Below are 57,671 nucleotides of genomic sequence, written 5' to 3'. Positions count from 1 at the left end.
CAACACGTTTTGAATCATGAAAGTTGCGCGCCCACCATAGGTTAAGGGCACATTAAGGGTTTTTATGATCCGCATTTTCCACTCGCCGCGACATACGGTAATATATCCGTTTTCATAAATTGCGGTTAAGCCACCCAACTTCTGCATGGCTTTAATGTGTGGATTATGTTCATCCATTGAAAATAGTGCCACATTACATTTCAGCGAGCGTCGCATTTCATAGACCAACTCATCATCAGCATTTAAAATAGCATAACCATCGGGCTTGACCGTTTCCGGAATGACGCCTTTAACTTTCGCTAACTGCTCAATGGTATGGATGCCTTTTAACCCCAAATGATCAGACGCTACATTGGTTACAATCCCGATATCACATTGGTGATAGCCAAGTCCTGCGCGTAAAAGTCCGCCTCTTGCGCATTCCAACACCGCGAAATTCACGGTGGGATCCTTCAGTACAAATTCGGCACTTGCAGGTCCCGTACAATCGCCTTTCATCAGCAACCTATTCTGCACATACACCCCATCACTGGTGGTGTACCCCACTTTAAAGCCTTTCATTTTTGCCAGGTGAGCAATAAGTCGGGTGGTGGTCGTTTTCCCATTGGTTCCTGTGACCGCTACAATTGGAATTTTACTGTCCACCCCGTGCGGGAATAATTTATCAATGACATGGGAGGCCACATTGCGAGGCAATCCGGAAGTGGGCGCCAAATGCATCCTGAATCCGGGTCCCGCATTCACTTCTAACACCGCACCGCCAGTCTCTTCAAGCGGCTTGCTGATGTCTGTAGTCATCACATCAATCCCACAAATATCCAAATCAATAATCTTAGAGATGCGTTCCGCCATAAAAATATTGGACGGGTGCACCATATCGGTGACATCTTCTGCGGTGCCCCCTGTACTTAAGTTGGCGGTATCCTTTAATAACAAACACTGGTCTTCCTCCAAGACGGAATCTAAGCTATACCCAGCGTTTTTAATAATTTCTAAGGTCAGATCATTCACCGTGATTTGGGTGAGGACATTTTCATGACCGTAGCCACGACGGGGATCCTGATTGACCTCATCTATCAATTCTTGCACGGTAGAAGAACCATTTCCAACCACATTGGCCGGCGTTCGTTTGGCTGCTGCCACCAATACATTATTGATCACCAACAAACGGTAATCATCGCCCACCACATGTTTTTCAACAATGATGGCGCCACTTTTTGAACTTTCCTTGGCACTCTGAAACGCGACCAAGGCGTCGGCATAGCTGTTGATGTTCACGGTGATGCCGCGCCCATGATTCCCATCCACGGGTTTGATCACTAAAGGAAACCCCACGTATTTGCAGGCTTCTTCCAACCCGATATCCTGTCTGATAATGGTGCCGCGTGGCGTTTGCACCTCTGCTTGTTCCAACAAGAATTTGGTGTCTTCCTTATCGCATGCCAATTCAACACCAATACTGCTTGTTTCACTAGTAACGGTTGCCTGAATGCGTTTTTGATTAGCGCCATACCCCAATTGGCAGAGCGAATAGGTATTCAATCGAATCCACGGAATCCCTCTCGAAGCGGCTTCTTCCACAATAGACCCCGTACTAGGGCCCAAACGTTCCGCCTCACGCAGTTCGCGCATCTTCTGAATGTCAATCGTCATATCATAGTCTTCGCCTTTTATGAGCGCTTCGCAGATATCCACAGAAAGCTTTGCAGCATAACGTCCCACCGACTCTTCCATATAGGCGAAGACTACATTATACACACCCTCTTCGCCATAACCACGCGTGCGGCCAAAACCAACATCCATTCCGGCTAAAGTTTGGACTTCCAAAGCTATATGTTCTATAATGTGTCCCATCCAGGTGCCTTCTTCCACACGCTGAAAAAAACCACCGGCTGTACCTACAGAACATCGGTGCTCGTACATGGTAGGAAATAGGGCTTCCAACCGGTCTTTAAACCCGGTAATAGTATTGGATGGACGCTTTTCCATCTCTTCCAAATCCAACACCATAACAATTAATTTGTGACGGCGAACAGACCAGTAATTTGGACCTCGCATCGCGTTGATTTCGCGTATTTTCATAAATTTTAAGGGATTTTTGGATTAAACTCAATACGTTTCTAAACTATCTTAGGTCATTCGTACATGATGTTCAGCAGTTCAATTAAGAAAGTTTTAGAAGCTTGAGTTGGCAATTTTATTGACATTTCATAAATATAGAATTAATTTTTTTGAAATAAGTTTAATTTTACAAATTGATAATCATATGTTTGAGGATGGCTATAAAAGGAATTTTAATTCCCATTGGAGGAAATGAGGACAAAGGAAAAAATGACTCTGAAAAGCACACGCTCGAGTTCATTGATGAAGGTATTTTATACCACATTAAACAACAGGCTGGAGGCCAACACGCTAATATTGTAGTCATTCCTACAGCATCTAGCATTCCCGAAGAAGTTGGGATAAATTATCTGGCCGCGTTTAGCACTTTGGGTTGCGAAAACGTGACGGTTTTAGACATCAGGAAAAGGGAAGATTCAGAACAGCAAAATGCCATCGACTTGATTACGGCAGCCAATTGCATCATGTTTTCTGGAGGTGATCAGTCAAAAATTACCAACAAAATTGGGGGCACCGCCATTCATCACATCATGATGGAGCGGCTGCAAAATGAAGACGACTTTGTCATTGCGGGCACCAGTGCGGGCGCCATGGCCATGACCAACGAAATGATTGCAGGCGGCAGGGCTGTAGATGCTTTTACTAAAGGCGCCGTGACCATGTATAAAGGTTTAGGATTTTTGGAGGAACTCATTATTGATACCCATTTTATTCAACGGGGTCGTTTTGGTAGAGTAACGGGCGCCATTGCTAAATTCCCGCATTTGCTTGGTTTCGGTCTGGCGGAAGATACTGGGATGATTATTAAAAATGGCCAATGTGTGGTGATTGGTTCTGGAATGGTGATCGTATTTGACGGCAATCAGATTACCCATAATAAGGAAGACATTCTGGACATAGGCACTCCAATGACCATCGCAAATTTAACCGTGCACGTATTGTCAAACGGCGATGTGTTTGATATTAAGCATCGGGCGGTCAGCGTCCTTCCGTTGGAGGCCGATTTTATTTAAACGATCAATTTTTTAGGAGCCTTCACATCTTTGGAATACTAAGAATTTTGGAACGCTGATGACGCGGATTTTAAGGATTTTCACTAATTTTTTTTGAATCATTTTGTAGGCACTTTCAACCTAAAACCTCAACCCCTCTCTTAATTCTTAATACTTTGTACTTAATTCTAATTTCTACTTGTCAATCAAAGTGTCCATTTATTTGAACGCTCACACAATTGGAACGCTGATGACGCGGATTTTAAGGATTTGCACTGACTTTTTTTGATTCCTTTTGCAGGCACCTCAAACCTCAATCCCCTCTAATTCTTAATACTTAGTACTTAATTCTTAATTCTACCTTTAAAATAAAGTGTCCATTTATTTGAACGCTTACACAATTGGAACGCTGATGACGCGGATTTTATGGATTTGCACTGATTTTTTTGATTCCTTTTGCAGGCACCTCAAACCTCAATCCCCTCTAATTCTTAATACTTTGTACTTAATTCTTAATTCTTCCTTTAAAATAACGTATCCATTTATGTAAATTCTGACACTCTTGGATCGCTGATGAAACGGATTTTAAGGATTTTCACTGATTTTTTTCGAACCATTTTACAGGCAAAATCAACCTCATCCCTATAACCTAAATCCTCAAACCTCAACCCCTCTCTTAATTCTTAATACTAGGTACTTAATTCTAATTTCTACTTGTAAATCAAAACTTCAGAACCGCCCTCTGACGTTCGATACGCCCGATACATCCCTTCGGTATTGAAGGGCATCGCAATGTTGCCTTTGGCATCTACTGCAATTAAGCCACCGTCGCCGCCAATTTTTAATATGCGATTTTGGATGACTTCATCTGCCGCTTCCTGTAAGCTCAAACCTTTATATTCCATCAAGCAGGACACATCATAGGCCACGACCCCTCTGATAAAAAACTCCCCACTGCCCGTACAACTCACAGCACAGGTGGCGTTATTGGCATAAGTTCCGGCGCCAATCATAGGGCTATCGCCTACGCGTCCCCACTTTTTGTTGGTCATCCCACCTGTAGAAGTCGCCGCCGCCGTATTGCCATGTTGGTCGCAGGCCACCGCGCCTACCGTTCCAAATTTACCGTCTTTTTTGACGCTGTGGTCTAACTGAAACTGATCGCTGTCTTTAATCCCTTGCCATTGTTGGTAGCGCACCTCATCGTAAAAATAAGTCGGCTCTAAGACTTCATGGCCGCGACTTTTAGCAAAAGTCATCGCACCTTCTCCAGCCAGAAACACGTGGTAACTGTGGTCCATAATATCACGTGCCAAGGCCACTGGATTTTTAATCCCGGTGATCAAAGACACCGCTCCGGCCTTTACATTACTGCCGTCCATAATGGCTGCATCCATTTCGTGAGTGCCTTCCGCGGTAAACACAGAACCTTTCCCGGCATTAAAAAGCGGGGTGTCTTCCAATAATTTTACCGAACGTTCCACGGCATCCAAAGCGGTGCCGCCGGCTTCTAAAATTGCATAGCCAGCGTTAAGGGCGGTTTCCAAAGCCGCTTTATAGGTTTCTTCCAGTTGAGACGTCATTAGTCCTTTTACTAAAGTACCGGCACCGCCGTGAATGGCCATTGAGAATGTTTTCATCAGTTCGTGTTTAGGCTCCAAATATACAGCATGAGAACCAAAAAAGCAGAACGCTTTCCAGCTTTAAAAGTTGGACCGTTTTGATAAGTTTTTTGTACTTTTATTGACTTCAAAAAAATGAATAATGTCCGAACAAAAACGCCTTTTCTTAGTCGATGCTTACGCCTTAATTTTCAGAGGGTATTACGCTTTTATCAAAAATCCCAGAATCAATTCAAAGGGTGAAGACACTTCTGCCATTATGGGATTTATGAACTCCTTATTGGACGTAATTAAAAGAGAGCGCCCGGATCATTTGGCCGTTTGTTTTGACAAGGGCGGTAGTGCCGATCGGGTAGAAATGTACGAAGCCTATAAAGCGAATAGAGACGAAACGCCAGAAGGTATCCGCACAGCCATCCCGCATATTTGCCGCATTTTGGAAGCCATGCACATCCCTATAATGGTGAAAGAAGGTTTTGAAGCTGATGATGTGATCGGCACTCTATCCCGACAGGCTGAAGCCCAAGGTTACAAAACTTACATGGTAACACCTGATAAGGATTTTGCCCAATTGGTGACGGAAAACACGTTTATGTACCGCCCGAAATCGTTTGGTGGCGGCTATGAAACGTGGGGCATTGAAGAAGTCAAGAAAAAATTTGAAGTCGAAACGCCGTTGCAAGTCATAGATTTCTTAGGCATGATGGGCGATTCTTCTGATAACATTCCCGGGTTACCTGGTGTAGGCGAAAAAACCGCTAAGAAATTCATCAAGCAGTACGGCAGTATGGAAAATCTTTTGGCCAATACCCACGAGCTGAAAGGTAAAATGAAAGAAAACATTGAGGCCAATAAAGAACTGGGCTTACTCTCCAAAACATTAGCCACCATCATGTTGGATGTGCCGGTGACGTTTTGCGAAACTGATTTTGAAATGTCCGAGCCGGATGTGGAGGCTGTGACTAACATTTTTCAAGAATTGGAGTTTAGACGTTTAACCGATAATTTCCTAAAAACTTTCGCTCCGGGCGCTAATAACGGCGGCACGGAAAACAATAAAACCCCAATCGCGCCCTCAGCAACGGCCACAACATCGGCCGCCGCTGGCCTTGGTCAGTTTTCTTTATTTGGAGGTGATGCTGATAGCCAAACCCCTACGACAGACGCATACACAAGACATACCTCCTCTTCAGCCGCTCATTTTTACCAGAGCGTGGCACCGGGGATGGGCACCAAGTTGTTTATTCAAAATTTGATGAAACAAACCAGCGTGTGTTTTGATACTGAAACCACGGGACTCGACCCGATCACGGCTGAGTTGGTGGGCATTGCATTTTCCTGGGAAGTAGGCAAAGGTTTTTACCTTCCGTTCCCAGAAGATCAAATTGAAGCCCAAGAATTAATTGAACAGTTGCGACCCTTTTTTGAAGTGGAAACCATCGAAAAAGTGGGTCAGAATTTGAAATACGATATTAAAGTCCTGCACAAATATAACATTCAGGTAAAAGGCAAATTGTTTGATACCATGTTGGCCCATTACCTGATCAATCCGGATATGCGTCATAATATGGACGTTTTGGCGGAAACCTATTTGAATTACACGCCTATTTCTATAGAATCGCTGATTGGCAAGAAAGGCAAGAACCAAAAATCGATGCGCGATGTGCCTTTAGCGCAACAAACGGAATATGCCGTAGAAGATGCGGACATCACCTTGCAGCTTAAAGAACATTTTGAAAAGGAATTGGGAGAGGCCAACACCCAAAAATTATTTGATGAGATTGAAATCCCCCTCTTGCGCGTGCTTGCCGATATGGAGTTGGAAGGTATCAATTTGGATAAAGACTTTTTAAATTCTTTATCCGAAAAATTGGATAATGATATCAACACGTTACAGACCCAAATTTTTGCGGAAGCCGGCGAAGAGTTCAACATCGCCTCCCCGAAACAGTTGGGTGATATTCTATTTGACAAGCTAAAATTGGTAGACAAGCCTAAAAAAACCAAAACTGGGCAATACGCTACGGGCGAAGAGATTTTGTCTTATTTGGCTAAAGACCACGACATTATTCAGCATATTTTAGATTACCGGGGCTTGGCAAAACTGAAAAGCACTTATGTAGATGCGCTACCCAATCAGGTGGAGCCATCAACCGGGCGTGTGCATACCGATTATATGCAAACAGTAGCCGCTACGGGACGTTTGAGCAGTAACAACCCGAACCTTCAAAACATTCCGATCCGTACGGAACGCGGACGCCAAGTGCGGAAAGCTTTTGTGCCACGGGATGAGAATTACACTTTGTTAGCGGCCGATTATTCGCAAATTGAATTGCGTATTATTGCCGCCCTCAGCGAGGAAGAAACCATGATTACCGCCTTTAAAAATGGCGAAGACATTCACGCCTCTACCGCCTCTAAAGTTTTTGGCGTACCGCTGGAGGAAGTGACGCGCGAGCAACGTAGCAACGCCAAAACAGTCAATTTCGGAATTATTTATGGCGTCTCTGCCTTTGGATTGAGCAATCAAACCGATTTGTCTCGTAGCGAAGCCAAAGACCTAATTGACACGTATTACGAAACTTACCCAAAACTGCGCCGTTATATTGGTGAGCAGGTTGATTTTGCCAGAGACCACGGTTATGTACAAACGGTTTTAGGACGCCGTCGGTATTTAAAAGATATCAATTCCCGTAATGCCGTGGTGAGAGGCGCTGCAGAACGTAATGCGGTGAACGCACCTATTCAAGGGAGTGCTGCGGATATTATTAAACTCGCGATGATCAACATCCATAACAAGTTAAAAGAAGGCGATTACAAAACCAAAATGCTGCTTCAAGTACATGATGAGTTGGTGTTTGATGTCTATAAGCCAGAATTGGAAGCCATTAAAACCATGGTCAAGACAGAAATGGAAAGTGCGTACACCATGACCGTGCCTTTGGATGTGGACTTGGGGGTTGGTGCAGATTGGTTGGAGGCGCATTAGGGTTTAAGAATTAAAACCGTTTCGCTACTAATCCCGACAGCTATCGGGAAAGAACAAAGAATTGGTTGTAATTGATTAAGATGCCTTAATCTTTTAAATGAAAATTACTATTGAAAACTATTCGGGTCACCTGTGCCATCATACAATTTGATTCAAAAATACTGGCCGTTCAGCGAAGCGCACAGATGAAACTTCCTTTGAAATGGGAATTTGCTGGTGGCAAGATTGAGCCAGGCGAAAGTGAAGTGGATTGTATAAAACGTGAAGTTCTAGAAGAGTTAAACATTAACATCGAGGTCAAAAAGCGCCTTACTCCGGTGACTCATGCCTATCCTGATTTTAAAATTGAATTGATTCCTTTTATTGCTGATTATGTTTCAGGAGAACTGAAGCTCAAAGAGCATGCTGATTATGTTTTAGCTGACAAGGAAGCGTTGCTGCAATTGGACTGGGCTGAGGCTGACATTCGGGTTGTGAGGGAATTGAAAGAATATAAAAATTAATATGAAAAGAAATTTTTACACTAAAGAAGAAATAATTCTTTGCACTTATATTGCAAGATTTGGCAGAAATGAGTTTGATGAACAAGATATATATCATTTAAAAGAAAGATCTGTAGCTTCTATTAAAATGAAAGTACAAAATATAGCGTCAATGCTCTTCGAGAATGGTTTTGATACACATTCCAGCATATCTAAACTTACTGGCACACCATTAGGCAAAATTGGCAGAAAAACAAATTGGGATATCGTTGAACCCTTAGCCAATAGGAATAAAATCGAATTATTTAATATATGTAAAAAGATTATTTAATAAATCTAATTTGCAAATTTAGATTTAGGTAAACCTGCCCATTTTTTTCGTAAATCTTCCCGAATTCGTGTTTAGAAGAACTTGCCGTTTCAAGCTTTGTATTGTTAAGTAAATAGTCCTCAAAATGATTTCTGTTGTATATATGGTAGCATAATACATCACCATTCTCTTTAACAATTAAATATCCACCTGTTGCATCATATTGTCCTGACCAAACTTGCCCTGGCATCATTCCAAGCGCGGCATCCGTTAAAAATCGTTTGATTTTGTAGTCGTAAAATTTATGATTGTTTTCAATGTTATAGCCCAGCGGGTTTCTTTCAGCTATCAAATCGACTAGATCAGTCAAACGCGAAAACTTACAAGTATAAAAATCTAAAACTATATGAGACAAAATTTCAGGAAGAAAACTATCTATCAATATGAGATTGTTAGAGAATATTGGTCTTTCTGTTTTATGAAATTCTAAAACCCCTCCTTTATTTTGGATTTCTAAAACTCTGTCTCGTATTTTACTTCTGGAATTAATTAAATTGATTTGATTAATTTCTTGTTCTGACAGCAGCACATCTACAATTCTAAAAATAAAATTTGTAGTTTTTCCCGCGTTCAACAAGGTTGAAGGACTTCCTAATTGCGACTTAATACTAAATCCTAGCGCTGGTTGCTGGTTAGTTCGATGGTCATGAACTACAATTGTAATATCTGTCTTTTCAGAAGAACCCGCTTTTAAGGAAATGCATTTTATGGATTGCATAAACTCTTCTATCAATGGAACAGAAAACGTTCTTTCACGATTTTCTTTGATTGTATTTAGTAGAAAAAGAGCTTTATCCTTAAATTCCGAAATTGGTATTTTTAAGATTTTTTCATGTCCAGAGATTAAAATTATCTCATCTTGGATTGAATACTCAAAGTTGCCATTATTTTCTGTACGCAGTATTTTAATAATTGGGTAAACTAAACCCTCCAATTTCTCAATTTCTTTGTTCCCCAGAAATAATTGTTTATCTCCCAATAGTTTCAAAAGCGCATAGATTTCACTCCATTCTCCTTTATTTCCTGTAATCATTTGCCCTGGAGTTTCTCAATAATTTTTTTCGCCGTCGCTTGAATTGCTGGAACTGCTACCGAATTACCAAATTGTTTATAAGCCTGAGCATCCGAGACCACAATTTTAAATTCATCAGGAAAACCTTGAAGTCTTGCCCATTCTCTTGGTGTCATTTTTCTAATACCTTCTCTATTTACTTTACCCGAAATTTTTGTTACAGGTATAAAGTTTGTTAATCTATCATCGTAAACCAAGTTTCTTTCTCTACCCATACCTCCACAAACTACAGCATTTGCTGTTCCATCATTAGGAATTATTTCATATCCAAAGCCGTTCCCTTTACTTTCGTGCCTTGCTCGATGGTTTTTTAGAGTTTGAAGATATGTAGTGGACAAATAATACTTAACGGAAACCTCGACTTCTTCTAAGATGTTTTCTAATGTCTTTGTGTTGTCAATGGATTCTGGATATTGAAAATCATTAATCCCTAAATCCTTTCTAAACCCTACAATAAATATTCTTTCGCGGTTCTGGGGCACACCAAATTCTTTTGCATTTAAAACCTGAGGATCAGGAACATAATAATTCAAATCTTCTCTAAGTACATTTAAAATTGTAGCAAGGGTCTTTCCTTTATCATGATTACGTAAGCCTTTGACGTTTTCAAGAAATATTGCCTTAGGCTGCTTTTTCTTAATAATCTCTGCAACATCGAAAAACAACGTCCCTCGCGTATCTTCAAAACCTCCGCGTCTTCCTGCGATAGAAAATGCTTGGCACGGAAACCCTGCACACAAAACATCAAAATCATCAGGAATATAATTCTTTGTTTCAGATTTAGTAATATCACCAAACGGTATTTCGCCAAAGTTTGCTTTATAAGTTTGTTGGGAATATTTATCCCATTCACTAGTAAATACGCATTTTCCTTTAAGATTCTGTAATGCTAAACGAAATCCGCCAATACCAGCGAACAAATCGATAAACCTAAATTTTGGTTTTAAAGGCGCCGGAAATGGAATGGAATTATTAAAATCGAAGAGGAAGTATTGCAGAGCCTCCTCAGAAACTTTGTCGGTAATATCTTCATTTGGAAATTCTCTTTCAAGAACTGATTTCACATAGGAAAGAGCATCTTTCTTGTAAAATTTAGAAATACCATTCTTATGATTATGCAAATAATGTGTAAAAGATGCAGGTCTAGAATCATCAGGATCAAATGTTCTTATCTCAAAAAGCTGTCCATCAATGTTTTCTATTTTAATTCCCTCTTTTATCATGGTCTCTATTTGCCCGCCCAAGTTAGTAAATCTAGTTGGTGAATTCGACCAATAATATAAAATTTATCCACAAGTTCAATCCTATTCACAATATAAAACAGTGAATAATAAAACAAGGATAAATTATTTCAGAAAGAACTATGGAATATCAATGATACTCGACATTAATAAATCGATGTAATTGATTTGTCAAAAGCTCATCAACGACTAAGTCTTTTATATAAACTACTATAACGGGCGGAAAAGACAATCCTGTGTCCAACGTGAACAACTTGGCTCTGGATTTATCTCCATCCTCAAACACTTCTAGAACTACGTAAGTCTGATTTGGATCTTCATCTTCGTTCGGCGTATGAAATCTTACGATTTGACCTTTTTCTATTGGTTTCATAATATATTAGTTTTAATCAAATTTATATATTAAACCAATGCTTGTCAACATACAATAAGTAGCATTTTCTAAACTAAAATCTGTCTAGTAATAATAGAAATAGCTTCGTCCTTTTCTAAAATATTACCCATTTCACTTAAGGATTCTTCATCTCTATAAACACCATTTCTATCATTCCAAACTAACCACTCAATTAAATCTTCACGAGACCATGAGTTCAATTTAATATGAAGCTCATCACTACTCAATTCCATTATTTGATAATATGAATGTCTCAATCTTTCTTCTTCAGTTATACAGTTATACATAGCTTGCTTTTATTTAAATCGAAACCTAAATATACAAAGAATAGCTCATTAAAACACAGCAAACCAACGGCTTAAATACATGAAATTCAATTAGTTATTAGGAAAATCTTACCAAAATCACTTCATTTTTATATTTCCATTTTATATCTCCATAAGCAATCACAAATCCTTTTGCACTTTTATAAATTTGGAATTTGTGATACAATATCGCTAAGTTGCACTGAAAGCGCTCCCATTCTGACTTTTGTTATTCTCTTTTAAATTCTGTGTACTAACCCTATCAAAATTAGGTATCATCTATGTTCTGAACTGCTTTTCCATAGATCATATGGATCAAGCAAAATCATCTATTAATACAGGCCTATAACAAATCCGTCTTTCGTAATTTTGCAAACTGTTATTACCAAAATGCAAAAGAAAAAACGAAATCTGATCATTCTCATTTTAGGACTGCTCTCTGCCCTTGGACCATTTTCGATTGACCTCTACTTACCAGGATTCCCCGAAATAGCGCGCGATTTAAACTCCACTACAGGACGCGTGGCACTTTCTTTATCCAGTTATTTTGTTGGGGTGAGCCTTGGACAAATGATTTATGGACCCTTGCTGGATAGGTTTGGCAGACGAACCCCGCTCTTGGTTGGGCTGTTTATCTATTTATTTGCATCAGTTTATATTGTTTATGTGTCTACAGTAGATGCCCTGATTCTCGCCCGATTTATACAAGCCTTGGGGGGATGCGCCGGGATGGTGGCTGCCCGAGCTTTGGTCCGCGACCTTTTTCCGGTATCTGAAACCGCAAAAATATTCAGTCTGCTAATGTTGGTGATTGCTGTTTCGCCAATTATTGCCCCTACTTTGGGTGGTTTCGCTACAGCCCGTTGGGGATGGCCTTCCATTTTTATAATTTTGGCGGTGCTCGTGGCACTTAATATTCTTCTCGTTTATTTCTGGCTTCCTTTAGGAGCTCCACCTGATACAACGATGTCTTTAAAACCAAAACCAATCATTACCAAGTTTTGGAACGTATTTAAAACACCTCAATTTTATACCTACACGCTCACGGGATCTTTTGCCGCCAGTGGTCTATATGCCTATATCGCGGGTTCGCCTCACGTATTTATGGAACTTTACGGGGTTTCGGAAAAACAATACGGATGGATTTTTGGGATTATTGCCATGGGTTTGGTGACCGCCAGCCAGGTAAACACGTATATGCTAAAAAAATACACAAGCCAACAAATTGTAAAAGTCACCCTGTCATGCCAAGTCGTGGCGGGGGCACTGTTATTTTTAGGCACTGTATTTCAGCTTATTGAAATGTATTCCATGATCGTTTTGGTGTTTCTCTTTTTAAGTACCCAAGGTTTTGCCTTCCCAAACACTTCAGCCCTGTCGCTGGCGCCCTTTGAAAAGAGTGCAGGCACGGCTTCTGCGCTTATGGGCGCGCTACAGTTAGGAATAGGTGCCATTATTACGGCGCTGGTTTCGACACTTAGTAATGAAACACCGTTGCCCATGACAGGAATTATGTTTTTATGCGCTAGTATTTCTGTAATCATACTCTATTGGGGCACCCGAAAGATTAAGACCCTAGAGCGGGTGAGTACTACCTAATCGAACTTTTAGCTTGATAAATTACAAAGGAGGGCTTGAAGATTTTTTTTAGGAAGTGTTTTGTGTGAAGAAGTCAAATGTAGCTATTCAAATTTATCAAATCTCTATTTTAATTAAAAAAAAAAGTGCGCGGAAAGGTTTCTGATTATTATGAATGGTGTAATTTCTATAAGTTTTAGTCTGAGAACATCACTTTTTGACAGGATTGAGATGTTAATAAGTCAGATAAAAAAACAACTTATATGTGGAGATTACCCCATGCAACGCTTCCTTATATTCTTCTCATTCACATCTAAAGTAACCCGATCATTTATAAATCATTAGGTCTGAAGAGAAATCTCCTAATCAATAATATGATAACTAAATTTTAGAAGGAAATCTCAAAGATTATAATGGCGCAAAACCCATGAATATAAATTGGGAGCTTCAAGATCCAATGCCTCATTATTTATGGAAAGATGCTGCTAAGCTTTCTATTGGATAGTTCTTGATATGAAATTCTGAAGAGAGCATATGTTATACCATTATTTTAACTTTCCCAAAAAACCTTTGGCTTAAAAGGTGTTCATCAAAAGATAGTTTAAAAAATTAAATGTATAGTTCTACTATAGGTCTCCTCCAAATTTTCAAAATAAAAGCAAATTCGCGTTAATCATTGCAAAGAAAATCCATTTTGTGCGTCACAAACAAAAAGTGGCTATCTGAAAGTTGCCTTTGGTTACACTCACGATCCCCAAATATTAATAAAAGCACTTAAAAAAAGGCTACAATCATCGTATTTTTTATTTTAACTTTTAAGTGTCACCCGTATGGATTAGCTCTAAACTACCAAGTGGATATGAGCTAACAATAAAAGTATACCGAATAACGATAGCCATTTTCGTAGCATAAATTGAGCTATTGATTTTCAACTACTTATCTCGGGACGTCAGTTTTAAATAAAATTTACTTTTTTTAAAACCCTCTTCTCTTTTTTTACGTAAGTACTTCTAAATACATCTAAAGGATAATTTTATTTAACTTAAATTTTATATATATATGAAAAAGGAACTTTTAAAAGAGCAAGACGGACAAAGAGACTTTAACAAACGTCGACAATTTTTAAAATTGAGCGGGGTGGTTGTAATTGGTTCTGGTCTTATGATGGCCTGTAGCAATGATGACGATGGGACGGATTTAGACCCTGAAGTGTTTGATCTTGGTTCAGGAAATTTAGGAATTTTGAATTATGCTTATGCTTTAGAGCAACTGGAAGCCGCATTCTATACGAAAGTATTGGATGGTGCATATTGGGCTGGAGCACCTGCAAATGAAAAAAGAATCCTAGAAGATGTTTATAACCATGAAGTCATTCATCGCGAATTTTTTAAAACGGCCATCACGGCGGTAGCCCCAAATGATATAGTGCCACAATTGGAGTTTAATTTCTCTAGCGTGGACTTTAGCAGTAGAGCTTCCGTTTTGGGAACCTCCAAAGTATTGGAAGATACCGGGGTAAAAGCGTATAATGGTGCAGGAAAATTGATTAACGTAGGTGATGCTGCTGGTATGGCTTATCTCACATTGGCTGGTAAAATTGTTTCTGTAGAAGCACGCCACGCCTCCGTTATTAGAGATTTACTAAACCCAAAATCGCAAGATTTTGCAGGAGATGATATCTTAATTGGATTATCAGGTACAGGAAAGGCTTTTGATAAAGCTGCAGAACCATCAGAGGTTTTGGCTGAAGTAGGAGCAACAGGATTTGTCGTAACACCATTTACGGCCAAAAACTTACCAACCTCATAATCACTTTTTTTTAACTTAATAATATACACACATATGAATTTTATAAAAATTTTAGATATGCTCTCTAATAAAGACCTCTTAAGCAAAGCAGGTTCTAGGAGAGATTCTTTTGATCAGTTTAAAAAATTAGGTACTAGCGTTGCTTTGGCATCCATTCCTTTTGGATTGGCTGCTACCAGTGCAAAAACTAAAGCCGCCAATAGCGCCATGTTTGGTACATTTGGTACTGCAGATAATATAGACGTCCTTAATTTTGCTCTAACTCTCGAATATTTAGAACGTAGTTATTACAGACAAGGTTTGGATGCACTTGGATTGATTCCATCAGCGGACCAAACTGTGTTTGCAACAATATCTAAACACGAGGATATTCACGTTGAATTTTTGAAAGCTGCTCTTGGAGATAAAGCTATAGCCGAACCAACATTCGACTTTACCGGTAAACCGGGCGGACTGAATTTAGATCCTTTTGGCGATTACCCAACCTTTTTAGCCTTAGCACAAGGATTTGAAGATACTGGCGTCAGAGCTTATAAAGGACAAGCAGGTGCATTGGCTAATGACAATGATCTTTTGCAATACGCTTTGCAAATACACTCTGTTGAAGCCAGACACGCGGCTCAAGTAAGACGTATGCGTAATGAAAAAGGATGGATCACCCAATCTGAAAACACACTACCCGCAGCTTTTGCAGGAATTTATGGTGGCGCAACTCCTGAATCTAACAAAACTCAAGGTGGTGTTGATTTAGCAGGAAAATTTGGTGCTTTTGGAGGAGACAATGCGCTTACAGAAGCCTTTGATGAACCTTTGACCATGGATGAAGTACTAGCCATTGGCGGGGTATTTATTGTATAATTAAATCTAGCTGTGTTAAGCGATTAGTGAAAAATATTCCATTTCTAATTGAGAACTAGACCAGCATTTTTGTCAAAAGACAATAAACGTATCACCTATAGAGTACAAAACCGTCATAGCTGACGGTTTTTTTGTGGCTTAAAACTAGTAGTATCGACTAGGTAATTATGGTGAAAAATCTTGGAGACCCACCTTGCTAGGCATCAGATATCCATCACATATTTAGAATATTTAGATTAAAATCAAATCGCTTACCAACACTGCGTTAGGGATTGCAGTGAAAATCCTTTTTGTGAGGGACGAGCAAAAAGATTGCAACGAAAAGCCCGACCCGGAGGGTAACGCCCAAAAAAAACAATTAATTAAACCCGCTAATTTTAGAATAATCGACAACACAATTTTCCTATTAAGAATGTTAATAAGTCGAATAGAACAACATCAATACCATTATAAAACACGAACACTTACACTACAAAGCCCGCTACATAATTCAAAACAATCAAGTACATCATTCATAAATAGTTACCTCCAAAATAAGCATCTCCAGCATATAAAATCCCATAAACCTAAAGTCATTAAACCCTTAAATTTATATCCTTCTAACTTTATCAACAAAATTCGCCCTATACTATTTGGTAATCACATAGATTATCGTAAATTTGCAAACTCTTTTTAAGAGAGGAATGTTTAACCTGTTGCGCTTATGGCGTGACTTATAAAAATTAATTAGTGTGAATACATTAAGCTACAAAACGATTTCAGCTAACAAAGCTACTGTAGATAAGCAGTGGGTTTTGGTTGATGCTGAAGGGCAAACACTAGGTCGTTTAGCTTCTAAAGTTGCAAAACTTTTAAGAGGCAAACACAAACCTAACTTCACACCACACGTTGATTGCGGAGATAACGTAATTGTTATCAACTCTGAAAAAATCAACTTAACAGGAAACAAGTGGAACGATAAAACTTACATTCGTCACACAGGGTATCCAGGTGGTCAAAAAAGTTTAACTGCTATTGAACTATTCGGAAAAGATCCGGCTAGAGTAGTAGAAAAATCAGTAAAAGGGATGCTCCCTAAAAACAAATTAGGTGCAGATCTTTTCCGCAACCTAAATGTTGTTGTTGGTTCTGAGCACACACATGCTGCGCAAAAACCAAAAACAATTAATCTAAACGAATTCAAGTAATGGAAGTAATTCACAAAATTGGCCGTAGAAAGACGGCTGTTGCTCGTGCGTATGTTGCCCAAGGTTCAGGGAACATCACAATTAATAAAAAAGACATGACGGTCTATTTTCCTACTGCAGCCTTGCAGTACAAAGTAAACCAGCCTTTAGTCATGACTAACAATGATGGCAACTTTGATATTACAGTAAATGTATATGGAGGTGGTATTACTGGTCAAGCAGAAGCAATCCGTTTGGCATTATCTCGCGCAATGTGTGAGCTTGATGCAGAAAACAGAGGCATTTTGAAACCAGAAGGATTGTTGACTAGAGACCCAAGAATGGTTGAACGTAAGAAATTCGGTCAGAAGAAAGCTCGTAAGAAATTTCAATTCTCTAAACGTTAAAATCCTCAACTTGATTGGGGATCTCATGAAGATTGGCCCAATCAATTTGTGTTTTAAACCTTTTAAAATCCGTTGGCTCATACCCAACCAAAAATTTAACCCAGTTAATGTTGTCTATCACGTTACGGCGTGAGGGTTTAGTTTAGCATCTAAATGGTAAAGGCGCGCAAAATGCAACCACTTTATCATTGCTAATTCAACAGAACGTAAACTATTACAAAATGGAAAAAATAGAAGTTAAAGAATTACTTGAAGCAGGTGTACACTTTGGTCACTTGACAAGAAAATGGGATCCAAACATGGCTCCTTACATTTATATGGAACGTAACGGTATCCATATCATCAACCTTTACAAAACTGCAGCTAAAATTGAGGAAACTTCAGAAGCCCTTAAAAAAATTGCAGCTTCAGGAAAGAAAATATTATTTGTAGCTACAAAAAAACAAGCTAAAGACATCGTTGCTGAAAAAGCCGGTGCTGTAACTATGCCTTACATCACTGAAAGATGGCCAGGCGGAATGTTAACTAACTTTGTAACTATCAGAAAAGCGGTTAAGAAAATGGCCTCTATTGATAGAATGAAAAAAGATGGTACATTCTTAACATTGTCTAAGAAAGAACGTTTACAAGTTGACCGTTTAAGAGCTAAGTTAGAGAAAAACTTAGGTTCTATTTCTGACATGACCCGTTTGCCAGGTGCTTTATTTGTAGTGGACATTAAACGTGAACACATTGCTATTAGAGAAGCCCAGAAATTAAACATTCCAATCTTTGCAATGGTGGATACGAATTCTGATCCACGTCAAGTAGACTACGTGATTCCTGCAAATGATGATGCTTCAAAATCTATTGATAAAGTTTTAACTATCGTAACTTCAGCTATCGCTGATGGTTTGTCTGAGCGTAAATCTGACAAAACTGACAAAGATGCTAAAGACGAAAAAGTTGAAAAAACAGAAACGAAAGCAGCCACTAAAAAGGTAGCCGCTGACGAAGAAGAATAAATAACAATTACACAATATCTTAAAGTCGTTTGTTTCTTTTCTTTGTTGAAAATAAATTGAACGACTTTTTTTAATAACATACACTTAGAAATTATGACAAAAATAACAGCTGCAGAAGTTAACAAACTAAGACAAAGTACAGGCGCAGGAATGATGGACTGTAAAAAAGCTTTGGTTGAAGCCGAAGGTGATTTTGACAAAGCCATTGATGTATTGCGTAAAAAAGGCCAAAAAGTTGCTGAAAAAAGAGCGGACAGAGAATCTTCTGAAGGTGCTGCTGTTGCGAAATTGAACGATGACAATACGGTTGGTATTGCTATTGTTGTTGGTTGTGAAACTGACTTTGTTGGTAAAAATGATTCGTTTATCGCATTGGCAAATTCTATTGCTGACCTTGCCATTAACTGTTCTACTAAAGAAGAAGTATTAGCTTCTGATTTGGATGGCATGACCGTTGCTGAAAAATTAATTGAGCAAACCGGTGTAATTGGTGAAAAAATTGATTTAAACGCTTTTGAAAGATTGGAAGCTCCTTATGTTGGTGCTTACGTTCATATTAACAAAATTGCTGCTTTGGTTGGGTTCTCTTCTAAAGTTGACAACGTTGAAACTTTAGCTAAAGATGTCGCTATGCAAGTAGCCTCTATGGGTGCTACTACATTATCTTACAAAGATTTTGATCCTGAATTCGTTGCCTCAGAAACTGAAGCAAGAATTGCTGTTATTGAAAAAGACAATGAAGAATTTGTACGTTTAGGAAAAACTCTTAAAAATGTACCACAATTCATTTCTATGTCTCAAATAACTCCTGAAGTTTTGGCAAAAGCTGAAGACGATGCGAAAGCTGAATTGAAAGCTGAAGGCAAACCAGAACAAATCTGGGACAGAATCCTTCCAGGAAAAATGGAGCGTTTTATTGCTGATAACACGACTTTAGACCAAGAGAAATGTTTGTTGGACCAAACCTTTATCAAAGATGATAAAATGAATGTTGAGAAGTACGTGTCGTCTTACGGCGATGTTAAAGTGACTGACTTTAAACGTGTTTCATTAGGATAATAATCCTTCTGCGAGAGCAGGACATATAATTTATATATACCAAACCACTACGTCTTTAGATGTGGTGGTTTTTTTGTGACTCTAATCGATTGTTTGATTGAGGAACACTAAGGTTTACAATTGGTTCCATCGAGCGGTTTATAGTTTATCTACGTCCGATAGCAATGGCATGCAAATTCATATGTTGGAAAATTTTTTGGGCGTTACCCTCCCGAAAAATATCGGGAGGGTCAGGCTTTCCGTTACAATCTTTTTGCTCGTACCTCACAAAAAGGATTTTCTCTTCAATCCTTAACGCAACTTCGGATGGCATAAGTTGTATCAACATTTCATTAGCACTATAAACTTAAAAAAAAAACATTGTAAAAAGTTTCATCCGGAATGCTCTACACTTAGCCTTATTACAAATGCGCCCTCAATCAATTACAAGCTTATTTAACATAGACAATAATGCCACAGAACTACTGACAGGGTTTCACTTTAATAGTCCCTTAAAAGCGACTAAAGTAATGGTACGTTTCCTTTGTCTCGTTTCTCGTCTTTAGTTTCTAGTTCCTCGGTTCCAGTCCAGAAGCGTAAATCTTAAATTAATCGATTATCTACAGCAAAATACTAAACAAAAAAAACGTCCATCTTAATGATGGACGTTTTGTAATATATAATACTTTTTAAAGCAATAGTTAATGCTTAGAAATTGTAACGTAATGTGAAGTTCCAAGTTCTTCCGAAACCGAAATAACCTTGGTTACCATCAGCAATGCCTTTGTAAACTCTACCGTTAGATGCGTAAGTACCTTTTGATGGATCACGAGAATCTACATCATCAGTTACTTTAATTGCATTTCTTAATTCCGATAAATACACTTCGCTAAACACGTTATTTATGTTTAATCTCATGTTTATTGAGTTCGTTTTTTCTTTACCTACAAGCATTTTGTAAGAAATACCCATATCTAGAAGATCATAAGAGGGCAACTCTAAGTTCTCCTTATTCGGGTTAATTGAAGCATATAAATTATCATAGTTTCTCCAATCAGCATCAACTGAAAAACGCTCTAATATTTCATAATCCAATCCTAAACCTACAGTGAATTGTGCTGCATCTCCAACTTTCCCACCATCAACGTCTTGCGCACTACGATCTAAAACACTACGGTTTTCATCTCTCCTTGTAGTAAATACATCACCAACATAGCTCCAATCGCCAACAGAGGTAAATCCTTTAAATTTCAATTTGTCTGTAATTTTAGCAACAAAGTCTAATTCAACACCTTGATGTAATTGCTCTACACCTTCATTAGTGTCAAATATTACTGTTCCAGTTGGTATTACATTACCTCCAATTTCAGTATCTCTTGTTAATACGCTTGATCTTGTTGTAACTCTATCTTTCCAAGACGTTCTGTATAAGTTTAAGTTAGCAGTGAAAAATTGACTTTTGAAAGCATAACCTGCTTCAAAACCTAAAACTTTCTCGTTCTCTGTAAGTGGATTGATTTCGTTAGTAAAGTTTAAGTAAATATTATCATGGTATGGTTGACGTGAGTAGTACCCTGCGTTAACATATACTGAGTTGTCATCATTAATTAAATAACTACCACCAGCTTTTAAATTGTAACCTGTATTGGTGATTTTTTCAGCATCTTGAAATTGCGGTGCATAGTCATAAAAATCAACTCTTTCATGAGATTGTGATGACAATGCACCTTGAAAGAAACCAGATAAGTTATCATTAGCATATTCCAATTGTGCAAAAACACCTCCGTAAGAAATAGTTTCGCCATAATCATAATCAATTCTTTGATCTGATGGTGTTGTATTAAAAGTAGCATACCATGGCTCAATAGAGTAATTCTTATCTATTGTACGAGTTACCTGATTAGCAGCATCTGGTTGGTTATTTGCGTCTCTTAATCTAACGTCCTCTACCCAACTATTTAAGCCTACAAAGTTTACAATTTGTCTGTAATGTTTACCTTGGTAAGTTCTCAAATCAAGACCTGTGTTAAAAGTTACAGTTTCAGATAATTTAGTTTGAAGATTAGTCACTAAACCGTACCAATCATGATTATTCATAGATCCACGAAGAGCATATCCTTTATAATTTTGTCTTCCATCGGCACCATAAGTAGTACTTCCGTTTCCTAAGGCATTATTATTAGCCGCAATCGCATCAAAATTAATTAAACCATCTGCGTTTCTAACTCGCGCAGAGCTACTACCATAGTTTCCAGTTCCTCCACCACGGCCCCAAGAGGCGTATAATACAGTTGACAAACTCGTGTTATCAGAAATATTAAAATCCCAGTTTAAGTTAGCTACTGGTTTGTGATAAAAGTTTGTTCTTTCAGTCATGTACTCACCTTGGTAAGTACCTATATTATTATTGAATTTTCTACCATATTTTAAATAATCAGCAATAGATTTTGTAAAGTTCTGATCATGAGTTTGAGGTGCTCCTGTGATCAAAAAGTTAAATTGATGCTTTTCATTTGCGTTGAAACCAATAGATACAAAATAGTTTTGACCCTGTCCATAACTACCGTCATTATAGCCATCACCCTGCCAGTGTGTCAATAATGCACTTACCCCCCAACCGCTTTCAGTCATTCCACTGTTATAACCCACAGTTGATTTTATATAGTTGTCGTTTGCAACACCGGTGGAAATGAATCCGCCTTGTCTTTTATCAGTAGCCTTTGTTACGAAATTAACTGTTCCACCTACCGATGAAATGGCTAATTTAGAAGATCCTAAACCACGCTGAATTTGGATAGCATTTGCAATATCAGACATACCTGACCAGTTAGACCAGTACATTTTGCCGTCTTCCATCCCATTAATTGGCTGCCCGTTTAACAAGAATGCAGTATTATCTTGCTCAAAACCACGAACTGCAATTCTTGAATCACCGAAACCACCTGATTGTCCTGCAACATATACAGAAGGCGTGTTTACCAAGGTAGCCGTCACATCGCTAGTTCCCACTTTAGCTTGAATTTCAGAAGCTCGTACAGTAGATACTGCAATAGGCGTTCTTCTGTCATCAGCCAAGTCAATAAGACCTGATCCTACAATTACAATCTCATCAAGAGAATTGTCTGTTAGCAAGTTGATAGTACCAACATCTTGCGATCCTGTAAATGTGATGGTCTTTGAACCAAAACCTACATAAGAAATAACTAAACTACCTGAACTAGCTTGCGTAGTCAACGTAAACTCGCCGTCAAAATTAGTAGTAGTTCCATTAGTTGTACCTTTTTCAACAACATTGGCTCCTGGAAGTGGTGCGTTCATGTCCGCATCCATAATCTTCCCCTTTACCGTGCTTTGAGAAAAAGCTGCTGTAGCAAATAACATCGCAACAGACATCATTAAGAATTGAGTAAATTTTTTCATTTTTAATGTTTAAAAATTAGATTTTAAATTTCGCGCAAAATTAAACCTTTATTACGATTTCATATTACTTAAACGTTAAGAAATTTTTAACACCACGAAATTAACATTTTTTAACATTGAAAAAACTGCATTCGGATCTAAGAACCAGAAAAGTTCTTAACAATGATTATCTTAATTTTTTGTAGAATGCCAATACATTGGAGGTAGAACTATCATGATTTCCAATTTGATCAGCCGAATCGAATTCGTTTAAAATTTTAATGGCCAACTGCTTCCCAAGTTCCACCCCAAACTGATCATAACTGTAAACGTTCCAAATGACGCCTTGTACAAAGATTTTATGTTCATAAAGGGCAATTAGCTTCCCTAAGCTTTTAGGCGTCAACTTGTTAATTAAAATGGTGTTGGTAGGTTTATTGCCTTCAAATACTTTGAAAGGCGCTAAGGTTTCGCTATTCGATTTGCTCACCCCTTGCTGCTTAAATTCAATGTTAACATCTTTTTCAGACTTACCATTTAACAGTGCTTCTGTTTGGGCAATAAAATTGGACATCAGTTTATCTTGATGGTCTTTATTCCCGTGTAGTGAGGTCGCAAAGCCTATAAAGTCAGCAGGAATCAATTTAGTGCCTTGATGGATCAATTGGAAAAAGGCGTGCTGCGAATTGGTACCGGGCTCTCCCCAAACAATATTGCCCGTTTGGTAGGTTACTTTATGACCATTTCTATCTACACTCTTGCCGTTACTTTCCATATTAGCCTGCTGCAAATACGTTGCAAACTGATTTAAATATTGCGAATAACCAATAACGGCTTCACTCTCGGACTGGAAGAAGTTGGTGTACCAAATGCCAATTAATGCCAAAACCACGGGAATATTGGTTTCAAAATCTTCAGATTTGAAATGTTCGTCCATCTCATGGGCACCCGCCAACAAGCCATCAAAATTGTCGTAGCCTACCGCCAAACTAATGGAAAGACCAACGGCACTCCATAGGGAGAATCGTCCGCCCACCCAATTCCACATCGGGAAAATATTGGTTTCGTCAATCCCGAAACTTTTGACCTGTTCTATATTAGTAGAAACAGCCACAAAATGCTTGGCAATATCCGATTCTGATGCCGATTTTAGAAACCAGTCTTTAATGGTATTGGCATTAGAAAGGGTTTCTTGAGTAGTAAAAGTTTTTGAAACGATTACAAACAGTGTGGTTTCAGGGTTTAATTTTTTAAGGACTTCATTGACATGATCACCATCAACATTGCTTACAAAATGTGTGGTCAGCTGATTTTTATAATACTGTAGCGCATCTACTACCATGGCCGGACCTAAATCTGATCCGCCAATGCCAATATTGACAACATCTGTAAAGGCTTTATTAGTGTATCCCTTTTTTACGCCATCAACGACACTGGTTGTAAAGTCTTTGATTTTTGCTTTCACCTCATGGATTTCAGGCATAATATCCTGGCCTTCTACCATTATTTTAGCGGACTTCGGACTCCTTAAAGCAGTGTGGAGTACTTCCCTACCTTCAGTCTCATTGATGACATCCCCTTCAAATTGCTTAGCGATAGCCAATTTTAATTGGGTCTCTTCTGCCAGCTCCAAGAGCAACGCCATAGTTTTGGAGTCCATTCTATTTTTAGAATAGTCTACATAAAAATCTTCCCACTTAATGGTCATAGCTGACGCACGATTTTCATTTTCAGAAAACCATTGGGTCATATGCACATCTTTAATACTTTGATAATGGGCCTGAAGTTTTGACCAAGCTTTTGTTTGGGTCGGGTTGATTTTTGGTAAAGGCATGTGTTAGTTTTTGGTGATGGAATATCCCTGTTCTATCGTCGTTTCGTTGAGATATTTATAAGGAATTTTGTCCAATTGCGATTTTAAGGGCTTGATAAAGTCTTGGTATTTTACCACAAGATGGTTGGGAATGGATTCTGAAGTCGGCAATTTCTCCTTAAACGGATCTACTTGCTGCCCATTTTTCCAAAAACGATAACAGACGTGCGGACCCCCAGTGTTTCCGGTCATGCCCACATACCCAATAACGTCTCCTTGTTTAACAAACTGACCTTTTTTAACGGCTTGGTTGCGCATGTGCAAATACTGCGTGCTGTACGTGTCACTGTGTTTAATTTTGACATACTTACCGTTACCGCCACGTTGGGTCGATTCGACCACAGTGCCATTGGCAGTGGCTAAAATTGGCGTACCAATAGGCGCGGCAAAGTCAGTGCCTTTATGAGGTCTCAAGGCGTAACCGTAATAGGCAATTCGTCTGTTGAGATTATAGCGTGATGAAATCCGTCCGAAGTTCACGGGTGCCTTTAAAAAGGCCCGTTTTAAACTTTTAGCTTTCTCATCAAAAAAATCTCCCTTTTTACTGAGGGAATCGGTGGCAAACTTGAAGGCATAAAAATCTTCACCTTTATGCTGAAAATACGCGGCTTCAATACCGTCCAATCCTGCATAAATAGAATCCTCAATATAACGTTGCTTGTAAATAATTTTGAATTTGTCGCCTTTTTGAAGTTTCCAGAAGTTGATCGTCCAGGCATAAATATCTGCCATTTCTCCAATCAGACTTTGGGGCAGACCTTGGGCATCCATCGTCACCGATAAACTGCCATTAATTTCTCCAGAAGCTTCTTTTGTGACTACCGTAACGGGTTTTTTCTCTTTATAGGTGTTGATGGAATCCGCAAAATGAATTACCACATAATCTATATTGTTTTCTTGATAGATAAAGCATTGTGGCGTTTGCAGACTGTCTTTTGCCAACAGTAAAGTATAAGGGTTTCCCGCTCTTAATTTCCTGATGTCGAACGACTCTTTGGCACTTTCAGAGATCTCATAAATTTTCGAATAATCGACATTATGACGTTGTAAAATGGCTCCAAAGCTATCGCCCGACCTGATGGTATCTTTCTTTACCACATAATCGTTAAGATTGAATCCAAACTCTCTAAGCTCTGCAGGTTCTATGTATGCTTGAAAAGATGCTTTATCTTTATCCGCTTCATCATCTTTGCACGACCACATCATCACGCCCAACAACAGTGCTACTACTATACTTTTTTGATACATTAACTACTCCATTTTTTAGAGGTCATTCCCCCAGTTTTCTAATTCATTTTCGCTCCAAAGTTCAGGAAAAAATATCCGCCTTTGGTATTTCGGATGCATATATTTTTTCCAATCGCTGCCGCCTGTAGCTTCACCATCGCCTGAAGCACTTTCTATATAGTGTTTTGCGGCATTGTAATGGGCCATGACCCAAGTAACGTTTACCGTATAATCATAATGGCGCATGGCTTTCACCAAATCGTCATCGTTTTGATCAGCTTCTGGAAGTTCTTTAAATTTGGTCCACAAGTTTTTAGTGTTGTGGGCCTCCATAAATCGAATAAATTCATCTTTATATCGCTTTTCAAAATTAATTAGCAAGATAGACTTTTTACCCGTTTCATAATCTTTACCCGCGGCTTGCCAATACAAATGTTCAAAGGCATGCGAGAAAGGTGTATTCCGGTCAATATTCTTACGGAAACGGAAGTCGATAAGATTGATCAGCTCTGTAGAAGCAAACTCAATCAATCGGTATTGCGCACTCTGAAATCCGCTAGCCGGCGTCAGGGTGTTTCTAAATTTCATGTATTGTTCCACATCCATCCCTTCTCTCATGATGTTGAAAGACGTGGTCAGCATATCAAAATACCTGCTGACGCGCATTAACTTCGATTCAAAAAAAGTGGCGGTTATGGCATCATTTTCGGATACTTGAGAAATTTCCCAAAGAATCATTTTAAACAAGAGTTCATTGATTTGATGATAGCCAATAAAGACCATCTCATCAGGAAGTGTCGTGCGCTGAATTTGTAAATTTAACAACGCATCAGTTTGGATATAATCCCAATATGTAATAGGCTTACTGTAGAGTAAGCCTTCTAAATACGTGTGGGTATCTTGGTCTATCGCAGCGTATTTTTGCTGCAGTTCCTTTAAAACAGGATCAAAATCTTGTGGGTTGGACATTAGTGTTAAAATTGTACTTTAAATGAATGTTTTAAGCCTTTAAAAGCTTCTAAATCGGCTCTTAAAGAACCTACTGCCAAATCGGCTTGTATACGTAACGGAATCTTATTGTCGTCAGCACTGACCCATAAGGTCAAACTTTCCTTTTCTTTAAAGACACGACCCGCCATAACATAGGGTCTAAATTTGAGGGTCTTAATAGTTCCGAAAGGGGTATTCAACTCCTCTCTTCCTAAAAATTTGAGTCGGAAATTATAATTTTCCTCATCAAAAAACATATTTAAGCTGACCACCTCTCCTTCTTTAATGGAATTGGTATTGTAGTTATTTCTAAGATAGTAAAATGCCGAAACCATGTCTTGCACATTCTTTTCAACAGAATAGGAGGCGTCAGTCTTACGTTTTTTATCTGTAACGTGTGCTAAAGACGCCTTATGATCAAACTCAATTTCTATGTCTTTAGTATGCCCACCTTCATCAATATTTCTAATAAATTTATAAGGTAAGCCTGTATGTTTATCAAAATAGGATTCGTAACGGTCCTTGACCTTAAAAAACCATTTAATCGCTCCTGAGGTCCAGCCTTTGCCTACCACATGGTACACTTCTTTTCCATTCAACCTAGATTCCTTTACTTCCAAAGTGGCATTCCCGGCTTTCAAGAACCCACTATAGCTCATTTTAAATTTGAACCATTCGCCTTCTTGAAAAGCATATTTATCTTGTTTCTCTTGGGCTGCAGCGCTGAGGACTACGAAGAATAACGCAATGATCAATTTAACTTTTTTCATATTTCTGAATAATTGTAAATATAACTTCTTATACGAGGCTTTCGTATGTATGGCCAATAATTACAATTAGCGTTCCAAAAGTATTAAAACAAAAAAACTCCGTCAAATTAATGCGGAGTTTTTAAACCGATTATAAAGTTAAATATTTGTTAGCGTTTTACTTAGAGTGTACCTCGTAACGCCTGCTCTCGTTCTATAGATTCAAAAAGCGCCTTAAAATTACCCGCACCAAAGCCTTTGGCGCCCATACGCTGTATAATTTCAAAAAATAAAGTTGGTCGATCTTCTACTGGTTTGGTAAAGATTTGCAACAAATAGCCTTCTTCATCCGCGTCAATCATGATGCCTAAGCTTTTTAACTTTTCAATGTCCTCACGCAATTCATGGCTATACGCTTCTAAGCGGCCAGGAACAGCATTGTAATAGGCTTCTGGCGGCGTCGATAAAAATTCGACACCTCGAGATCGTAATTTAGACACCGTGGTAATAATATCATCCGTGGCTACTGCAATATGCTGCACGCCTGGACTTTCATAAAAATCGAGGTACTCTTCAATCTGCGATCGTTTTTTACCTTCAGCGGGTTCATTGATTGGGAATTTGATACGGCCATTCCCGTTGCTCATGACCTTACTCATTAAGGCTGAATATTCGGTATGGATTTGCTTATCATCAAAAGAAAGGAAATTGACAAAGCCCATCACGTCTTCATACCATTTCACCCAAGTGTTCATTTCTCCCCAACCGACGTTACCGACCATATGGTCAATAAACTTCAAACCTACAGGCTCCGGGTTGTAATCAGATGTCCATGCTTTAAACCCTGGCATAAATGTGCCCTCATAATTTTTGCGCTCCACAAACATGTGGACGGTTTCGCCATAAGTGTAGATTCCCGCCCTCACCACTTCACCGTGTTCATCGGTCTCCACGGTAGGTTCCATATATGATTTTGCGCCGCGTTTGGTGGTTTCTTCATATGCACTACGCGCATCATCCACCCATAATGCTACCACCTTAACCCCATCTCCATGTTTGACAATATGGTCGTTAATTGGCGATTTGCTGTTTAACGGTGTAGTCAATACCAAACGGATTTTATCCTGTTTGAGCACATAACTCACCTCATCTCTCGATCCTGTTTCCAAACCTTTGTAGGCATAACTTTGAAAACCGAAGGCGGTTTTATAAAAATGTGCGGCTTGCTTCGCATTACCCACGTAAAATTCTACGTAATCAGTTCCCAAAAGCGGCAAAAAGTCTTGTGCCCCTTCAAAAATTTTTTCTAGCCCGTAGTCCACGGATTTTATGTCTTTACTCATTGTAGTTTTTTAGATGAAAGAACAGAGAACAGAGAATAGAGACTTTTAACTTCCCGAATTTCTGATACTTGCGCTTTCTATTTATTTTTTATCTTTTTTGTTTTTGATACAAGAAAAAAGAATAAAGAGAAGAGAATAGAGACTTGGATTCTCCTAATTCACAATGTCTTGGTCTTTTTATTTAATTTCCGAATTATTAATTTATATATAAAATTCCCTTCGAACACAGACTTACTCTCTTCTCTATTCTCTATTCTCTATTCTCTATTCTCTATTCTCTATTCTCTATTCTCTATTCTATGTTCTATGTAATATTCTCTTTGTACTTAATTCTCAATACTAGCTACTCTATACTCCTAAACCCAAGATTTAAAATAATCCTCATCCGCAATTTTTAACGCTTCTTCAGTGATCTGCAAAGGCTTAAACGTATCGACCATCACGGCTAATTCATCGGTTTTAGTTTTTCCTATACTACGTTCTACGGCACCTGGATGCGGCCCGTGCGGGATACCTGCGGGATGTAGTGAAATATGCCCCGCATCTACATCAATACGGCTCATAAAATCGCCATCCACATAATACAACACCTCATCACTGTCAATATTACTGTGGTTGTAAGGCGCTGGAATGCTCAACGGATGGTAATCATACAACCGTGGCACAAAGCTACAGACTACAAAAGCATCGGTTTCGAACGTTTGATGCACAGGAGGCGGTTGGTGGATGCGTCCCGTAATGGGTTCAAAATCGTGGATTGAGAAGGCATACGGATAATTGTACCCATCATAACCCACCACATCAAAAGGATGTGACGCATAGACCATTTCAAATATGTCATTCTGCTTTTTGACTTTAATGAGAAAGTCGCCAGTTTCATTATAGGTTTCCAATTCTTGAGGACGGCGCAAGTCACGTTCACAATACGGCGCATGTTCCAATAATTGTCCAAACCAGTTACGGTAACGTTTTGGAGTGTAGATTGGGCGGCGTGATTCTACAATGAACAAGCGGTTATCTTCCGTATCAAAATCCATTTTATAGATGATGCCTCTCGGTACGAGCAGATAATCGCCGTATTTAAAATCGAGATTTCCGAGATGTGTGCGTAGTTTTCCACTGCCTTTATGTACGAAAATCAATTCGTCAGCATCGGTATTTTTATAGAAATAATCTTCAGTGGACTGTTTTGGTGCTGCTAAAATGATACTACAGTCTGAATTGGTGAGCACCGTTTTACGGCTTTCCAAATAATCGTTTTCAGGCTTCACTTCAAACCCGCGGAAGCGATACGATTGAATGTGATTGGCCTTGGCAATTTTGGGCGCTACACTGTATTGCTTTCTGATTTCTTTAACTTGGGTTGGGCGTTGCTCATGATAGGAATTCGTGTACATGCCATCAAAGCCGATGGTGCCAAACAATTGTTCAGAATACAAGCTGCCATCCGGTTTTCGGAATTGCGTATGTCTTTTGGGAGGTATGTTCCCGAGTTTATGATAAAATGGCATTTTTTTGAGTTTAATGATCAATAATCACCCTGAAACTCCGTTGCTTACGGCAGGATATGAAACTCCATAAAGATACAATAATGCGCGCTTATTCTGGATTCCTTTTGATAAGGAATTGAAGATGCTCTAATAAACCGGTCCAGAAAAGTGTGGTCATGTTACAAATATAGAAAAAAGATACAGAGCACAATAGGTTCTATTTTTAACAACGCGATTTTTTTAAATCGTTATAGTTAAAGTGAGTTTCAACCTTAATGACATGACACTTGCCACACTGAGTGCAGTCAAATTACTATGTCACACTGAGCGCAGTCGAAGTGCTTCAAACTACCAACCTTACACTGTCACACTGAGCGCAGTCGAAGTGCTTAACAAAATGCTAAAACCAGAACCCTAAATTAAACAACCAAATGCTATTGCCAAGCTCCGGAGAATAGGTGTATTTCGCTTCAATTGGTCCTAAAAAAGTTTCCAAGCCGTAACCAACCGCATATCCGGTATAAGGTGAGGCCATCCAATCTCCCGACTCAAAAAGACCATACCCGATATTGGCAAAATTAGCCGCCAAAGTAATGTGGTTTTTATTGAACAGTTCATAATCGAGACTTAAAGTACCCTTAACAAAACTATCTCCCGTGAGTGCCACGTAGTCATACCCGTAGAAAGAAACGAAATTATTAATGAAATTATTCCCGTAACCTCCCAATGCAAAATCGAGAGATTGGGTGCTGGTATCACCAATTTTAAATCCGCCTTGGGTGAAAATGTTGGCAGAAAGTTTATCTGAAATCCCAAAAGCATAGCCTATGTCAGCCTTAGCTATAGAAAACTTGTTAAAATCGGCATTAAAGTGTGAGGCATGTAAATAGAGATGAAAATCGCCACTGAAATAGACCCCATTTTTTGGATAGTATTTATTGTCATATCGGTCCAACCTCAAGGTACTGAACACCGACAAATAATCGGTGTTTTCAAAAAACCGTTCTTTGTCTTGGATATTGGAAACCACTGTTTCCGATTTTATTTTCAAGCGTTTATGCTCGCCGCCCAAACTCAGCGCAAAATCCTTTCTAAACAAGGTTTGAATATAGAGTTGGTTAGTCTGATCTTGCAATTCGATATCAATCTTATTTATTCCTACTAAAGATTGCTCATAATCATTCAAAAACAACTTGGGATTTACATTTCGGTTAAATTGGTTAAACCGCGATCGGACCCCAACACTCCAATAGAAGCCTTTATCAATATAATATTCAAAATTATAGCGTACCTGATCGCCCAAAATCAAATCTAAAGACACCACATCATCATCTAAAAGCGCTCGTTTTTTAGTTAAATTTACTAATGCCGCACTTTTATAAAGGTCATCATAATGCAAACCAAATTTTAAGAAATTGGTAGTATTGCTTTCTTGAACCGTCGCCGATAAATTATATACACCTGCGGTTTTGGTCTCCTGAAACTCGTAATAAAAAGTGGTAAAGTTATTAGTGGCCACTAAGTTATTTACCCCTTCACTAAAATCATCATAGCTCACCTTAGTACCCTCAATGAGCTTTAATTTTCCTAAAATATACGCCCGAGTATACCGATTATTACCGTGTATTCCCACCTGGTCAATAGCAATGCTGTCAATAGCAGTGAGATTGATATCTACTTCTCTTTTCGTTTTATACTTTGGAAGTTTGCTTAAGGCATCCACTTCTAGCCGGGCAGCATTTTCCCCACTTTCGATAATCTTTTTGCCTTCACTAAAGGAAACCACGGTATATTTAGTAATATCTGGTTTGATATAGATATCCGTAACTTCAGCTTTTTTTATCATATCGCTAATGGTGCGGTAATTGTTGATTTGGAGTAAAATAGAAGGTGCGGTATTTAAATCGTCGCGGCTGGCCAGTCCATCTTGAACGTCTACCCCAATTATAATATCCATGCCTTTGGCTCTCAGCTCTTCAATTGGGTAATTATTAGTCACACCACCGTCAATGAGTACCTGGTCATTAATTATTACGGGCTGGAACAGAGACGGAAATGCGCCACTGGCCGTAACGGTTTGGGACAGATTGCCCTGTTCTAAAATTATGGCCTCTCCGGTCTCCATATTGGTAGCAACACAAAAGAACGGGATGGGCAGTTTTTCGAAATCAGGAATATCGGTAACGTGCAGGGTTAATTTAGAGAGGAGGTTAAATACATTTTGCCCTCTCGATAAAGCCGAAGGCAAGTTTAATTTAAAATTAGTAAACGGTAAGGTTACCGCATAACGTTCAGAATTATCGCGTTCATAAAATGTTTTTGCGGAGCGGGGCAGAAAGTCGCTAATAACATCATCAAAATTAACCGCTTTAAAAATTGAATCCAGTTGATTACCGGAATAGCCTGACGCATATAACGATCCTATGATGGCCCCCATACTGGTTCCGGCAATGTAATCCACCTTAATATTTAAGCTGTCAATTACTTTTAATACCCCAATATGCGCAAAACCTTTGGCACCACCACCACTTAAAACCAAACCAATTTTGGGTTCTTTTTGTGGTTCAGGAATCGTATTCTGAGCACTCATTAAAAAGCAAGAACATAAAAAAATTAAGATGATGGAAAATTTAGTTTTCAAGGTGTGTGTTTATAAGTTGTAGGCCTTTATGACCTACAACAATGGTGTATGGAGTTATTTTTTGTAATACTCAAGAATTTTTCTTGCTCTCGAGGCGCCAATAACGGGTTCTAGCGCTTCAAAGGTAGCGCTACTGATCCGTCTTACAGTTTTAAAATGTGTCATTAAATCTACAATAGATTGCTCTCCTATGCCTGGAATCAATTCCAGCTCTGTAGTTAAAGCGCCTTTACTTCTCCGGTTACGATGGTGCTCTATCCCAAACCTGTGGGCTTCGTTGCGCAACTGCTGAATAATTTTTAGAGTTTCACTTTTTTTATCTAAATATAATGGAATTGGGTCATCCGGATAAAATAATTCTTCCAAGCGCTTTGCAATTCCGATCATTGCAATTTTTCCTCTTAAATTTAGGAGGTCCAGACTTTTTAAGGCTGAAGACAACTGCCCTTTGCCACCGTCAATAATGACAAGCTGTGGTAGCGGCTGCTCTTCTTCCAACAGACGTTTGTAACGCCTATAGACCACTTCTTCCATAGAGGCAAAATCATCAGCGCCCACAACAGTTTTAATATTAAAGTGACGGTAATCTTTTTTACTGGGTTTGCCATTTTTAAAAACGACACACGCCGCCACCGGATTGGTGCCTTGGATGTTGGAGTTGTCAAAACATTCAATATGCCGAGGTTCTTCACTCAGGCGTAAATCAACCTTCATTTGCGCCATAATTCTGTTGGCATGGCGGTCTGGATCGATGATTTTATCCTGTTTAAAACGCTCCATCCTGTAGTATTTCGCATTGCGCTCAGACAAGTCTAAGATACGTTTTTTATCGCCCAACTTGGGCGTGCTGACCTTTATTTCTTCTCCCAAATCGACTTCAAACGGCACATACACCTCTCTACTGGTGCTGTGGAACCGTTGCCTAATTTCCGTAATAGCCAATTGCAGTAACTCTTCGTCGGACTCGTCCAATTTCTTTTTAATTTCCAAGGTATGGGATCTGATGATCGACCCGTAAGACAATTGTAAGAAATTCACATAACCATAACCCTCATCTGAAACAATAGAAAACACATCTACATTACTAATTTTAGGGTTGACGACGGTGGACTTGGCCTGATAATTTTCGAGAATATCAATTTTATCCTTGATGCGTTGCGCCTGCTCAAATTCCATAGCATCAGCATGAACCCGCATTTGCTGTTTAAATTGCGAGAGCGAATCTTTAAAATTACCTTTTAAGATTTCTCGAATTGCAGCGATGTTATCATGGTAATCCTGTTCTGATTGATAGCCTTCACAGGGCCCTTTACAATTGCCCAAATGGTATTCTAGACACACCTTAAATTTGCCAGAATCAATTTTATCTTGGGCCAAATCATAATTGCATGTACGCAACAAATACAAACCTTTAATTAAATCCAGCAAGGTTTTTACCGTTTTCATACTGGTATAGGGACCAAAATATTCAGAGCCATCCTTAAATACACGACGTGTAGAAAAAACTCGGGGAAACCGCTCTTTTTTGATGCAGATCCACGGATAGGATTTGTCATCTTTGAGCAGCACATTATAACGGGGTTGGTATTTTTTAATCAGATTATTCTCCAATAAGAGTGCATCCGTTTCAGTTTCGACCACAATATGTTTGATGGTAACAATCTTTTTGACCAATACTTTGGTCTTGCCATAATCGTGGTTTTTGGTGAAGTAAGAACTCACCCGCTTCTTTAAATCCTTTGCTTTACCTACATATAGAATCTTATCATTGGCATCAAAATATTGATACACTCCAGGTTCATTTGGTAAGGTTTGCAATTGAATTTCTAAAGTAGGTTTACTCATACTTCAAAGATACTACAACTTCAAAACATTTCCACCTCATGAATTTTAAGAATTTCATTTATAACATGAACTAAAGATCAAGAACACATTTCTTGAGCCTTTGGCCCCACCTATAGAGATGAAATATACCGATGATGAAACGGGATGCCCAAGATGATGTTAGTTTATCAACATGCGTTATGCATTTATAAAACTATTAATTATGAAAGCACTGCATTCAGAAACTATTATAAAAGGATGATTTTTTATTACCTTGCGAGCCAATACTGTTTAAACATGCCTAAAAAAATAATTGGTAGAGTCGATAAAGCCGATTTTCCAACACTCGATCTTTTTGATATTGATATAAAAATAGATACTGGTGCCTACACGTCATCCATCCATTGCCATAAGGTTTTAGTAGATGAGGACAGTGATGAATTGGTGTGTCTGTTTTATGATGAAGGCCACCCACATTATAATGGAAAAGAAATTAGGTTTAAGGACTATACGTTTGCCAAAGTGAAAAGCAGTAATGGGATTGTACAAAAGCGCTATAAAGTAAAAACTACTATGGTCATATTTAATAAAAAGTATAGTATTTCATTAACTTTGAGCACAAGAGAAGACATGAGGTATCCGATATTGATTGGTCGCAAATTTTTAACCAATAAATTTATCGTTGACGTTACTCAAAAAAATGTATCTTATAACAACAAATCAAAATAGGCGTTTTTGCGTCATCATTTAAAGCATCACCTAAACTTATACACTAATAATTAAAGCCATCAAGCTCAATGAACATTATCGTATTATCCAGAAACCCTCATTTATATTCCACACAACGCCTTGTCGAGGCCGCAAGACAACGCAAGCACACCTGTGAAGTTATCGATCCTTTAAAATGTGACATTATCATTGAAAAAAAGAATCCTGCCATTTTATATAAAGGGCGTGTGTTAGAAAACGTTGATGCTATTATTCCGCGGATTGGGTCTTCCGTTACATTTTACGGCACAGCCGTAGTGCGTCAATTTGAGATGATGAAAGTCTTTTCCGTGGTAGAATCGCAGGCATTGGTAAGGTCTCGGGATAAACTAAGAAGTTTACAAGTGCTGTCTCGCGCAGGATTGGGAATGCCAAAAACGGTCTTTTCAAATTACACGAAGGATGCGTCAGAGGTGATTGCTTCAGTAGGTGGAGCGCCCTTGGTTATTAAATTACTGGAAGGCACCCAAGGATTGGGCGTAGTATTGGCTGAAACCAATAACGCGGCGGAATCGGTTATTGAAGCGTTTCACGGATTACAAGCACGTGTCATCATTCAAGAGTTTATAAAAGAAGCCAAGGGTGCAGATATCAGGGCATTTATTGTGGATGGGAATATTGTAGGAGCCATGAAGCGCCAAGGTAAAGAAGGTGAATTCAGATCTAACTTACACCGTGGTGGAAGCGCTGAAATCATTTCACTAACTGATGAAGAAGAGAATGCAGCATTAAAGGCTGCCAAAGTTCTAGGCTTAGGGGTATGTGGTGTAGACATGTTACAATCGTCTCGTGGACCTTTAATTTTAGAGGTGAATTCCTCCCCTGGATTAGAAGGTATTGAAGCCGCCACTAAAAAAGATATCGCTAAAAGTATCATCAGATATATAGAAAGAAACGTTTAAACTCAATTATGCCGGAGGACAATCAACATACGATTACAATTTTAGGAGAGGATATTGCACTGGGAGAATCTCGAGAGATCAATTTCAACATTGCAAAACTGCATACTGCCACTAAAATTGAAATTCCAATCATTATTGAACGTTCCAAGACACCTGGACCTACAATTTTGTTTTCGGCAGGCATACACGGCGACGAAATAAATGGAGTGGATATTGTGAGGCAACTGATTGCCAGACGTATTAATCAACCAAAACGTGGTACCATTATCTGTATGCCCATCCTGAATATTTTTGGATTTTTAAACAGCAACCGTGCCTTTCCTGATGGTCGTGACCTGAACAGGGTGTTCCCAGGAAGCTCTAACGGATCGTTGGCAAGCAGGGTCGCGCATAGATTGATGCACGAGATTATTCCGGATGTCGATTTGATTATCGATTTCCATACCGGTGGTGCTAGCCGTTTTAATGCAGCCCAAATACGCATTGTAAGAAATCATCCTGAACTAGATGAGTTAGCACGAATTTTTGGGGCACCTTTTGTGTTATATTCCAATCATATCGCGAAATCTTTTAGAAATGCCTGTTTTCAAATGGGGAAACCCATTTTATTGTATGAAGGTGGCAAATCTTTCTTTGTAGACAACAACATTTCCAAAGTTGGGGTGGAAGGTGTCAAACGCATTTTGGCGCATTATGGGATGTTACACCATAGGATCAAAGCATCACCCCCTAAAATGTCTACTGTTTTTATAGAAGAAAGTAAATGGATCAGGGCAAAGCAATCGGGCATGTTCAAATCGGCCGTTTCAGTGAATGCTAAGGTTGAAATTGATGACGTGTTGGGGCAAATTACAGATCCGTACGGCAAGATTTACCACGAAGTCAAATCGAGCATTGCAGGCTATGTAATTAATGTCAATGAAGCGTCGTTAGTCTATCAAGGCGATGCACTTTTTCATGTCACTAAAGTAGTAAGTCATTAAGATATATTAAAGCTCATTTTGATGTTTTATAAAACCAAAAACCTCAATCACCTGTTTTTTGGGTTTAATTCTAAACACTATTGTATACCCATTAAAAATAAGATCCCTTTTATCAGGATCATCAAAATAGATTGATTTTTTATGCTGATAGGGCATCATAGAGATGGCCATTAGGTGTTTAATAACCACAGTTTTGAATTTTTTTGCGGCATGTGGCTTGTCTTTCGAAATGAATTCAACCTGTTGGATTTATTTTAAGAGAAGCTCTTTAAAATTTTACCTTGCATGTTTGGCTAGCGCTTTCTCCAACGAGTCATCAAGATCTTCCATCGTTATGTATTCTGCGGTGTCTGTTTCCAACTCATGCAATTGTTGATTGAGATACGTTATATCAGGATGCTCTTCATCATTAACAATCTGCAAATCCTTAGAGTCACATTTTTCGATTAGCGTCAAAAACGCATCGTAAAACTTCTTACTAATCTTAAGCTTGATTGTTTCCAAGCCATATCATTTTTATCAAAGTTGCAAAAGATTCGGACAGCATGTTTCATCAACTAAAAAATAGTAATTTTACACTATGGATAAAGCAACTTTGAGACGGCTCTATAAGCAAAAGCGAAAGGAATTATCGTTAGAAGCCCTTGATAATGGAAGTTTGGAAATCTCCAATCAATTACTCAAACTACCCATTTGGAACGCCAGTTATTATCATCTCTTTTTAAGTATAACTGAACATAAGGAGATCAATACAGATTACATTTTAAATATACTTTCAGGTAAGGATAAGCACATTGTCATCTCAAAAAGTAATTTTAAGGATGTGAGTATGTCTCATTATCTTTTATTGGATAATACGGTGATTCGGAAGAACAAATGGGGTATCCCAGAACCAGTTGATGGCATTGAAATTCCTGCGGATAAAATAGACATCGTATTTGTACCACTTTTAGCGTTTGACCAAAAAGGACATCGCGTTGGCTACGGAAAAGGGTTTTACGATACATTTTTATCAAAATGCAGACCGGAAACCATTAAGATTGGACTTTCGCTCTTTGAGGCTGAAGAAGAGATTGTAGGGGTTATTAAAAGTGATGTAGCGCTAGATTATTGCGTTACTCCACATCAGATTTATTCATTCGCCACCTAAACGCTTTTAGAGGTTTCCTCCAATTCTTCCTGATGGAAGGCTTTTTTATTAAACACAATCAACATCCCTATTCCTGAACTGATTGCCATATCTGCAACATTAAATACGGGTTCGAAAAAAGTGAAATAATCGCCTCCTATAATAGGAATCCATTGCGGTAAAAATCCTTGCCAAATAGGAAAATGAAGCATGTCTACTACCTTACCATGAAATAAAGTATCATAGCCTTGTTTGGGTATAAACGTAGCGACTTGGCTGTAGCTATCGTCAAACAAAATACCGTAAAAAACAGAATCAATAATGTTACCTAAGGCACCGGCAAAGATCAGGGCAATGGCTACAATTAATATGTTAGGGCTTTTTCTTCGTGCTGAAGTAACCAACCAATAGCCAATACCAATAACGGCCACAATCCGGAAGATTGTCAGAGCTAATTTCGCAGTTCGGTCTGAAATTCCGCTGATAAAATCGCTGAGTTTTGTACCCCAAGCCATACCATCATTCTCTACGAATAAAATTTGAAACCAACTGAACACCTCAATCCTGTCGTGCAAAGCAAAATGCGTTTTAATATAAAATTTACTAATTTGATCAATCAATAAAATGATGATAATTAATAGCGTGGCTTTTTTAAGGGTCATTATTATGAGTTGAATTAGGGCAAAAATAGAATTTAAAATAAGTAAACCTATAAAACTTAACAAAACAAAAACGTCCTGCGAATGCAAGACGTTTTAAATTATATTTTAAAGGAAGCTTCACTAGTGTTTCACTTTCTAAAGCGATAGAGCATTAACTGCGTTGCAACTTCGCTTTATCAGTGTAGAGGAGATTTCCAACTTGATGGAAATGCTACTGCTGCATATTTTTAGCTTCAATACTCAAAGTGGCATGAGGCACCAATTTTAGACGCTCTTTCCCAATCAATTTTCCTGTAACTCTACAGACTCCAAAGGTCTTGTTTTCTATACGTATGAGTGCATTTTTAAGATCGCGAATAAACTTCTCCTGACGGATTGCCAATTGCGAATTTGCTTCCTTACTCATGGTTTCACTACCCTCTTCAAACGCTTTGAAGGTTGGAGAAGTATCGTCTGTACCATTATTAAGGTCATTCATATACGCACTCTTAATCAAATCGAGATCATGAATTGCCTTTTGTATTTTCTCTTGGATTAACTCCTTAAATTCTGCTAAGTCTTTATCAGAATATCTTATGTTAGTATCATCAGCCATAATTTTAAAATTTTTGTATAAACAACTTGGTATTTACATCATCAAAAGCAACTTCTATACCATTATCTAAGTGTTCTAAAATTTCCAACTCTTCGGTTAAAGTTTCAGTTTTTATGTACTCTAAATTCTTGTTTATTGCGTTAATAATATGTTCGTCTTTTTGAAAGTGTACAACAATCCTATCAGTAAGCTCATAACCCGAATCCTTTCTTAAATTTTGAATACGGTTTACTAATTCTCTTGCAATACCTTCTTTTCTTAATTCATCTGTAATAGTTACGTCTAAAGCTACGGTAAGTGGTCCGGAACTTGCCACGAGCCAACCTTCGATATCTTGTGAGGTAATCTCTACATCTGAGAGCTCCAAAGTAATACTTTTTCCATTAACTTCTATATCTAAAGTACCGTTTTGCTCAATTGTATTAATATCAGTAGCGATAAAGTTACTAATTGCCTGAGCAACTGCTTTCATGTCTTTCCCGAAGCGGGGTCCCAGCACTTTAAAGTTAGGTTTAATCTGTTTTACTAGGATATCAGAAGCATCTTCCAACACCTCTATTTCTTTGACATTCACCTCAGATTTGATCAAATCAGCAACCGCCAAAATTTCGTTTTTCTGGGCATCGCTAGAAATTGGAATCATAATTTTTTGCAGAGGCTGACGCACTTTAATTTTCTCCTTAGCACGTAATGACAATACTAATGATGAAATGGTTTGTGCCGCTTCCATCTTGTGCTCCAATTCTTTGTCTACAAAACGTGCTTCATATACAGGGAAATCAGCCAAATGGACACTTTCAAACGCTTCTTTTTTGGTTACAGCATTTAAATCCAAATACAAGCGATCCATATAAAATGGCGCAATTGGCGCTCCCAACTTTGCAATGGTCACCATACAGGTATACAAGGTTTGGTAAGCAGAAATTTTATCTTGTTGATAATCGCCTTTCCAAAAACGTCTTCTGCTTAAACGCACATACCAGTTACTCAGATAATCTTGAGTAAAATCTGAAATGACCCGCGCCGCTTTTGTCGGTTCATAATCGGCGTAATAATCATCCACCTTTTGAATCAGTGTGTGCAACTCAGATAAAATCCAGCGGTCAATTTCAGGACGGTTCTCCAAAGGCATTTCTGCTTCAGAATAGTCAAAATTATCCAAGTTAGTATAGAGTGTAAAAAAGGAGTAGGTGTTATATAAGGTTCCGAAGAACTTGCGTTTCACTTCTTCAATGCCTTCAAGGTCAAATTTTAAATTGTCCCAGGGGTTGGCATTAGCAATCATGTACCAACGCGTCGCATCAGCACCATAAGTATCCAAAGTGGCAAAAGGATCCACAGCATTGCCTAAACGCTTGGACATTTTTTGTCCATTTTTATCTAAAACTAAACCATTTGACACTACATTTTTATAGGCTACAGAGTCAAAAACCATGGTTGCAATAGCGTGCAGGGTATAAAACCAACCACGTGTTTGATCCACACCTTCCGCAATAAAATCGGCTGGGTAGGCTTTATGATCATCAATTAATTCTTTATTTTCAAACGGATAATGCCATTGTGCGTAAGGCATAGCTCCGGAATCAAACCACACATCAATCAAATCAGCCTCACGTTGCATTGGCTTTCCTGATGGCGATACCAACACGATCTGATCGACAATATTTTTATGGAGATCAATTTTAGCGTAGTTTTCTTCTGAATTGTTGCCCACTTCAAAATCAGCAAATATATCTGCGGACATGTGTCCTTGCGCCACAGACTTTTGCATCTCAGCTTTCAATTCAGAAACTGATCCAATAAAAATTTCTTCCTTTCCATCTTCAGTTCTCCAAATTGGCAACGGAATTCCCCAATAGCGAGAACGTGAAAGATTCCAATCATTAGCGTTGGCCAACCAGTTACCGAAACGTCCGGTGCCTGTAGATTTTGGTTTCCAGTTAATGGTATCATTCAGTGCCACCATTTGATCTTTTACATCGGTAACTTTAATGAACCAAGAATCTAATGGATAGTACAAAATTGGTTTGTCAGTACGCCAACAATTTGGGTAACTATGTTTATATTTTTCAACCTTAAAGGCCTTGTTTTCATTTTTTAATTTAAGCGCTAAACGTTCATCAACACTTAAATATTCCTTCAGATTGGAAATGACAGATTTTAAACTCTCTTTTTGCTTTTCGTATTCTGAAACTAATTCGGCGTCATTCAAATATTCAGATTTCACATACTCACCCGCAAAACCGTATAAATCGTCTTTAATCTCTTTTCTAAATCGGCCTTGTAAGTCGACAAGCGGCACCAGATTACCATTGTCATCCTTCACTAAAAGTGGCGGAATTTCTGGGCTAGCTTGCTTAGCCACCAAAGCATCGTCTGCTCCAAAGGTTGGCGCAGTGTGCACAATTCCGGTACCATCTTCTGTCGTAACAAAATCACCGGAAATTATTCTAAATGCATTTTCAGGATTATCGTTAGGCAGGGCGTACGGCAATAATTGCTCATACGTAATGCCCACTAAATCTTTTCCTTTAAATTCCTTAACTACAAAATACGGGATTTTTTTATCGCCAGAAGTATATTCCAGCAATTCAGCTTTTGTCTCTACCCTATTAAATTTCCCATCAAATTGGTTGTTGACCAACGGTTTGGCCAAAACAACATTCATGGGCTCAAACGTATATTGGTTATAAGTCTCCACCAATACGTAGTCGATTTTTGGGCCTACGGTCAGTGCCGTATTACTCGGCAAGGTCCACGGGGTGGTCGTCCACGCTAAGAAATAAATAGTGCCTTCGTTTTGTAAAAAGTCGGGCAGTGAGGCCTCGTTAGCTTTAAATTGCGCAACAACAGTGGTATCTGTAACATCTTGATAAGTCCCTGGTTGGTTCAGCTCATGCGAACTTAAACCAGTTCCCGCTTTTGGCGAATACGGCTGAATGGTGTAGCCTTTATAAATGAGTTCTTTCTCATAAATTTGCTTCAACAACCACCAAACGCTCTCCATATATTTTGGCTCATAGGTAATGTACGGATTGTCCATATCTACCCAATAGCCCATTTTTTCAGTAAGGTCATTCCACACATCTGTATAACGCATCACGGCCTTGCGGCAGGCTGCATTATAATCTTCCACTGAAATGGTTTTACCGATATCTTCTTTGGTAATTCCAAGTTCCTTTTCAACACCAAGTTCTATAGGCAGTCCATGGGTATCCCACCCTGCTTTACGTTTCACCTGAAAACCTTTCATGGTTTTGTAGCGTGGAAAAATATCTTTTATGGCCCGCGCCAAAACGTGGTGCACCCCAGGCAAGCCGTTTGCTGAAGGTGGCCCTTCAAAAAACACGAATGGCGTGCTGCCTTCTCTGGTCGTGATACTTTTATCAAAAATGCTTTTATCCTTCCAATAATTACCGATTTCTTCAGCAACTTTTGGCAAGTCAAGTCCTTTGTATTCAGTGAATCTCATGATTTCATTAATTCTTATCGAAGTGCGAAATTAACGATTTTTGCTAAAATAGAGAGACAAATAACCGAAAAAGAAAGGATAGATTTCAGGATAAAAACCACCTCTTTTGAGCTGCTTTTGGGGTGTGTTGAAAATGTTAACTTAGACTTAAATTGGAGTTATTAGGTCGTGCTTTTTTTTGGTGGAAAACACCAACAGAGGCTGCAGAGTTTGTTGGTGAAAAACACCAACAAAGGCAGGAAAACACCAACAAAGACCGGGAAACATCAAAAAAGGCTGGATGATTTGTTGGTGGAAAACACCAACAAAGGCAAGAAAATACCAACAATGGCCAAGTTTTCAATGTTCGCTTAGAAATGCTTTTTGAAAGCGATTGGCTTTTTCTAGAAGTAATTTCTGATTTGGGGCATCAGAGGTAACCCCAGAAATCACTTTATTTTTATGTACATAAAATTTTGTGGTGGCACCTCCAGAATTCACATCCATCAAAACCACATCGCCATCTTTAAAATAATAGATCTCAGTTACCACTTGCGCTGTTGTTTCTACATTCTTAATTTTATGAAGTGTATTGGACGGCGCATCAAAATACACGGTGTACTTAAAGGTGCCGATATCTTTGAAGCCTTCCATATCTGTAAGAGCGCCTTCAGTAATTTCTTGTTTCAGATTGGAATTTGCATTGATCTCGGACACATAAGTGTCAATCTCTTGGGTGAGTTTAGCGGCAGATTTGTTCGGTTTTGTTCCGCAAGCGCTGAACATTAGAATTCCGAAAATAATTAGGAGGGTATTTGTTTTCATATGTTGAAATGTAAAGTTTCTATTTTAAATTTGAATCAACTCATAGGTTTTAGACTAAAAAACTCACCAAATCTTCAATTTTCGAAATCAATTGAATTTTGATGACCGGATTTTTTAAAGCGATTTTATTGTATTTGGAAACGAAAATCGTTGAAAACCCCAGCTTTTCAGCTTCCAAAATCCGCTGTTCCACACGCTGCACAGGTCTGATTTCACCAGAAAGTCCCACCTCAGCCGCAAAACAGTAATCTTTAGGAATGGCCACATCTTCATTAGACGACAATACCGAGGCCACCACTGCCAAATCAATCGCAGGATCATCTACTGAAATTCCACCTGTAATATTCAAAAACACATCCTTAGCTCCCAATCGGAATCCGGCGCGTTTTTCCAACACCGCCAAAAGCATGTTTAGGCGTTTGGCATTAAATCCGGTAGCAGACCTCTGTGGCGTTCCATAAACTGCTGTACTCACCAAGGCTTGGACCTCAATCATCAGTGGCCGCATGCCTTCTAGCGTTGACGCCACTGCATTCCCCGACAGTTCTTCGTCTTTTTTGGAAATTAAAATTTCTGACGGATTCGATACTTCGCGTAGGCCTGAGCCTTGCATTTCGTAAATCCCCAATTCATTGGTCGATCCAAATCGGTTCTTATGGGCGCGCAAAATGCGGAAGACATGATTCCGATCGCCTTCAAATTGCAACACCGTATCCACCATATGTTCCAAAATCTTTGGTCCAGCAATGTTACCATCTTTAGTAATATGCCCGATTAAAATAACCGGCGTAGCGGTTTCTTTGGCGAATTTTATAAGCTCGGTCGTACACTCCTTAATTTGGGAAATACTTCCTGAAGATGATTCAATATAATCACTATGCAAGGTTTGGATGGAATCAATAACCACAATATCTGGCTCAAGCGCTTCTATTTGCTTAAAGATATTTTGAGTTTTGGTCTCAGTCAGAATATAGCAATTGGCGCTATTGGGATTGATGCGCTCCGCTCGCATTTTAATTTGCTGCTGGCTTTCTTCACCAGAAACGTAGAGGGTTTTATAAGGTAATTTTAAGGAAATTTGTAGTAATAAGGTACTTTTTCCAATGCCAGGTTCGCCGCCCAGTAAAATTAAGGATCCAGGTACAATCCCACCACCTAGCACCCGATTGAACTCCTCATCTTGAGTGTTCATTCGCGCCTCCTTAGTGACGTCAATCTCATTGATTCGTAAAGGTTTTGAAGTGCGTTTTACGCCAGATGTTGGCATTTTCCAATCAGACTTCTCCTCTTTTTGGATGACCTCTTCTACAATAGTATTCCATTCTTTACAAGCCGTACACTGCCCCTGCCATTTAGAATATTGACTGCCACAGTTTTGACAAAAAAAGGTTGTTTTTATTTTGGCCATACTTGAAAATTTAAGCTAAAATAAAACTATTTACGCTATAAAATCGTGTTGAAAATCTTTATTCCAATGCAGTAATCCTCCAAGTTATTTTTATTATTATCAGTCTCTAAAGTCAATTCTTATATAATCAGATACAAATCCAGGTGATGGTCTTTTTTAGGGTAGATACGCTGAGAGTTGAGGATCTTCCTAAAGTATAGTCATCTTAACGTTTCTAAGTATTAATTTTCGCCCTTAATGGTGTAGATTTTATCTAGCAACACATCTTTATCAACATATTCAGAAGGCTTTAGTAGCAGACCTGACTGGTAGTATTGTAATGCTTTTTTAGAATTGTTTTCCTGCTCGTAGTACAGGCCTGTATAATACGCACTGATCATAGACTCAGGAAATTCTTTACGTGCCAATTTAGATAATTCTTTAAAGGCTTCCAAATCCGTTTTAATAGCCGCCGCGGCCACGACAGCCTTCATATCATTCTCAACTACTTTTTTCTCAAAACCATAGATCAGTTTGATGTCATTATATTTCTTTTCAAGATATTTAAACGGCCCGCCTTCATAGGTTAACATCTGCGTAGTATATTCTTGTTTGTTGATAGGTTTGTATAAGGCAAAAATAGCATTCAAGACCCTTGGTATGCCAAGGCCTACTAAGGAATAATGATCAGCTTCCGTAAAATTATCAAATCGATAATGGATTTTGGGATTGCTCAACCCAGCCAACTGCGAATTATGAGTCAGAATTTTGTCTTTTAATTGACTGATGTCGTTATCTGAAGTTGCCACATAGTAAAAGGTATCCGTATTTAAAGTGGTCAATCGTTCACGTACTCTCGTGGTCATTTCAGGAGCTAAATCAGGACTGAATAAAATATAAGCCTTAAATATCGGATTGTCCTTGAACATATAGTAGTTGATAAAATTGGCACTAGCATCATGCCCCGCCACGATCCTAAAATCTGAAACGTTGTATTTGCTTTCTATAAAGGGAATGAGTTCCATGCCAATAAATTCGAAAAAAGATGCCCCCTCATGCGCTGGAAAATAAATTTCGCTATCATAAAACAAATCCGTGTCTCGTGTATTCACTTGATTGATTCCGACCACAATGCTTTTTGGAATCTCCCCCCAATACGCCTGATAGTCTAAATTTCCTGCAAACGGTTCAAATAAATAATCGCCATCCAAAACAATGACTAAAGGGTATTTATTTTTTGCTTCCGGATTATAATTTCGGGGCAACTGGATCTTGATTTCTCGGGTTTGGTCTAATTTTGAAGAATAAAAAGGCTCATATATGACTTGGGCATCCATTGAGATGGTGAGGATAAACAGTAGGAGCAAGGCTAAATTTTTCATAAAATCTGGGAATTTTAATAGCCGCAAGTTAAAGAATTATTTCATTCCATTTACCGAGCAAGATAATGTTTAGGGGAGGTGTGCGGCTATTTCTGAATCTTTGTCTTCCTGTTATAAATAGGCAAAAACAAAAAGGACATACTTCCCAGCATAATAATCATTGCTGTTTGGGAGGCCCAAATAATCCAACCAAACGCAATACTGGGGTTTTCAGGGATATCAAAAATCGAAAATGCAGCACCAATAGCCAACGGATACACAAAAATGCCGCCGTTGGTAGCAGCAATAGTAAAACTACCTGCAATAAATGCTATTAATAAGGCGCCAATAGAAACCCCTTGCAAATCATCTACCGCCAAAGTGGTAATGTAAAACATAAGAAGGTACATAACCCAAATAAAAATAGTGTGACCTATAAATGCCCACTTGTGCTGCATTCTAAAAATACTCAATATACCTTCCAGCAATCCCAAAACAAAATTTCGTACTTTAAGTGCTATTTTCGATTGGCTCTTTCTCAGATATATAAAGAGCAAGATTATAACTGTCACCCCAATCAGCCCCATAATAATCAATTTTTTAGGCTGAAAGGCGTTTTGGAGAAGCTCAAAGATAAAGTCGAATTGAATTAGGAAAGTAACCCCTACAATACTGAGCAGGATGATAAAATCAGCCATCCGTTCCCCAATAATCGTCCCAAAGCTTTTTTGAAAAGGCACATCTTCATAATTGGTCAACACCGCTGCCCTTAAAACTTCGCCCGATCTAGGAATCCCGAAGTTGGCCAAATAGGCAATAAAAACCGCCATGATTCTATTGGGTAACTTAGCGTTATAACCCATAGGTTCCAGCAAATATTTCCAGCGATAGGCTCGAGACAAATTGCTCAATAGACCAAACAGCATCCCCAGTGCAATCCAGCTATAATGCGCGGATTTAAAGTACGGAATGATTTGATCTATTGGTAATTTTAAAAATGTGTACCATCCAAAAAAAACAGCCAACAAAAGCGGAAGCGCAATTCGTACTACTTTCTTAGTTTTAGGGCTCAATGCTATCTGAGTAAATTGGTCGCTTCGTCAGGAAATACCAAAGAAGGTTTGAATGTTCGTGCCACTTCCAAATCCATAAAGGCGTAGGTAATAAGAATAAGAGTGTCTCCCACCGCAACTTTACGCGCAGCAGCGCCATTTAAGGTAATCTCACCAGAATTTCTAGGTCCAGGAATGACATAAGTGTCTAAACGCTCGCCATTATCATTATTGACAATTTGAACTTTTTCGCCCTGAATAATATTGGCGGCGTCCATTAAATCTTCATCAATAGTAATACTGCCGATATAATTTAGTTCAGCTCCGGTACATTTGACCCGGTGTATTTTCGATTTTACAACTTGTATTTGCATGTGGCAAAGATAATTAATTAAGCGCTATATTATCGATCAGCCGAATTTCTCCTGCAAATACTGCTATAAACGCTCTATATGATTTAGTGTTTTCTTTTGTTTCTAAGGGAAGAAGGGTGTTTTCATCAGCAATTGTAAAGTATTCCAACTCTAGCAACGCTTGCATATCAAACTGTGCCTCAACCCATTCGGTAACCTCTTTCGCATTTTCCATGCCAAAACGTAATTTGGCAGCTTTTAATATTTGGTATATAAAAGGAGCAACCGCTCTATGGGCTTCACTTAACCGTTGATTTCTTGAACTCATGGCTAAACCATCTGCCGCTCTAAAAATATCACAACCAATAACTTTGACATTCAAGGCGTGCTTTTCTACCAATTTTTGGATGATTCGTAATTGTTGAAAGTCTTTTTCGCCGAAATAGGCATAATCTGGCTGAACAATTTCAAAAAGCCGTTTAACCACGGTTCCTACGCCGTCAAAATGTCCTTTACGAAATTTACCTTCCATTTGATGTTCTAATCCATCAAAGTCAAATGATTTGGCAGCGATAGTGTTACCATAAATATCCTCTACCGTTGGTGCATATACTACGATACGCTCCGAAAACGATTGCAAAAGTTCAATGTCATGCGCTAAAGTGCGCGGATATTTTATAAGATCGGCGGCATTGTCAAACTGGGTAGGATTGACAAAAATACTTACGACCATAAAGGCATTTTCTTGTAACCCTTGGTTAATTAATGACAGATGACCTTGGTGCAAAGCACCCATTGTAGGCACAAAACCAAGGGATTGCTTTTTGAGTCTGAACCCATCAAGTACGCGTCTTAACTCTTCTCTTTTATGGCAAATTATCATTGTATAACAAAAAATTAACAGGCTGCAAACTTAAGATTTTACTCTCAATCTGCATAAATTTTTGTAATTTTGCGTGTTTTAAATTTTAACTTTTTTTAAACTACGCGATTTATGAAAGATAAGAGGATATTGTACGTGTCTTCCGAGGTTGTTCCATATTTACCAGAGACTGAGATCTCTTCAATGTCATTTGAAGCTCCGAGAATGGTGAATAAGCAAGGTGGACAAATACGAATATTCATGCCCAGGTATGGTAACATAAACGAACGTAGACACCAACTGCATGAAGTGATCAGACTTTCAGGTATCAATTTAGTGATTAACGATTTAGATATGCCGTTGATTATTAAAGTAGCTTCAATTCCTAAAGAGCGAATTCAAGTATATTTTATTGATAATGAAGAATATTTTAAAAGAAAAGCGACCTTAACGGATGAAGATGGAAAACTGTTTGCAGACAATGATGAGCGCGCTATATTTTTTGCCAAAGGCGTCATTGAAACCGTTAAAAAACTCAATTGGGCTCCAGATATCATCCATGTTAATGGTTGGTTGGCGTCCTTATTGCCGGTGTACTTAAAAGAGTATTACAAAAACGAACCTTTATTCTCAGAAAGTAAAATTGTAACGTCCATATACAATCAAAGCTTTGAAGGGACGTTAGATAAGGGTATGATACAGAAAGTGAAATTTGATAATATTGATGATGCTGCCATAAAAGTTTTAGAAACTCCTAATTATAACAACCTGATGAAGGTTGCTATTGATTATTCTGATGCGCTTATTAAAGGTTCGTCTGAACTTCCGGAAGAATTGGAAGCATACTTAAAAGCCTCAGACAAGCCAGTTTTAGAGTATTTTTCTCAAGAAGATTTTGCTGAACCTTATGCTGAGTTCTACAACTCTAAAGTCCTCAACCTCTAATTACCGCCATTACGCTTCACTTTTCAACCCATTTAAATCTAGTAATGAAAAAAACAAAATACGCCTATACACCATTAGTTTTTCTTTTAGCATTAACCACGTTGTTTATTGCCTGTGATAAAGATTATGTGTCTCTTGATTCAGATATTTCTGGACAAAATAATTTTGGAATGTCCGATAGCCAATATGAGGTTACTGCCTATACTAAAAAACTGAACCCTGTACAGACAAATGGTTTACCCTCTAATTTACTAGGGTATTACAATGATTTGGCCTATGGCTCAACGACAGCAAATGTGGTTACTCAAGTAACGCCGGCTACCTATAATCCGACTTTTCCTGAAAATGTACGTTTGGATTCAGTAGTGTTAACCGTTCCATATTTTAGTACAGTTACGGGGCAGAAAGATGGTGCCAGCACTTATAAATTGGATTCTGTATACGGAACAGCCCCAATTAATATCAACATTTACGAGAACACTTACTTTTTGAGAAGTTTTGATCCGAATTCAGAATTTAATTCTGCTCAAAAATACTATTCTAACCGATCGCTATCCGAGACTTCTCAGATTCCGTTAAGCACATTGCGTTGGGCACCTTTGCAAAGTTTGCCAGGATTCATCCCAAGCAATGAAGAAATCGTACAAAAAGTGGGTACTGAACTTACCCGGACAACTCCTGCGTTACGCATCAAAATGGACACGCTGTATTGGAAAAACAAAATTATCCTCAAGGAAGGCAGTACAGAATTAAGCAATGCAAATAATTTTCAGAACTATTATAGAGGCCTCTATTTTGAGACTGAAACTGTGGCAGACAATGGTAGTATGATGCTCCTCAATTTCGGGTCATCTAATGCCGGAATTGTAATGTATTACAGCTCTCCTCCAACGGGAACGGCTACTGAACGCGTCACAGGCAATTATAAATTGAACTTTGCTGGTAATAGAGTAAATTTCTTTGAGAATAATTTTACTAAGACCATTACACAGGGCAATCCAACAACTGGTGATGAGAAGCTTTACCTTAAAGGAGGTGAGGGTGCTATGGCAGTTATCAATTTATTTGGAGGTACTGATATTGACAGCGACCTTGGAACCCAAACGGCATTTGAAGATTTTAAGAATGAATACGTAGAAACAGATGCAGCCGGAAAATTCCTAAAAGCCAAACGCTTGATCAATGAGGCCAATCTTATTTTTTACGTAGACCAAAGCCAAACTCTAGGCCAAGAACCAGATAGAATTTACATTTACGATACTAAGAACAATAGGCCCTTGTTGGATTATAGTTTTGATTCAGAAGACAAGGTAACACCAAATAACTCTAGGGTAAATCACCTTGGTAAATTAGAGCGTGTAAGCGATGATAATACGTCACAAGGTGTTAAATACAAAATCACCATTACAGAACATATTAAAAATCTTCTTTTAAGAGATTCTACCAATGTGAGTCTTGGTTTGGCGGTTTCAACCAATGTCAATATTGAGGGCGTATCTGTACCACTCTCAATTTTATCATCTGAAAATAGTGCAGTTAAAACATCTCCAGTAAGTGCTATCCTTTCTCCAAAAGGGACCGTGTTATACGGCAACAATACTGCGGATGAAACCAAAAAATTATATTTGGAGATATTTTATACTGAACCTAACGAATAATACAAATAATATATGTGTGGAATTGTTGGATATATAGGGCGTAGAGAAGCCTACCCTATTGTTTTAAAAGGATTGAAACGATTAGAATACAGAGGGTACGACAGTGCCGGAATTGCTCTATATGACGGAAAAGACCTGAATATGTGCAAGACCAAAGGCAAAGTGGCTGATTTGGAAACACTCTTTAATAAGAACACTTCCACTAGTGGAACATTAGGAATAGGCCACACCCGTTGGGCTACTCACGGGGTTCCAAATGATGTTAACTCTCATCCTCATTATTCAAATTCTGGCAACTTGGTCATTATTCATAATGGAATCATCGAGAATTACGATTCTTTAAAAAAGGAGTTGATCAAACGTGGGTACACATTTCAATCTGATACTGATACTGAAGTTCTGATCAACTTGATTGAAGATGTGATGACCAACGAGAAAGTCAAGTTAGGTAAAGCCGTTCAGATTGCGCTCAACCAAGTAGTAGGTGCATACGCCATTGCCGTTTTTGACAAAACAAGACCTAACGAAATTGTAGTTGCTAAATTGGGTAGCCCCTTGGCTATTGGTATTGGCGATGGTGAATTTTTTGTCGCCAGTGATGCTTCTCCTTTTATTGAGTTTACGGACAATGCCATCTATTTGGAAGATGAAGAAATGGCGATTCTTAGACTTGATAAAGACATCAAAATCAGAAAAATTGCCGATGATTCTTTAGTGAATCCCTACATCCAGAAATTACAACTCAACCTGGAGCAGATTGAAAAAGGAGGCTTTGACCACTTCATGCTTAAAGAAATCTATGAGCAACCCTTAGCGATAAAGGATACGTATAGAGGTCGTTTATTAGTAGACGACGCTATTATTAAAATGGTGGGTGTTGAAGATAATATGAAGCGTTTTCTTAATGCAGACCGTATTATTATTGTAGCCTGTGGGACGTCGTGGCACGCCGGCTTGGTAGCGGAATACATCTTTGAAGATCTAGCGCGCATCCCAGTTGAAGTGGAATACGCTTCTGAATTTAGATATAGGAACCCAGTGATTACAGAAAAAGATGTGGTCATTGCCATTTCACAATCTGGTGAAACTGCAGATACCTTGGCCGCTATTAAATTAGCAAAATCGAAAGGCGCTTTCGTATTTGGGGTTTGTAATGTTGTTGGATCAACCATTGCTAGAGAAACGCATGCAGGAGCTTATACGCACGCTGGTCCTGAAATAGGAGTGGCTTCAACAAAAGCGTTTACAACGCAAATTACCATCTTAACATTAATTGCCTTACGTCTTGCCAGAGCTAACGGCACAATGTCTAGTTCTGATTATAGACGTCAGCTGCAGGAGTTGGAATTGATTCCGGAAAAAGTTGCTGAAGCTTTAAAAGCAGACAAACATATACAAGCCATTGCTGAAACGTATAAGGATTCCCGCAACATGCTGTACTTGGGGAGAGGCTACAATTTCCCGGTAGCTCTAGAAGGCGCGTTGAAACTTAAAGAGATTTCTTATATTCATGCTGAAGGCTATCCTGCCGCTGAAATGAAACATGGCCCTATTGCCTTAATTGATGAAAACATGCCGGTAATCGTTATTGCCACCAAAAAAGGGCATTACGAAAAAGTGGTTAGTAACATTCAGGAAATTAAAGCAAGAAAAGGTAAAATTATCGGTATTGTGACCCAAGGCGATGTCAGCGTTAGAGAGCTTGCTGACCATGTTATTGAGGTTCCTGAAACTTTAGAAAATTTATCTCCATTATTGACTACTATTCCGTTACAACTGTTGTCTTACCACATTGCTGTTTTGCTTGGCAAAAACGTTGATCAGCCGCGTAATCTGGCCAAATCCGTGACGGTAGAATAAGCTCACCATTGGATTATTAGTCTTACAATAAAATTAAACATTTCAAGCCCAAAAACTATTAAATATTAGTTTTTGGGCTTTTTTTTGGAGAATATCTCAAATTTTTACGCAATTTGATGAATAAAAATACTATGCATGCATAATTTTATAAAAAAAACGATTCAAAGTATCATTTAATTATTTATATTGGTATCCATAATAACTAATCTCCTAAAATGAAAACAATTCTTAAAATTATGATGCTGTTCTGCGTTACGCTTACGTATTCGCAAACAACAGTAACTGGAAAAGTAACGGACACGAACGGACAGCCCCTACCGGGAGCGAACGTGATTGTAGTAGGAACGAGCACTGGAACAATATCGGATTTTGATGGGAATTACACTTTAAACGCGAGTCAAACCCCTCCGTTTAAAATTCAGGTGAGCAGTGTTGGTTTTGATACCGTTACCAAAGAAGTAACTTCTACCACACAAACTATTGATTTCAAACTCAGTGAAGGCACCTCCTTGGACGAGGTGGTCATTTCTGCTTCCAGAACTCCTGAACGTGTCTTCGAATCGCCAGTTACGGTGGAGAGATTTGGCCTTAAAGAAATAAAAAACACGGCTTCTGCTGGTTTTTATGACGGTCTTGAAAATTTAAAAGGAGTTGATGTCAATACCAACAGTTTAACATTTAAGTCTATTAATACCAGAGGGTTCGCCACCTTTGCCAATACGCGTTTTATGCAATTGGTAGACGGCATGGACAACTCTTCTCCTGCCCTCAACTTCCCCATTGGAAATTTAGTGGGGATGAATGAAACGGACGTTTTAAGTGTGGAGTTGCTACCGGGTGCTGCATCCGCATTATACGGTGCCAATGCGTTTAACGGTATCCTCTTTATGCGAAGTAAAAATCCATTCGATTTTCAAGGGATTAGTGGCTACCACAAACAAGGCATCACATCTCAAGATGCTAGTGGCGATAATACTTACAGAGATTCAGGCCTAAGAATGGCCTACAAATTCACTGATCATTTTGCGGCAAAAGTAAATTTTGGTTGGTTAAAAGGAACGGATTGGACCGCTAACAACTATGACGGCAAGCCTGGCACAGGAGCCACCAGAGCAAGCATTGGTTATGACGGGTACAATATTTATGGTGATGAAGTATCTACAAATATTAGAGCGGCTTCAGGAGGACTTGGAGTTGTACCGGATGTGGTAGTGAGCCGTACAGGTTATGAAGAACGGGATTTGACCGATTATAATGCAGAAAGCATTAAAGCAGATTGGGGATTATACTTCAGACCTTGGGCAAACGACTTTGAAATTCAGTACGTCGGTAAAGTGGGTACAGGTTCTACTATTTATCAAGGTACAAACCGATACGCCATTACTAATTTTACACAACAACAACATAAGATTGAGGTTAGAAATGATAATTTCTTCGTTAGAGGCTATGTAGTGTCCGACAACGCTGGAGATTCTTATGATATGGTATTTACAGGAATTAATATTAACCGTGCCTGGAAGCCAGACACACAATGGTTTGGAGAGTATATTCAAACCTATGCTGGTGCCACTTTTAATGGTGCTACGGATGCACAAGCACACGCTGCCGCTAGAGCAAAAGCAGAAACAGGCCGATTTGAACCAGGAACTCCTGAATTCGAAAATGCATTTAACAGAATTATCGCCGATCCTGATTTTTCCCAAGGATCACAATTTAAAGACCAGTCTAAATACACGCATGCAGATGGTAATTATAACTTTAGCCACCTTTGGGACGTTATAGATATTCAAGTTGGAGGGTCCTATAGAAAATATGACTTAAATTCTTCCGGAACAATTTATACTGATTATGATGGTTCTATTCCTTATTCAGAATTTGGAATTTATACCCAAATGCAAAAAGATTTCGACCTGGGTGCAGAGATGAAATTAAAATTAACGGCGTCTGCCCGTTATGACAAATCAGAATTTTTTGATGGCTTTTTGTCTCCAAGACTTTCTGCAGGTTTTACCGTAAATCAAAATCACAACATCAGAGCTTCAGTTCAAACAGGATTTAGAAACCCAACCACTCAAGATTTATTTATCGGTTTAGATGCCGGCCGTGCCATCCTTGTTGGTTCTGCACCTAGCAACCTAGACCGATATTCTAGAAGCTATGACATTAGTGCCGCTGGCCAATTAGGATTTGGACAACCTGCTCAAATAACCCAGACAGGTGGTGCTGCTTATAACAATTCGTACTTAGCGTCATCAGTTACGGCTTTTGCACAATCTGAAAACCCTGCCGATTTGAAAATCGGAAATTCCGCTTTAGTAACTCCTGAAAAAATTACGACTGCAGAAGTTGGCTATAGAGGAAAAATTGATAAAGTGATTATCGACATGAGTGTCTACTACAACAAATACCAAGATTTCATTTCAGGTGAAGTGGTAGTTGCTCCTTTATACGGAACCGCAGGAGACAATGGACTATCCATCGCTGCGATTGCAAATGGAGATTTCCAAGCGTACCAAACTTATACCAACTCAAAAGCTGACGTCAATTCATATGGTGGTTCTATCGGAATCAACACGAAAGTATTGGGGGATTTTGATTTAGGAGGAAGTTATACGTACACGAAACAAGATTTCGATCAAGCTGCGTTTCCAGATTTTAAGACCAGTTTCAATACTCCAGAACATAAAGCAAAAATTAACTTCGGTAATGCCAATTTGTTTAAGAACTTCGGCTTCAATAGCGCTTGGAGATGGAGTGATGATTACTACTGGCAAGCTACTTTTGGTGATGGTGCCATCCCAGCGTTTCACTCGCTTGATGCACAGGTTAACTATACCATACCATCTTTAAAATCTATATTTAAGCTTGGTGCGACCAACGTTCTTGGTAAAGAGTACAACACTGCTATTGGTACAGGCGCTATAGGATCAATGTATTACGTTTCCTGGACTATCAACAACTTATAAAAAATAATACAATGAAAAATATAAAATATTTACTGCTGTCTGCTGTTTTAGTCAGTTTTACAGCGTGTAGTGATGACGAGTATGATTACAATCCAGCTCCTGAGCCCCTGCCAGAGCTTACTGCTGGCTCTGCAGACTTTTCAAAATATGTGGCTGTTGGTGCTTCCTTTTCAGCAGGATACACGGACAATGCCCTTTTCATAAAAGCACAGGAAAATTCGTTTCCTAACATCCTAAACATGCAATTTGCTAAGGTTGGAGGCGGTACTTTTATGCAACCATTAATGAAAGATAATATTGGCGGTTTTGTCATGGGAACAACAACCGTCGTCGCTCCAAGACTCTATCTGGATTTATCTGGAGCAAGTCCTGCACCTAAACTTTTGGATGCGACCCCCACAACACAACTTACGGATCGTTTAACCGGCCCATTTAATAATTATGGCATCCCTGGCCTTAAAAGTTTTCACTTAGGAGTACCTGGGTATGGTGCAGCTAATCCGTATTTCGGACGCATGGCCTCAAGCGCTACAGCCACCGTAATTGGCGATGCCGTTGCTCAAAACCCAACCTTCTTTACCCTATCAGAAATAGGTGGTAATGATGTTTTAGCCTATGCAATCTCGGGAGGCACTGGAGTAAACCAAACGGGTAATATTGACCCAAGAACTTACGGTTCAAACGATATTACAGACCCTAACGTATTTGCAGCATCATTTAAAGCTGCAGTAGATGCATTAACGAGCAATGGCGCTAAAGGTGCTGTAGCAAACGTTCCTTACATTACCAACTTAGCCCATTTTACAACTGTACCTGCAAAACCGCTAAGTCCTGCAAATCCAGCATTCGGACCTCAAATTCCATTATTAAATAACATCTTTGGCGCTTTGAATCAAATTTTTGCTCAAGTTGATCCAAGCAGACAGAT

General features: G+C 38.8%; 46 protein-coding genes (2 of these 46 running past the window's edge). 20 read left to right on the top strand and 26 right to left on the bottom strand.

Annotated elements, in window-relative coordinates; genetic code table 11:
* Positions 1-2,082 carry the 5' portion of a cyanophycin synthetase gene (gene cphA / locus ES711_RS09245; protein WP_146892835.1) on the bottom strand. It extends 576 nt beyond the left edge of the window, so only the first 2,082 of its 2,658 coding nucleotides appear in the window; it begins with the start codon at positions 2,080-2,082; its stop codon lies beyond the left edge, outside the window.
* A 194-nt stretch (positions 2,083-2,276) separates the two neighbouring features.
* On the opposite strand from cphA, the gene ES711_RS09240 reads away from it, so the two are divergent.
* Positions 2,277-3,134, top strand: a complete 858-nt coding sequence (locus ES711_RS09240) for a cyanophycinase (protein ID WP_146892833.1) — start codon at positions 2,277-2,279, stop codon at positions 3,132-3,134.
* Between the two features lie 689 nt (positions 3,135-3,823).
* On the opposite strand, the gene ES711_RS09235 is transcribed toward ES711_RS09240, so the two are convergent.
* Complete coding sequence (locus ES711_RS09235; RefSeq protein WP_146892831.1) at positions 3,824-4,753, bottom strand: isoaspartyl peptidase/L-asparaginase family protein; 930 nt, start codon at positions 4,751-4,753, stop codon at positions 3,824-3,826.
* 124 nt (positions 4,754-4,877) lie between these two features.
* Here ES711_RS09235 and polA point away from each other — a divergent pair, with 124 nt between their 5' ends.
* From polA to ES711_RS09220, 3 genes are all read left to right on the top strand, one after another.
* Positions 4,878-7,724 (top strand): DNA polymerase I, encoded by a 2,847-nt coding sequence (polA, locus tag ES711_RS09230; RefSeq protein WP_146892829.1) that lies wholly within the window; start codon positions 4,878-4,880, stop codon positions 7,722-7,724.
* Positions 7,725-7,834: 110 nt separating this feature from the next.
* Positions 7,835-8,227, top strand: a complete 393-nt coding sequence (locus ES711_RS09225; RefSeq protein WP_211363062.1) for a (deoxy)nucleoside triphosphate pyrophosphohydrolase — start codon at positions 7,835-7,837, stop codon at positions 8,225-8,227.
* Position 8,228: 1 nt separating this feature from the next.
* On the top strand, positions 8,229-8,537 hold the full coding sequence (locus tag ES711_RS09220; RefSeq protein WP_146892827.1) for a hypothetical protein: 309 nt from the start codon (positions 8,229-8,231) through the stop codon (positions 8,535-8,537).
* On the opposite strand, the gene ES711_RS09215 is transcribed toward ES711_RS09220, so the two are convergent.
* The 4 genes from ES711_RS09215 to ES711_RS09200 all read right to left on the bottom strand — a co-directional run bounded on the left by ES711_RS09215 (position 8,530) and on the right by ES711_RS09200 (position 11,570).
* A complete protein-coding gene (locus ES711_RS09215) occupies positions 8,530-9,609 on the bottom strand; it encodes an HpaII family restriction endonuclease (RefSeq protein ID WP_146892825.1) in 1,080 nt (359 codons plus the stop codon). The genes ES711_RS09220 and ES711_RS09215 overlap by 8 nt on opposite strands.
* Positions 9,606-10,871, bottom strand: a complete 1,266-nt coding sequence (locus tag ES711_RS09210; protein WP_146892823.1) for a DNA cytosine methyltransferase — start codon at positions 10,869-10,871, stop codon at positions 9,606-9,608. The genes ES711_RS09215 and ES711_RS09210 overlap by 4 nt, the downstream gene beginning before the upstream one ends.
* A 148-nt stretch (positions 10,872-11,019) precedes the next feature.
* Complete coding sequence (locus tag ES711_RS09205) at positions 11,020-11,262, bottom strand: hypothetical protein (protein ID WP_146892821.1); 243 nt, start codon at positions 11,260-11,262, stop codon at positions 11,020-11,022.
* Between the two features lie 68 nt (positions 11,263-11,330).
* The gene (locus ES711_RS09200; protein ID WP_170245253.1) at positions 11,331-11,570 is read right to left on the bottom strand and encodes a hypothetical protein; all 240 of its coding nucleotides are present in this window, start codon (positions 11,568-11,570) and stop codon (positions 11,331-11,333) included.
* Between the two features lie 408 nt (positions 11,571-11,978).
* On the opposite strand from ES711_RS09200, the gene ES711_RS09195 reads away from it, so the two are divergent.
* From ES711_RS09195 to tsf, 7 genes are all read left to right on the top strand, one after another.
* Positions 11,979-13,187 (top strand): multidrug effflux MFS transporter, encoded by a 1,209-nt coding sequence (locus ES711_RS09195; RefSeq protein ID WP_146892817.1) that lies wholly within the window; start codon positions 11,979-11,981, stop codon positions 13,185-13,187.
* Positions 13,188-14,225: 1,038 nt separating this feature from the next.
* A complete protein-coding gene (locus ES711_RS09190; protein ID WP_146892815.1) occupies positions 14,226-14,975 on the top strand; it encodes a ferritin-like domain-containing protein in 750 nt (249 codons plus the stop codon).
* A gap of 33 nt (positions 14,976-15,008) precedes the next feature.
* A complete protein-coding gene (locus ES711_RS09185; protein ID WP_146892813.1) occupies positions 15,009-15,833 on the top strand; it encodes a ferritin-like domain-containing protein in 825 nt (274 codons plus the stop codon).
* 731 nt (positions 15,834-16,564) lie between these two features.
* On the top strand, positions 16,565-17,020 hold the full coding sequence (gene rplM / locus ES711_RS09180) for a 50S ribosomal protein L13 (RefSeq protein ID WP_146892812.1): 456 nt from the start codon (positions 16,565-16,567) through the stop codon (positions 17,018-17,020).
* Positions 17,020-17,406, top strand: a complete 387-nt coding sequence (rpsI, locus tag ES711_RS09175) for a 30S ribosomal protein S9 (protein WP_146892810.1) — start codon at positions 17,020-17,022, stop codon at positions 17,404-17,406. Before rplM ends, rpsI begins: the two co-directional genes overlap by 1 nt.
* A gap of 221 nt (positions 17,407-17,627) precedes the next feature.
* Positions 17,628-18,410: a 30S ribosomal protein S2 gene (rpsB, locus tag ES711_RS09170; protein ID WP_146892808.1), complete on the top strand. Its 783-nt coding sequence runs from the start codon at positions 17,628-17,630 to the stop codon at positions 18,408-18,410.
* A 93-nt stretch (positions 18,411-18,503) separates the two neighbouring features.
* A complete protein-coding gene (tsf, locus tag ES711_RS09165; protein ID WP_146892806.1) occupies positions 18,504-19,469 on the top strand; it encodes a translation elongation factor Ts in 966 nt (321 codons plus the stop codon).
* 687 nt (positions 19,470-20,156) lie between these two features.
* Here the strand turns inward: tsf and ES711_RS09160 are convergent.
* The 9 genes from ES711_RS09160 to uvrC form a co-directional block, all read right to left on the bottom strand.
* Complete coding sequence (locus tag ES711_RS09160; RefSeq protein WP_146892804.1) at positions 20,157-22,868, bottom strand: TonB-dependent receptor; 2,712 nt, start codon at positions 22,866-22,868, stop codon at positions 20,157-20,159.
* 166 nt (positions 22,869-23,034) lie between these two features.
* Positions 23,035-24,681, bottom strand: a complete 1,647-nt coding sequence (pgi, locus tag ES711_RS09155) for a glucose-6-phosphate isomerase (RefSeq protein ID WP_146892802.1) — start codon at positions 24,679-24,681, stop codon at positions 23,035-23,037.
* 3 nt (positions 24,682-24,684) lie between these two features.
* Positions 24,685-25,968 (bottom strand): peptidoglycan DD-metalloendopeptidase family protein, encoded by a 1,284-nt coding sequence (locus tag ES711_RS09150; RefSeq protein WP_146892800.1) that lies wholly within the window; start codon positions 25,966-25,968, stop codon positions 24,685-24,687.
* A 15-nt stretch (positions 25,969-25,983) separates the two neighbouring features.
* Positions 25,984-26,916, bottom strand: a complete 933-nt coding sequence (locus ES711_RS09145; RefSeq protein ID WP_146892798.1) for a tryptophan 2,3-dioxygenase family protein — start codon at positions 26,914-26,916, stop codon at positions 25,984-25,986.
* A 5-nt stretch (positions 26,917-26,921) separates the two neighbouring features.
* On the bottom strand, positions 26,922-27,707 hold the full coding sequence (locus ES711_RS09140) for a DUF3108 domain-containing protein (RefSeq protein ID WP_146892796.1): 786 nt from the start codon (positions 27,705-27,707) through the stop codon (positions 26,922-26,924).
* A 161-nt stretch (positions 27,708-27,868) separates the two neighbouring features.
* Positions 27,869-29,029, bottom strand: coding sequence for a 4-hydroxyphenylpyruvate dioxygenase (gene hppD, locus ES711_RS09135; protein WP_146892795.1), 1,161 nt, complete (start codon positions 29,027-29,029; stop codon positions 27,869-27,871).
* A 356-nt stretch (positions 29,030-29,385) separates the two neighbouring features.
* The gene (locus ES711_RS09125) at positions 29,386-30,540 is read right to left on the bottom strand and encodes a homogentisate 1,2-dioxygenase (RefSeq protein ID WP_146892793.1); all 1,155 of its coding nucleotides are present in this window, start codon (positions 30,538-30,540) and stop codon (positions 29,386-29,388) included.
* 379 nt (positions 30,541-30,919) lie between these two features.
* Positions 30,920-33,160 (bottom strand): patatin-like phospholipase family protein, encoded by a 2,241-nt coding sequence (locus ES711_RS09120; protein WP_317129862.1) that lies wholly within the window; start codon positions 33,158-33,160, stop codon positions 30,920-30,922.
* 54 nt (positions 33,161-33,214) lie between these two features.
* Positions 33,215-35,005: an excinuclease ABC subunit UvrC gene (gene uvrC, locus ES711_RS09115; protein ID WP_146892791.1), complete on the bottom strand. Its 1,791-nt coding sequence runs from the start codon at positions 35,003-35,005 to the stop codon at positions 33,215-33,217.
* Between the two features lie 276 nt (positions 35,006-35,281).
* Here uvrC and ES711_RS09110 point away from each other — a divergent pair, with 276 nt between their 5' ends.
* The 3 genes from ES711_RS09110 to ES711_RS09100 all read left to right on the top strand — a co-directional run bounded on the left by ES711_RS09110 (position 35,282) and on the right by ES711_RS09100 (position 37,637).
* The gene (locus ES711_RS09110) at positions 35,282-35,713 is read left to right on the top strand and encodes an ATP-dependent zinc protease family protein (RefSeq protein ID WP_146892789.1); all 432 of its coding nucleotides are present in this window, start codon (positions 35,282-35,284) and stop codon (positions 35,711-35,713) included.
* A gap of 68 nt (positions 35,714-35,781) precedes the next feature.
* Positions 35,782-36,654, top strand: coding sequence for a 30S ribosomal protein S6--L-glutamate ligase (rimK, locus tag ES711_RS09105; RefSeq protein ID WP_146892788.1), 873 nt, complete (start codon positions 35,782-35,784; stop codon positions 36,652-36,654).
* Between the two features lie 8 nt (positions 36,655-36,662).
* Positions 36,663-37,637, top strand: a complete 975-nt coding sequence (locus tag ES711_RS09100) for a succinylglutamate desuccinylase/aspartoacylase family protein (RefSeq protein ID WP_146892786.1) — start codon at positions 36,663-36,665, stop codon at positions 37,635-37,637.
* Positions 37,638-37,643: 6 nt separating this feature from the next.
* Here the strand turns inward: ES711_RS09100 and ES711_RS09095 are convergent, their stop codons facing one another.
* Both ES711_RS09095 and ES711_RS09090 read right to left on the bottom strand, forming a co-directional pair.
* On the bottom strand, positions 37,644-37,868 hold the full coding sequence (locus ES711_RS09095; protein WP_262713422.1) for a type II toxin-antitoxin system RelE/ParE family toxin: 225 nt from the start codon (positions 37,866-37,868) through the stop codon (positions 37,644-37,646).
* A gap of 45 nt (positions 37,869-37,913) precedes the next feature.
* Complete coding sequence (locus ES711_RS09090) at positions 37,914-38,141, bottom strand: hypothetical protein (RefSeq protein WP_146892782.1); 228 nt, start codon at positions 38,139-38,141, stop codon at positions 37,914-37,916.
* 76 nt (positions 38,142-38,217) lie between these two features.
* Between ES711_RS09090 and ES711_RS09085 the strand changes: the two genes are divergently transcribed.
* Positions 38,218-38,787 carry a 5-formyltetrahydrofolate cyclo-ligase gene (locus ES711_RS09085; protein WP_146892780.1) on the top strand — a complete coding sequence of 190 codons (570 nt, stop codon included), beginning with the start codon at positions 38,218-38,220 and terminating at the stop codon, positions 38,785-38,787.
* Here the strand turns inward: ES711_RS09085 and ES711_RS09080 are convergent.
* The 9 genes from ES711_RS09080 to panC form a co-directional block, all read right to left on the bottom strand.
* Positions 38,784-39,428, bottom strand: coding sequence for a lipoprotein signal peptidase (locus tag ES711_RS09080; RefSeq protein WP_146892778.1), 645 nt, complete (start codon positions 39,426-39,428; stop codon positions 38,784-38,786). The two genes, ES711_RS09085 and ES711_RS09080, sit on opposite strands and share 4 nt — an antisense overlap.
* Positions 39,429-39,639: 211 nt before the next feature.
* Positions 39,640-40,023 (bottom strand): TraR/DksA family transcriptional regulator, encoded by a 384-nt coding sequence (locus tag ES711_RS09075; protein ID WP_146892776.1) that lies wholly within the window; start codon positions 40,021-40,023, stop codon positions 39,640-39,642.
* Positions 40,024-40,027: 4 nt separating this feature from the next.
* Entirely contained in the window at positions 40,028-43,495 is a 3,468-nt protein-coding gene (gene ileS, locus ES711_RS09070; protein WP_146892775.1) for an isoleucine--tRNA ligase, read from the bottom strand.
* A gap of 339 nt (positions 43,496-43,834) precedes the next feature.
* Positions 43,835-44,299, bottom strand: coding sequence for a peptidylprolyl isomerase PrsA family protein (locus ES711_RS09065; RefSeq protein ID WP_146892773.1), 465 nt, complete (start codon positions 44,297-44,299; stop codon positions 43,835-43,837).
* 49 nt (positions 44,300-44,348) lie between these two features.
* On the bottom strand, positions 44,349-45,707 hold the full coding sequence (gene radA / locus ES711_RS09060) for a DNA repair protein RadA (protein ID WP_146892771.1): 1,359 nt from the start codon (positions 45,705-45,707) through the stop codon (positions 44,349-44,351).
* Positions 45,708-45,928: 221 nt separating this feature from the next.
* The gene (locus ES711_RS09055; protein WP_146892769.1) at positions 45,929-47,068 is read right to left on the bottom strand and encodes an alpha/beta hydrolase; all 1,140 of its coding nucleotides are present in this window, start codon (positions 47,066-47,068) and stop codon (positions 45,929-45,931) included.
* An 86-nt stretch (positions 47,069-47,154) separates the two neighbouring features.
* Positions 47,155-48,120, bottom strand: coding sequence for a lysylphosphatidylglycerol synthase transmembrane domain-containing protein (locus ES711_RS09050; RefSeq protein WP_146892767.1), 966 nt, complete (start codon positions 48,118-48,120; stop codon positions 47,155-47,157).
* 2 nt (positions 48,121-48,122) lie between these two features.
* Positions 48,123-48,473 carry an aspartate 1-decarboxylase gene (gene panD / locus ES711_RS09045; RefSeq protein WP_146892765.1) on the bottom strand — a complete coding sequence of 117 codons (351 nt, stop codon included), beginning with the start codon at positions 48,471-48,473 and terminating at the stop codon, positions 48,123-48,125.
* A gap of 13 nt (positions 48,474-48,486) precedes the next feature.
* Complete coding sequence (panC, locus tag ES711_RS09040) at positions 48,487-49,335, bottom strand: pantoate--beta-alanine ligase (protein ID WP_146892763.1); 849 nt, start codon at positions 49,333-49,335, stop codon at positions 48,487-48,489.
* Positions 49,336-49,446: 111 nt separating this feature from the next.
* On the opposite strand from panC, the gene ES711_RS09035 reads away from it, so the two are divergent.
* The 5 genes from ES711_RS09035 to ES711_RS09015 all read left to right on the top strand — a co-directional run.
* A complete protein-coding gene (locus ES711_RS09035; protein ID WP_146892761.1) occupies positions 49,447-50,259 on the top strand; it encodes a glycogen/starch synthase in 813 nt (270 codons plus the stop codon).
* 44 nt (positions 50,260-50,303) lie between these two features.
* The gene (locus ES711_RS09030) at positions 50,304-51,917 is read left to right on the top strand and encodes a DUF4270 domain-containing protein (RefSeq protein WP_146892759.1); all 1,614 of its coding nucleotides are present in this window, start codon (positions 50,304-50,306) and stop codon (positions 51,915-51,917) included.
* A gap of 12 nt (positions 51,918-51,929) precedes the next feature.
* On the top strand, positions 51,930-53,777 hold the full coding sequence (gene glmS / locus ES711_RS09025; protein ID WP_146892757.1) for a glutamine--fructose-6-phosphate transaminase (isomerizing): 1,848 nt from the start codon (positions 51,930-51,932) through the stop codon (positions 53,775-53,777).
* Between the two features lie 215 nt (positions 53,778-53,992).
* A complete protein-coding gene (locus ES711_RS09020; protein WP_146892755.1) occupies positions 53,993-56,743 on the top strand; it encodes a TonB-dependent receptor in 2,751 nt (916 codons plus the stop codon).
* An 11-nt stretch (positions 56,744-56,754) separates the two neighbouring features.
* Positions 56,755-57,671, top strand: the 5' portion of a protein-coding gene (locus tag ES711_RS09015; RefSeq protein ID WP_146892753.1) for an SGNH/GDSL hydrolase family protein. The gene runs 700 nt beyond the window's last position; only the first 917 of its 1,617 coding nucleotides appear in the window; it begins with the start codon at positions 56,755-56,757; its stop codon lies off the right edge, out of view.

It is taken from the genome of Gelidibacter salicanalis (assembly GCF_007997285.1).
Taxonomy (GTDB): Bacteria; Bacteroidota; Bacteroidia; order Flavobacteriales; family Flavobacteriaceae; genus Gelidibacter; species Gelidibacter salicanalis.
Note: the sequence above shows the minus strand (reverse complement) of the source record. Positions and strands in the feature narration are given on the sequence as shown.

Coding starts and splice junctions, on each gene's coding strand:
- ES711_RS09240 (WP_146892833.1), top strand. CDS start 2,277: ATGGCTATAAAAGGAATTTTAATTCCCATTGGAGGAAATGAGGACAAA.
- ES711_RS09235 (WP_146892831.1), bottom strand. CDS start 4,753: ATGAAAACATTCTCAATGGCCATTCACGGCGGTGCCGGTACTTTAGTA.
- polA (WP_146892829.1), top strand. CDS start 4,878: ATGTCCGAACAAAAACGCCTTTTCTTAGTCGATGCTTACGCCTTAATT.
- ES711_RS09220 (WP_146892827.1), top strand. CDS start 8,229: ATGAAAAGAAATTTTTACACTAAAGAAGAAATAATTCTTTGCACTTAT.
- ES711_RS09215 (WP_146892825.1), bottom strand. CDS start 9,609: ATGATTACAGGAAATAAAGGAGAATGGAGTGAAATCTATGCGCTTTTG.
- ES711_RS09210 (WP_146892823.1), bottom strand. CDS start 10,871: ATGATAAAAGAGGGAATTAAAATAGAAAACATTGATGGACAGCTTTTT.
- ES711_RS09205 (WP_146892821.1), bottom strand. CDS start 11,262: ATGAAACCAATAGAAAAAGGTCAAATCGTAAGATTTCATACGCCGAAC.
- ES711_RS09200 (WP_170245253.1), bottom strand. CDS start 11,570: ATGTATAACTGTATAACTGAAGAAGAAAGATTGAGACATTCATATTAT.
- ES711_RS09195 (WP_146892817.1), top strand. CDS start 11,979: ATGCAAAAGAAAAAACGAAATCTGATCATTCTCATTTTAGGACTGCTC.
- ES711_RS09190 (WP_146892815.1), top strand. CDS start 14,226: ATGAAAAAGGAACTTTTAAAAGAGCAAGACGGACAAAGAGACTTTAAC.
- ES711_RS09185 (WP_146892813.1), top strand. CDS start 15,009: ATGAATTTTATAAAAATTTTAGATATGCTCTCTAATAAAGACCTCTTA.
- rpsI (WP_146892810.1), top strand. CDS start 17,020: ATGGAAGTAATTCACAAAATTGGCCGTAGAAAGACGGCTGTTGCTCGT.
- rpsB (WP_146892808.1), top strand. CDS start 17,628: ATGGAAAAAATAGAAGTTAAAGAATTACTTGAAGCAGGTGTACACTTT.
- tsf (WP_146892806.1), top strand. CDS start 18,504: ATGACAAAAATAACAGCTGCAGAAGTTAACAAACTAAGACAAAGTACA.
- ES711_RS09160 (WP_146892804.1), bottom strand. CDS start 22,868: ATGAAAAAATTTACTCAATTCTTAATGATGTCTGTTGCGATGTTATTT.
- pgi (WP_146892802.1), bottom strand. CDS start 24,681: ATGCCTTTACCAAAAATCAACCCGACCCAAACAAAAGCTTGGTCAAAA.
- ES711_RS09150 (WP_146892800.1), bottom strand. CDS start 25,968: ATGTATCAAAAAAGTATAGTAGTAGCACTGTTGTTGGGCGTGATGATG.
- ES711_RS09145 (WP_146892798.1), bottom strand. CDS start 26,916: ATGTCCAACCCACAAGATTTTGATCCTGTTTTAAAGGAACTGCAGCAA.
- ES711_RS09140 (WP_146892796.1), bottom strand. CDS start 27,707: ATGAAAAAAGTTAAATTGATCATTGCGTTATTCTTCGTAGTCCTCAGC.
- hppD (WP_146892795.1), bottom strand. CDS start 29,029: ATGAGTAAAGACATAAAATCCGTGGACTACGGGCTAGAAAAAATTTTT.
- ES711_RS09125 (WP_146892793.1), bottom strand. CDS start 30,540: ATGCCATTTTATCATAAACTCGGGAACATACCTCCCAAAAGACATACG.
- uvrC (WP_146892791.1), bottom strand. CDS start 35,005: ATGAGTAAACCTACTTTAGAAATTCAATTGCAAACCTTACCAAATGAA.
- ES711_RS09110 (WP_146892789.1), top strand. CDS start 35,282: ATGCCTAAAAAAATAATTGGTAGAGTCGATAAAGCCGATTTTCCAACA.
- rimK (WP_146892788.1), top strand. CDS start 35,782: ATGAACATTATCGTATTATCCAGAAACCCTCATTTATATTCCACACAA.
- ES711_RS09100 (WP_146892786.1), top strand. CDS start 36,663: ATGCCGGAGGACAATCAACATACGATTACAATTTTAGGAGAGGATATT.
- ES711_RS09085 (WP_146892780.1), top strand. CDS start 38,218: ATGGATAAAGCAACTTTGAGACGGCTCTATAAGCAAAAGCGAAAGGAA.
- ES711_RS09080 (WP_146892778.1), bottom strand. CDS start 39,428: ATGACCCTTAAAAAAGCCACGCTATTAATTATCATCATTTTATTGATT.
- ES711_RS09075 (WP_146892776.1), bottom strand. CDS start 40,023: ATGGCTGATGATACTAACATAAGATATTCTGATAAAGACTTAGCAGAA.
- ileS (WP_146892775.1), bottom strand. CDS start 43,495: ATGAGATTCACTGAATACAAAGGACTTGACTTGCCAAAAGTTGCTGAA.
- ES711_RS09065 (WP_146892773.1), bottom strand. CDS start 44,299: ATGAAAACAAATACCCTCCTAATTATTTTCGGAATTCTAATGTTCAGC.
- radA (WP_146892771.1), bottom strand. CDS start 45,707: ATGGCCAAAATAAAAACAACCTTTTTTTGTCAAAACTGTGGCAGTCAA.
- ES711_RS09055 (WP_146892769.1), bottom strand. CDS start 47,068: ATGAAAAATTTAGCCTTGCTCCTACTGTTTATCCTCACCATCTCAATG.
- panD (WP_146892765.1), bottom strand. CDS start 48,473: ATGCAAATACAAGTTGTAAAATCGAAAATACACCGGGTCAAATGTACC.
- panC (WP_146892763.1), bottom strand. CDS start 49,335: ATGATAATTTGCCATAAAAGAGAAGAGTTAAGACGCGTACTTGATGGG.
- ES711_RS09035 (WP_146892761.1), top strand. CDS start 49,447: ATGAAAGATAAGAGGATATTGTACGTGTCTTCCGAGGTTGTTCCATAT.
- ES711_RS09030 (WP_146892759.1), top strand. CDS start 50,304: ATGAAAAAAACAAAATACGCCTATACACCATTAGTTTTTCTTTTAGCA.
- glmS (WP_146892757.1), top strand. CDS start 51,930: ATGTGTGGAATTGTTGGATATATAGGGCGTAGAGAAGCCTACCCTATT.
- ES711_RS09020 (WP_146892755.1), top strand. CDS start 53,993: ATGAAAACAATTCTTAAAATTATGATGCTGTTCTGCGTTACGCTTACG.